Origin of the sequence: Streptomyces hilarionis (assembly GCF_024539675.1) — a bacterium.
Lineage (GTDB): Bacteria > Actinomycetota > Actinomycetes > Streptomycetales > Streptomycetaceae > Streptomyces > Streptomyces hilarionis.
This window is the reverse complement of record NZ_JAHHIT010000054.1, coordinates 1-57,671: the sequence shown is the minus strand read 5'-3', so window position 1 is coordinate 57,671 and position 57,671 is coordinate 1. Positions and strand designations below refer to the sequence as shown.

The window sequence follows — 57,671 nt, the reverse complement described above, 5'->3', positions numbered from 1 at the left end:
GTAGAAGTGGTAGGGCGCGACGGCCAGTCCCGCCGCCCGGGCCGCCTCCAGGTCGGTGGCGAGGTACTCGTCGGTGACGTTCATGCCCCGGGTGGCCTTGACCGTCGCGAACTCGACGCCGGAGGCACGGACGGCCTTCCAGTCGATCGGCGCACCGCCCGGGTGCTGGTACTTGGCCGTGTCCAGCCCGTCGATCGGATACCCGGCCGGGCGGGGCGGGGTGCAGTACGTGTTACGGCTGGACCAGTCGACCAGCTTCGCCCACGTGTTCGGGCCCACCGTGCCGTCGGCGCTGAGGTTGGCGCAGTGCTGGAGCTCGATGACCCGTTCCTCGGTGCCGCCGCCGAAGTCGCCGTCGATCGTCAGGGGCGGATAGTGGTACGGCTCCATGGCGAGGTTCAGCCGGCACTGCACCTCCTTGACCTCGTCGCTCTTCGCCCCCTTCTTCAGGGTCGGGCGCGAGTCGGTGTGGCCGCACACGGTCGCCTGAGCCGTGCCCGCCGTGCCCTGGGTCGCGCAGGTGTGCGGCTGGGCGGCCCAGGTGTTGAGCGCGGCCCACGTGTTCGGGCCGAGCACGCCGTCCGCACTCAGTCCGGCGCACCGCTGGAACTCCCTGACGCGTGTCTCCGTCGCCGCACCGAACGTGCCGTCGGCCGCGATCGGCGTGTACCGGCTCGGCTTCGTCGCGAGGTCGAGTTCGCACTGCGCCTCGACCGTCGCGTCCCCCGTCGATCCCTGCTGAAGCGTGGGCTGTGCGCTCGTGTGCCCGCAGACCGCGACCGCGGTGGCCGCGGCGGCCTGTGCCGCCTGCGTGGCCGTTTGCCCGTACAGGGGCAGGACCGCTGCCAAGGCGAGGGTCAGACCCCGCAGGAGCGTCCTCTTTTCCATCTGGTGTTCCCCCTCTTGCTGGTGAGTGGCCGGGAGCCCTCCCGGCCCGAGTGATGCTGGCAGCGGACGTCCCGTGGTGGTCGCGTCCGGCGGAGATCGGGACGGCGGGACGCCGGCACGGCTGTGACCTGCGCGGACGGACCGGTGCTGGGACGGGCTCGGGACGCGGACACCCGTGCGGTTCCCGCGACCGGGAGGAGTGGCGATCGAACGGGACCTGCGAGGACGGAAGTTGGGGAGCGATGAACGGGCGGGCCGGGTCAAGGTGGCGCTCGTTGCCCTGCCTTGGACGTATGGCGCTGCGTCACCGAAATGATCGTCCGTGGCGCCAGAGGGGCCAAGACCGGCCGGCGCCGCCAGGCGGCCCGGCAGCGGAACATCGAGGCGCTGAGTCAACAGGTCCGCGCGTTATCGTTCACTCCCGGCCGGACACTGCCCTGGGCATCCTCGACGGGCACTGTCCGCCGATCAAGGTGATGCGGGTCCGGGCCCACAGACGAACTCGCCGTCCGCGATCACGCGACCGTGCTGGTCGCAGCCGTCGACGAGTGACTGCGACCAGCACGGACTCAAGTCGTCCTAGCCCTTGATGTCGAGTGCTGTTCCGTACAGCCGGTCCACCCTCAACCGGATGACCACCCGGCGTTCGGCGACCAACTGCTCCAGGAACGCGTCTTCGTCCTCCGGCTTCGCAGCCTGCGGGATCATTCCGAGCAGTTCGCGCCCCACCGCATCGCCGGGGACCGTCGTGATCTCCGAGACCTCGGCGTCGCCCTCGGCGACGGCGAACGACCACACGTCCCCGCCCTGCACATGCAGTGAGGCACGCGGATCGCGCCGCAGGTGCCCGACCTTGATGCGGTCAGCGGTCGTCGAGAACCGCACGATGCGGGTCTCGGCCTCCCAGCTGTACAGCATGGTGGTCAGGTGCGGGTGGCCACTGCGTTTGACGGTGGCGAGCGTGCCGAACTGCTGCTTGCCAAGCAGGTTGGAGAGGGCTTCATCGGACAGTGGGCGGGGCGCTGGTCCTTGAGTCATGACGTGATCAACATCCATGGCCGCCAAACCATTTCGTGGCCACTGTGCGTCCCGCCCTCTCCCTCGCAACACGCCCTGCAACGTGATCCCGAACGATGCAGCCGAGTTGATCGCCGCCACCATCCGCACCCTCTTCGCCCGGGTGAAGACCCGGACATCCTCCGCGACTGCCGTCTCAAGAGTGACGGGCGTTCCGTCACGCCATGCTCGGTATCGCCCGCCTTCACGACCTCACCCTGACCGGCTGACGAAGACCCGGCTGGTCGCCGAACAACTCGTCGGCCATGTGCAGGACAGCGCCCAGTTTCCGGCAGCCGGCTTCTACGCACGGGCCTCCGCGCGCAGACCTGCCCCACTGCGACATTCACCGCGTTCCACTCCTGCGCAGAAGGGGTGACCCCGCAAGCCGGGATCACCCCTCGTCCTGTTGCAGAGTGAGCGTCAGTAGCAGTCGCGGACCTTGACGGTGTAGATGCCGCGGCCGTGGGTGGCCGCGTACAGGGTGTGGCCGTCGGGGCTCAGCTTCAGCTGGAGTACGGCGACGGCGGGGAGGCTGCCGATACGCTGCCACTTGGTGCGGCCCGGGGCGCGGTAGACGACGCCGAGGTCGGTGGCGACGGCCAGGCCGCCGTTCGGCAGGACGATCGCCGAGTTCGTCGGCACGTCGGGGAGGTCGGCGGAGATGTCCTTCCAGGTGGTGCCGCCGTCGACGGACTCGAAGACGTGGCCGACGCCGGCGCCGGGGCCCTCGGTCCAGTGCCGGGAGAAGCCGTTGACCGCGAGGAAGACGTGGTCGGCGTTCTTCGGGTCGACGGCGAAGCCACTGAGGTAGCGGTTGGGTACGGCGCCGTTCACCGGCAGGGTGATGTCGTGCCAGCCGGTGCCGTCCGCGTTGCCGACGGAGATGCCACGGGCGAAGCCCTGGTTGTTGCAGGGGCCGCACCAGGCCGCGTACACCTTGCCGCCGGAGGCGGCGACGGCGGTCGCGGTGCGTCCGACGCCGAGGTCGTGGACGTTCTTCCACTCCGCGCCGCTGCGGATGGCGTAGCCGCGGGTCTGCACCCAGATGTGCCGGCCGCCCGCGATCCAGGTGTCGCTGTCCTTGGCGTCCGTGGCAAGGGGGGCGATGAAGCGGGCCTCGCTGGTGGCGTTGTCAGCGGGAGCGACGTTGTAGGAGGTCGCCTTGGTCGGATCGGTCGTCCAGCTGCCGTCGTTGACGGCGCAGTTCTGGGTGACCTGGATGGCCAGGTAGACGTACTCCTCGGCGATGTTGCAGCCGTTGGCGGGGTCGGTGAGCGTGTCGCCGCCGTCACCGCCGAAGTTGGAGCCCATCACGATGTCGTTGCTGCGCAGGACGGACTGGCCGTTGTCCTGGAGGCCGCCGGTGACGGAGTAGCCACCGTGGTCGAGGTCCTTGCCCACGCCGACCGAGTAGTACTGGAGGGTGTCGAGGGTGCCGTCGTTCAGCGAGGTCCAGTCGGTGGCGTGGCCGGAGGCGTCCTGCGAGCCGCTCAGCGGGCGCTTGTAGACGCCGCCGTCGTTGCCGACGTACACGAAGCTCTTGCCGTGGTAGCGGCCGATCGCCACGCCGTGCTGGTCGGAGTGGGTGGTCTGGTGGCAGTCACCGGTCTGCTTGGCCGGGTCGATGCTCCAGCAGGAGAAGCCGAAGTTCCAGTACGGGCCCACGGTCGACCACGTGGAGCCGCCGTCCTTGGACTCGTAGACCTCCTCCAGACCCGCGTACACGTGCTCCGGGTCCGCCGGATCCACGGTCAGGAACTGGTTGTACCAGGCCTGCACGCCCGGCATGTAGCCGCTGGAGGTCAACGCCGAGCCGTCGGCGGCCAACTGCTTGTAGTCGGCGACCTTGGTCCACGGTCCGAACGGCGAGGCGGCGCTGTAGATGCCCATGAGGCCGCTGTCCGGGTTGGCCGCCATCTGCTCCGGCGACTGGTCGATGGCGTAGTAGCGCGAGCCGTCGGCGGCGCGGGCGAAGGTCACGGTGCCGACGTTGTCCGCGTCGGTCGGCAGGTCGCCGAAGCCGCCGGTGATCCGCGCCCAGGCGCCCTTGGTGTTCTTGGTGTAGAAGCCGTTGTAGTCGTCGCCGCTGCGCCAGCCGACGGCGAGGATCGCCTTCGAGGGGTTCTTCGCGTCGAAGGCGATGTCATTGGTGATGTTCTTGTACGCGGCCGAGTCGTCGTTGGCCTTCGAACCGCCCGGCAGATAGTCGGGGTTGGGGGCGAACTCCAGCTTCCACGCGCCCTTCAGCGTCTTGGTGGAGTGGCTCCACACGCCGGCGCTGGTCGCGGCCCACACCTTGCCTGCGCCGAAACGGAGTTGGCGGACGGTGGTGGACTCCAGTTCGTCACCGCCGACCCGGCTGCGGGTGGAGAAGCTGCCGTGGTGCGGATCGGACAGCACGTACACGCCGCTGCCGAGGTAGGCGTCCGCGTTGGTGTTCGCCTCACCCGTGCCCAGCCACAGCCGGCCGGCCCCGTCGAGGGAGAGTGCGCCGGTGGACTGCGAGGGCAGCTTGTCGCTGATGGGCTTCCAGTGCCCGCCGCCCCGCTGGGAGCGCCACACACCGCCGCCGGCGCTGCCCGCGTACACGTATCCGTCGTCGTCGGCCGCGATCGCGGCCATGCGACCAGTGACGTTGCCCGAGCCCCCGCTGGAGTTGGAGTCGATGTCCCGGTAGCGGGAGTCGTCGGAGTTGTAGGGCAGGTCGGTGATGTTGTGCCAGCTGCCTCCGGTGCTCTTCAGGTTGGTCAGGCTCGACCAGGCGGCGCCGTACGCGCCGCGTGCGACGATGCCTGGGGAGGTGCGGGCCTCGGCGTACTGGTCCGCACCCTCGGCGATTTCGTCCGCCTCGTTGCCGTCGTCCCCGCCGTCGTCGGCCTTCGCCTCGAGACTGAGGGACCCTGTGGACTGGCGCTCGGCGGCGAGCTGAGCGAGGGTGCGCGCGCCGAACGGGCGCTTCGTCTTGCCTGCCGCGGCGCCTGCGGGTGTCGCGACGAGTACGGCGGATGCGGAGATGGCACAGATCGTGAGCCATCGTCTCTTGCGAGTTGGTGCTGACACCAGATCCTCCGAAAACGGGTGGTCGTACAGCCGTCGTGGAGAACCCGACCACCGGCCACAGGAGACGTCCGGCACTTGAGCATTCTTTGACTAGAACCTGTCATTAACGCATGGACGGGCGTGTCACCAAACGGCCCGGACGAGTACGCGTTGGCGGCGGCGAGCGTGACGCCACCCGAAAACAGCAGCAGAAGGCAGAAGGCAGAAGGCAGAAGGCAGAAGGCAGAAGGCAGCCGGATGCTCCGCTCCATGGTCAGGAATGTCTCCCGACTCGGCTCCTCTGCGGAGATTTCGGCGGCGTCGAATCATGGATCGAGTCGATCGATGCGCACGCAGCGAGCACCGTATTCCAGCGCGGCGTTCTTGGTCAGGCCGATCACGCCGTGTTCGCCCTCCCGCGTATCCCGAGGACAGCCATCAGCACGGGCACCGACGGCTGTCACCGTTCCGTCACAAGCGGTCGCCGCACGGAACCCTGCCGCTCCTCGCCCTGTCTGCACTCACGTACCACGACCACGCGTACCGCGGAGCAACGACCGACGACCGAAATCCGCGGACGAGACGACTCAGGGGGAAGACAGCATGCGGCACAACAAGGGCATTCGCAGGGCGGCTCTGGCGACGACGGCGGTCACGGCCGTCGCGGCGGCGGTGACCGGCATCCTGCCCGGCGTCGCCATGGCGGCGAGCACCACCATCTCCACCCCGCCGCCCGCCTGCGCGACCTCCGCCCTCCAGGTCAGCGCCCGGCAGGCCGTCCACCGGCCCGTCGGGACCGGGACCGGGGCGGCGGTCGTGCAGTTCACCAACGTCTCCCGCAGGACGTGCGTCCTGAAGGGCCATCCGACGGTCGCGGGCGCCGGCAACGGCTCCCCCGCCCACAACACCCCGCTCAAGGTCACCCGCACCGGCCGGGCGGCCACCGTGACGGTCCGGCCGCACGGCAAGGCGTGGGTGAAGCTGACCTTCGTCCAGGTCCAGGGGGAAGGCGACGGCTACTGCGTGTCGGGCAGGGCCCCGGTGACGTATCCGACGATGGTCATCGGGCTGCCGCACTCCGGGAAGCACCAGGTCGCCCTGAACGACGGGGTGTGGGCCGAGTGCGACAACAAGGTGACCGTCACCCCGGTCTCGGCGGTCAGGCCTTCCTGACCCCACCGCCCCACGAATCGAGCAGCCTGCACGACCACCGCGACCCTCTGACCTGCACCTTTACGGGGCACTGCACACAGGTGCAGGTCAGAGGCTCGCACAAGCACTACGACCGGCGCAGATCGACGCCCGCGACGAAACTGCCATCGGACACGGCGCGACAAGACCGCTCGCCCGACGACAGCCTGCACCCGGGCAAGGGACTTCCTTGTTGGCGCTCGGGAGGGGCGGCAGCTGAAGAATGTCGCCTTCGAGTAGGTCGCGCTGCTCCAGCTCGACGGTGAGCACGGACCCTTCGTCGTCGTCCAGTTGCTCTTCTTGATGAGCCGGGTCACGTCGAGTTGTACGCGGGGCTGGGTGGGCCTGTTCGTCCAGCGACCGCAGGAACCGGGCCAAGATCGAGTCTCCTTCGACGGTGTCGCAACCGGCCGTGGAGACTCCTTCGCCATTCGTGTCCGTCTGGATCGGCCTCATGCCGCTCAGAATCTGGCAGTGGTCAGCGCTTCGAGCTGCTCGCGAATGCTCTGGTGAGTAAGGCGCAGCAGCTTCATCGGGTGGCGCGGCTGTGGTGCAGGGCCGTGGGCGCACCGGCGGACTGGCTGCCCTCTTCACCGAGGCTGATGGTGTCGGCAGCGGTCAGCTGAACCACGTAGAGGTGGCCGCTCTCGCACTGCAACGATGTGTCCGAGCGGTTGGTCGCGTGGCTGGTGGCCGCGAGGAACGTGGCTGTCGTGCCACGCACCGACCGTAGTTCCAGGGCTTCCGTACAACCCACCTCTCGGCCGGTGCCGGCTTCCTCGATGTTGCTGACCTGTTTGCCGGCCAGTTCGCCCACCTCGGCGGTGTGCAGGGTGAGGGTCACGGTGAAGGACTCGGTGCGCGGGTGCTGTTGGCCGTCCGCGTCAGGGTTGCCCGGCCCCGTGCCGGTCCAGACGCCCGCCCACGCGGCGGAGAGGGCGGGAGCGGAGGACGACGGGGTCGGGGAGGACGTGGAGCCGTCATCGACCGTCTCCTTGCCGAACGGGTTCCACAGCACGACGCCGGTCACCAGCGCGGCCACCGCGAGAAGGGCACCGACGATCCAGCGAGCGCGGCGACGCGCACCCCCTTCCCTGTGAAGAAGGGCGGAAGCGCCGTACGGCCCGAACCCGGCCGACCCGGCGGCGGGGGCCGCAGGGCCATGGGGCTGGGCGATGTCAGGAGTGAACACGCCGTGCGGTGCGGGAGTGTCCTGGGCTTGCTGACCGATCGGGGCCGGGATGTCGGGGGGCGGCGCGTACGTCGCGGCAAGGCTCGCGTCGTCCAAGGCCGGGGTGAGAGACATGGTCCGGGCGGTCGCCGGGACGGGCGGATTCCCGCCGGCGGCGGACTTCACCGCGTCCGACGGCGCCTGCCCTTGGCCGTGCAGCGGTACAGCGCACCGGTGTGCGACCTCCTCCTCGCGAGCCACCAGGTCCACACCGAGTCCGGGCGGGAGCGCGCCCTTCCACGCGTCGGCCACCGCAGCGGACCTGCTCTCGTGAGCGGCCGTCCGCGGATCGTCCACGGCTCGACGGCGTAGTCCGGCCGCCAACTCGGCGGCGTCCGGCCGGTCCTCGGGCCGCTTTGCCAGACAGTCGCGGATCAGCGGGGCCAGTTCCGCCGGTACACCGTCCAGGCGGGGTGGCTCGTGGACGATGCGGTAGAGCAGGGATGCGGCCGAGGGCTGCTCGCCGGGATACTCGAAGGGACCGGTGCCTGTCGCCGCGTACACCAGGACCGCGCCCAGGGAGAAGAGGTCGCCCGCCTCGGTGACGGCTCCCCCGGCGGCCTGTTCGGGAGCGAGGTAGCCCGGCGAGCCGATGACACCGCCGGTGCTGGTGTGGCGGGAGTCGTGGGCGGCCCGTGCGATGCCGAAGTCGATCAGCATGGGCCGGTCGCGGCCGAGCAGGACGTTGGACGGTTTGACGTCTCTGTGAGTGAGCCCGCAGGCGTGCACGGCGGCCAACGCCGCGGCGAGTTCGGCGGCCAGCGTACGCACGGCCGCGGCCGGCAGCGGCCCGTGCACGGCGACCCAGTCGGAGAGGGCAGGCGCGGCGACGTATTCCGTGGCCAGCCACAGCGGGCGGTGGCCGGGCGGGCTGAAGTCCACCACCGAAACGGTCCACGGGGAGCGGACCCGGTCGCTGGTGCGGATCTCCCGGGCGAAACGCCGCTCGAAGTCCGGGGCGGCGACGAGGTCGGGCCGGACCGTCTTCAACGCCAGAGGGCGGCCGGTCGGCGTGCGTGAGAGGTAGACCTGTCCCATACCGCCCGCGCCGAGCCGCGCCAGCAGCGGATAGCCGCCGATCGTGGCCGGATCCGTGCTCTCCAACGACTCCACGGCCGCCTCCCCCTGGTCACCTCACCCCGTAGCTGAAGCAGGATAATGGGCAGCCCTGGCCGGGGTACGTGCGTGGACTACGCACGGCCGCCAACATCTCGGCGGCCCAACCGCCGACTGCGGGGCGGACGATGCCGTCATCGCGGGCGAAACGGCCGGCTTCGCGAGCCCACCGGACAGCTTGTGCAGCCAGAACCCGTAGGCCACCCACTCCATCTGGTCCTGCGACAGATACAGCATGTGCCGGTTCGAGCCCGCCTCCCCTCGGGCCTCGCGCACCCGCTCCGCAAGGCCAGCCATCGGCGGCGGCACTCGCAAGTGGTCGGCGAGGGCAACGACAGCCGCAGCGCGGTCAGCTGCGCCGGGATCAGCTCCACCAAGCCCCGACGATCGTCTGCTCCTGCTCGAGGGTGATCTTCCCTGCGGACACTGGCGTGGGGCTTCGCTTCTACCGGGTCCTTCTTGTTGTTGACGCCTGGACCCGTCCGATGGCCCCGGTCTGCGGGTTCGGCCCACAGGTCGCCCGGGGAACCGTGAACCGACGGTGATCGGAACGCGCGCGGCTGCGTCAGGTGAACGGAGAGGAAGCCCGCAATCTCGGGGTCTCCACCGACCGAGAGTGAGTGCCCGGATGGCGCAGCCCAGCGTGCGCCTGGCTCCCGAGGCTGCTGGAGTGATCACTGTTCATGTCCCCCACAGTTGGAGAAAGACCATGGGTATACGTAAGGGTGTTGCGGCCACCGCGCTGGCTGCCGCTGCGGTTCTGGCTGGTTCCGGCGTGGCCTTCGCCGGCGGTTCCGGAGACGACATGGTCCAGCAGGTGCTGGACGCGCGATGCAACGACTTCACCACTCAGGAGGGCCTGATCAACGTCAATCAGGGCCCCGTGTGCATCGACTTCGGCTCAGCGGACGCCGGCGCCCGGACCACCGGCAGCGCGGACGACGAAGGCGAAGGACAGGGCACCCTCACCTGCAACTCCTTCGTGGAACAGTACGGTCTGATCAACGTCAACGAGGGCCCGGTCTGTATCCAGTTCTGAGCCCCGGCTGACGACGGGCGATCGGAGCGTGATCACCTGGCCGAGCCGTCGGCGGGTGTCACGCAGAAGAGGCCAGGAACGGGGTTCGAGCCCTTGTGGGTACGGGGAGCCGGCAAGCAGAGTGTGCCTTTGCTGCGGGAGCCTCTCACCTGGGCCGCCACCGCGGCCGCCCCGCTCCCGTACTGCTCCGACTCGGCTGTCGCCGGCGCCACAGCGCACTTGCTCGACGCCCTTGGGCGACGTGCAGGCAGCGTGTGCCTGGAGACACCCTGGGGCGTTCGGTCAGGCCGTGACCTGCCGCCGCGCCGCGGCTGTCCCTGTGGCCGCGTCCGTGCTGTCCGCGCCGGGTCGTAGCCCTTCGCCGGCCGTCAGCTCGCAGGAGGGCCCGCCGTCGACTGCGGGCCCTCCCTCCGAACGCTCGACGAAGGTCAACGTCTGGCACAGCTCGGGTGGCCGACGCTCCTGGCGTACCACTTGGCTGGTCGGGGGGCGGGTGAGCGCTTCAGTCGGCGAGTCGGTTCGCGGAGACCAGCCACCGCCAGCGGCGTTGTTCCGTGACGAGGGTGGCGGCGGCCAGCAGGCTCACGGCAGTCGCCGCCCAGCCGGGCCAGGCCAGCCACGAGGAGACCACAGCCGCCACGAGCTGGAGCACCACCAACAGGATCGTGACCCAGCCCGGCACCGCGATGATCACGTTGGCCTTGTCCCCCGGAGTGGAGAACAGCGTCGGAAGGCCCACCAGAACCACCACGGACAGGGCGGCAAGCAGCCACGAATGGCTGGACAGGGCCCAGGGGGCCGCCACCCACGCGACCAGCTCCGTCGCGAAGCGAAAGGCGGACGCCACACGATCGTCCGGCCGTTTCAATGTCCTTGCCCCATCAGCAGCGTCGTCACCCGCGAACGATCTCACGGCGCGCGGCCGCCTGGTGAGCGATTTTCCAGACCTGTGGACGCTCCAGGTCGGTTGACCTCGCCGGCTGGGCGCAGGCGAAGGGAACGCGTTCGCGCTTGGTCGCAGGCCAGGACGGCAACGGCCGCCGGTAGGAGGATCGATCCGAGTACGAAGGCCGAGCTGATCTGCTCGCCGCGCCGAGTGGCCAGGAACGCGGCCGTGGCCGGTTCGAGGAGCACGAGGACGGCGGCCTGGGTGCTGGGGTGCGTGGCCAGCCCGACGAAGTACCAGCGGTAGGCGAGCAGTGTCGGCACGACACCCAGGAAGATCCTCCAACCGGTGGACTCGGTGGAGTGCCCAGTCAACACCAGTTACGCGTTGGGATGCTCCGGCAGGGCGAGCCAGTCCGACCAGGAGATGTCGCGGCCGAGGAAGCGCGGCTGCTCGAACGGCCAGTCTTCGGCGATCCACCGAGGCACCAGCACGTCGAGGGCCTGCTCGACCTCGCTGCCCACCAGCTCGTCCACCACCCACCTGGAGATCTCGCCGTCCGCGCCGACCCTCCCCGGCGGGTCGATGTAGACACAGCCGAGCAGAGCTGTCTCCGCCGCGTCGAACAGCGCGTAGTTGAAGGACTGGTGCGCGGCGACCTCCTTCTCGTGCCTCAACAGGTCGGCCTGGTCGGCCTCGTAGGTCATGGTGGCCGCGGGCCAGCCCCAGGCCGGGCCGAAGATGGTCCACAGCCGCTCACGCGAACCCATCACCGCCGGATAGTCGAGCGGGGTGTCAGCCTCCCGGATCGGCCGCAGGTGATGGCCACCACCCGGCAGCGGTACCAGGACGGGGTGGACGAAGTCATCGGGAAGCCAGCTCATGGCGTCCGACCGTAGCAGCGCGCGGCCGCCCGCTCCCTTGGATCTGCCCGTAGATCGTCAGGCCCCGGCCCCACGCCGGGCAGGCCCCCTGAATCCCCCTACGAGGGCACGGACGGCAACCCGTGTGCGGCGGGCTCTTCGGCTCGGCGCGACAGGAGTGCGGCGCACCTCCCCACACCGGGCCGGCCGACCCACGGAGAACGCTCGTGCCACCCACCTGGCTTCCCGCCCTCGACGCCTTTCCATGCTCGAAGCCTCGAAGCCCTGCTCCCCCACCGTCCTCACCTGGGGTGGGTGGCAAGGCCTGTCAGTGCGGACCTGAGAGGTGCGGCGCTACCTCACCGCGCCGGTGCGGAACGGGCGACCGCCGTCGTCGATCCGTAGCGTGCCCGAGCGGGAGCCCTGGGTCCAACTCAGTTCCAGATACCAGCGCACCTCGCTCTTTGTCGTGTGCGAGGTGACGTCCAGGATCAGGGGGGTCTCGGCGGACGCCTCGTACGGGAACCCGTGCCTCGGGCTCACGGCACGGGACTCGGGGGCGTCCAGGTCCACGGCGAACGGGTGCTGTGCGTCTGGGCCTTGGCAGTCCGCGTAGGCGGCTTCGGCGGGCGGGGCTTCGGCGGGCGGAGCTTCGGCGGACAGCACCCGGACGTCCATGGCGGTCATGGTCACGGGGCCCTCTGCCGTGCTTCGCACCTTCAGGCGGAACGTGGTCGGACGGATCCGAGTGCCGGCCGTCCGGGGGCAGTCATGGTCGGACGCGACGACGGCCACCGAAAGGGGGACGTTCCCGGCGGTCGATCCGGGCGCCCCGTGCGCCCCGGCCGCCCCTGCCGCCCCGACATCCTCGGTCGACGGGTCGGGCACCGTGATCGCCGGGACCGTCAGGTCCGGTACCGACTCGGCTCGGAACCGGTCGATGGCCAGCGCTCCGGAGGTGCTGAGGGCGACCACGGCGGCCCCCAGCGCGACGTACCGCGACACGAGGTGGCGGCCCCGCGGCGTCGGCGCCCCGGCAGTCGGCGGACTCTGGACGGCCGGCACCGGCACCGGCGCGGGCACCGGCGCCTCCGCGCTCTCCGACAGGCCCGCCCCCCTCCCGCGCCGCGCCTCGTCCGCCACCGCCCATCGCCGGTGCAGCTCCAGCAGCTCCTCGGGGTCCGCCCGGCAGATCCGGCCGAAGCGTTCGACCGGGGCGAATTCGGCCGGCACCGAGTCACCCGAGCAATAGCGGTGCAACGTCGAGGCACTCAGGTGTAACCGACCGGCCAGAGCACCGTAGCTGAGGCCCGCGCGCTCCTTCAGCGAACGCATCATCTCGCCCAGCCCGGCCGCCGAATCGACGTCCCTCACCGATCCCACCCCACCCACACGTCCCACCTCATGTCCCCTACGGCCGCATCCCGCCTGGTCAGGGATGTGGAACGTCCCAGCGTCCCAGAACGGCCGTTCAGGCTGGCCCGGGACGGCCGTCCCGGGCAGGCTGCGATCACCAACCGGCGAGCCCGACACGAAGATCATCACACATCTCGCCGGACGACTCGCGCGCGCACGCGCGGACCCGCCGGTCGACCGACCGATCCGCCCCAGGATGGAAATGATCACCGTCATACGCCACACCCCCCCGTCCCGAAGACTCCGGATGCGCCGGCCGGCGATGGTGGCGAGAAGCACCGTGTTCGGTGCGCTCCTCGCCCTGCTGCTGTCCGTCTCCGGCGTCTTCCTCTCCGCCACGCCCGCCCGGGCGAACGACTACTACAGCAGCATCACCGAGGCCTCCGCGGCCAACGTCGACTGGATGTCACGCGTCCCGGACGGGACCAACCTCGCCTGGCTCTCGGTGCCCGGCACCCACGACAGCCTCGCGCTCTGCGGGGACACACCGGACCCGGCCACAGGCCAGTGCTCGGGCATCGTCACCAGCATCACCCAGACGCAGGAGAACCACGGCCTCAGCGCGAAGACCCTGACCACCCAGTTCGACGCCGGCATTCGCGCGCTCGACATCCGGGTCCGGGTCGACAAGGGGGACGAGGGGCTGAAGTTCACCGTCCACCACGGCGCGACCTATCAGTACGCCAACTTCACCGACGTACTCAAGACGACCTACGACTTCCTGAGCGACCACCCCGGCGAAACCGTCCTGATGAACCTGAAGGCGGAGTGCACCGGCTCCACCTTCTCCTGCAAGGACGCCGACGGGTTCGGGACCGACGAGTGGCGCAAGAAGATCTTCGACTCCTACCTGGAAGGCCGCTCGTACACCGGGGACGGTAACGAGAGCACGCCGTCGACGGCCTGGCGCAACCTGTTCTGGGGCCCCTCGGTCACCGGCAAGAGCCAGTCGAGCCGCGTCCCGACGCTCGGCGAGGTACGCGGCAAGGTCGTGCTCCTCGGCTACCGGAACACCAGCGGCGGCATCTTCGGCGGCTACGGGCTCAAGCAGCCCTACCCGTCCGGCGGCTCCAACGAGGAGTACGTGCAGGACGACTTCCAGCTGTCCACCATCAGCGACATCGACGACAAGTGGGAGAAGGTACGTGCGCACCTGCGCCGGACCAACGGCACCTGGGACGGCAGCCGCCCCGGTGAGAAGGACCTCGAGTACAAGCAGGACGCGCTGTATCTGAACTACACCAGCGCCTCCGGGACCGGCGTCCACCCCTACACGGCGGCGGGCGGCACCCCGACGGCGACCGGGGTGAACAACTTCCTCATCCAGTGTCTGCGCGCCGAGAAGGACCGGTGCCCGGAGTTCTACGCCGGACGCGACGACCGGTTCGGCGGGCGGTCCGACCTGGACCGTATGGGCGTCATGATGATGGACTTCCCCGGCGGCAAGCTCATCGACGAGATCATCGCCCGCAACTCCGTGACGCACACCGACATCCGCGACGTCATGGTGGTCGGCGATTCCATCAGCCACGGGTACGAGGGCGACCACACCTGGCGCTACCGGCTGTGGGACTGGGCCAGGAGCAAGAAGTGGCCGGTCACCTTCGTCGGACCGTACCGGGGCACCGTGCAGCAGGCCGACGCGCAGCCGCCGCGGCCGCCGGTGCTGGGCGAAAGCAGCGGCGGCGAGCCCACGGAGCCCCTCCCGGGTGACGCGCGCGTCCAGGGCGAGTACGCCGAGGACGTGAATGCCGGGTTCTCCGCCGGCGGCTCGGCTCACTACGCTCTCTGGGGCCGTTCACTGACTCGGACCGTGCCGACCATCAAGCCGGTGATGCAGGAGCTGAAGGCCAAGGGCCGGACGCCCGACCTGCTCCTGGTCGAGCTGGGCTTCAACGACATCGGCTGGTACGGGGCGGGCGCCGATCTGGTCGGCACCATGAAGAAGTTCGTGGACAACGCGCGGGCGGTCAACCCGGACGTGCGGATCGTCCTGGCCAACGTCCCCCAGCGGACCACCCTGGGCGACGCGAACCCCCAACTCCCCCAGCGCATCCGCGACTACAACGCGGCCCTCGCCAAAGCGGCCCCCGGCTGGAGCACCAGCGACTCGCCGGTGGAGTTGGCCGACCTGAACAAGGCGATGGGCTGCGACCCGACGGCGACGACCTGCGCCACCACCTACGACGGGCTGCACCCCAACGCCCTGGGCGAGTACCGCATCGCGCAGGCGTTCGGCACCGTGCTGCACAAGGAGTTCGGCATCGGCGCCGCCGCGCCCGACGTACCGGACAGCGCGCCCGGCCGGTCGCTCGCCACGCCCTCCGGCATGAAGTTCGACGGCACCCAGCAGGGCGTCACCGCCACCTGGGACAAGGTCTTCGGCGCGCACACCTACGACGTTCAGTGGCGTGACGTCACCACTGACTCGAAAGCGGACTGGCACGATGTGGTGCCCGGCGTGAGCGCCCCGCGCTATGACATGTCCTGGCAGTTCACCGACCAGCCCTACGACGGCCACACCTACGAGGTGCGGGCCCGCGCCGTCGCCGGTGACGGCGCGGCCAACCGTTCCTCGTGGTCCTCGGCGGTCCGGGGCAAGGCGGCGCCGACGACGGCGGGACGGCCGCCGGGGCTTGCCGCGACGGCCGGCGCGGGCTCGATCGACGTGCGCTGGTCGGCGCCGACCGACTCGCACAGCGGCTCGATCGTCCGGTACGCGGTGTGGGTCTACGACAAGAGCACTCCCACGAACTACTCCCGGATCATCGGCTACCCGGCCTCCGCCCGCTCCGCGAGGATCACGGGGGTCACGGCGGGCCACGAGTACGTGATCATGGTCTGCGCCTGGAACGCGTCGGGTGAGGGCAAGCCGAGCATGAGCGACACGGTGATCCCGGGCTAGCGACCGGGTGCGCTGTCCGTGCCGAGCGCTCCGTCCGGGGGGACGTACCGGGTGGGGCGCTCGGCCACGAGCACCGAGGAGGGCCGCCGTGCTTGGCCCATTGGCCCTTGCGCGGCACGGAGGCGGACACCTCTCCCACGTACAACGCCACTTCGCGTGGACGCGGTCTACGTCATGTGCGTCCATCCACCCGATACGCCCAGGAGCAGGCCGAACTGGAAGGCGCGGGCCGTCGCTCACGGCTCAACCCGCTGGAACCGGCCTGCAATCCGGGACATGGCCAGGTCGAACACGGCACGCCAACAGGTGGCCTCTATGCTGTGGTCCGCGGCCGAAGCATGATCTTCAGGAGTCCACACAACCCCTGATGATCACGCGGTGGCCGCTCCAGATCTGTCGGTGTGACCTGCTGGTGCGGTCAGGGGGATCCGCGCCGGACGAGGCTCGGGATCGACCGCCGGTTGCGACATGCGTCAGCGGCCCGAGGCCCGGACATCCAGCCCGTGGTGCCGGCCCAGAGCCGGTGTCGCGGACTCGGCCGACGTGTCTCTCCGGGCCTGCGGCTGCATGGCGATCGAGTGCAACAGGGGGTTGGGGATGGGCGAAAATCCACTCATCACGGCGGTGCGGAACGGGGACGAGAACGCGGTCAGAATACTGCTCGAGGACGGGACGGATCCCGACGTCGTCGACGAGCACGGCACCTCTGCTCTCTGCCTGGCCATCTCAGCGTTCAACTCGACGATCGCCGGATATCTGGTGGAAGGCGGCGCGGATCCTGACCGTCGGCTGCCCGACGGGAGCACCCCACGATTGCGGGCCGTCGACAGCGGTTCCATTGGCCTCGTCTTCGGCCTGCTCGGTGGATCGGCCCTCATCGGCGAGGCCACCCGCGCGGAACTCATGGCACGCGCCCGGCAGTGGCACGAGACAGGCCCGGTCACCATGCTCCGGGAGCTGACCGGCACCTCGGATGCGGTCGAGCGGGTTCGCATCCGGGACAAGGAGTGGTCCACCGATTACCACGAGCTCCGGCTCGGCGGAATGACCGTCCGCGACGGCCACGCAGGGATCCTCACCGTCCTCGAGAAGCACTTCGGACAGCACCTGGGCTTTGGCGAATTGGCGGCCCGCGCGTGCGCACTTGAGTACCCGGACTATGAACACGCCGTCTGGTCGGAGATCGTCCACACCGTTGCCCGGAGACAGAACGACGAGACCTGGGAGGCTGCGGCGGCACTGCGGGGCCATTCCGATCCCGTGCACCGCCGCTTCGGCGCGGAGGTCCTGGTCTGCCTCCACATCGAGACCGACCTGACGAACGTCCCGAGCCCGTTCGAGCAGCGCGTGCTCGAACTCTTCCTCGACTGGGCGAAGCAGGAGCAACACTCGGACGTCCTCGCCGAGGTCCTGGCCGGCCTGAGCCACCATGAGGACCCGAGGATCGAGCCACTGGGGCTCTCCTACCTCGCCCACCCTGCCCCGCAGGTTCGCGCCGCGGTGCTCTCGACCCTGAGAATCGTGGACTCGGAGAGGTCGGGCCGGCAGACGTTCACACCTCAGGGGGTGAACGCCATGCTCGCTCTGGCCCGGGACACCGACGCCTCCGTCCGCAAGGGCGCCGGCTACCGGCTCGCGCACAGCCTGAATCCCGAACCAGCCATCGGGGACACCCTGGCCGGCCTGCTCGACGACGCGGACCAGCAGACCCGGATCTGGGCCGTCTACGGACTGGCCGAGCGGGACGAACCGCGCTGCGTTGACGGCGCCGACCGGGTGGGCCCCGTCGACGAGTACGAGTCATGGTCCTGGATACTCGACGCGCCCTCACGGTACGAGCAGCGCCAGAGGGAGCGGGAAGCGCCGGCCACGACCGAGTAGCGAATGCTCGCCTCCGCATCCCGTTGTGTGTCGGCTGTGGTCACCCAGGCCTGCTCTGCCCGTGGCGACAAATGTCACCCACCGACGCATCCGGCGAGTATCTGACGGCACTGACGGCACTATCCGACAGAGCCCTGTCGTGCGAGGCGGGCAACCAGGCGTTCTTTGGCCGAGGGCCACTCCTCGACCAGGAGCGAGAAGTACACGGTGTCCCGCCAGGTGCCGTCCGGCCGCCGGCGGTGACGGCGCAATACGCCTTCGCGCTGCGCTCCGAGGCGTTCGATGGCCGCCTGTGAACGGTGGTTGAGGTGATCGGCCTTCAACTGCACTCGTCCCATGCCCAGTTCCTCGAACGCATGGGTGAGCAGGAGAAGCTTCGTCTCGGTGTTCACCGCGCTGCGCCAGTACGCGCGGCCATACCAAGTCCAGCCGATCTCCAGCCGCTCGTTGTCTGCGTCGACGTCCATGTAGGCGGTCCAGCCGATGGGGTTGCCGCCGTCCCGGTCGATGACGGCAAACGCGACGCAGTCGCCCCGCTCGGCGTCTGCCAGCAGTTCGGCCAGCTTGGCGCCCAGTTCCTCCTCGGACTGCGGAGCAGGACCACCCTGCCACCGCCAGACCTCCTCATCACCGCCTCCTGCGGCGAACAGTCCGCCCAGATACTTCATCGCCAGCGGCTCGAGGCGTACGTGGCGACCAATGAGCGTGGTGGGCAGTGGAACCTGGGCAGGCATAGGCCGGAAAGTAGCCGTGTCCTGCACAAGGAGCAAGTCCCAGTCGGCCTGGCACGACCCCTCATTCGCCTTCCGGCACGGCCGCGACGCGATCAGGGCCGACTCGGCCATGGACCTCGACGAGGGGCACACGTCGACGATGCCTGCACCAGAACGATGCCATGATTCATTGTCGACGGCGGCTCCTCGAGTAGAGAATAAAGGCACCGAATCCGAAGAGGACGACCATTCCCACCGCGAGGAAGGGCGACCAGGACGGCCCGTCCGGGCGGTTGTTCGCCAGAAGCGGTAGTGGGGTCGGCTTCTCCGACGAAACCGGTGGTGTTCTCGCGGGTCTTACGGGTCACGGTGTTCGTGGGAGTCGAACTGCCGCGCGTGGGACGGTCGTTGTCGACCGGAATGCGTTGGGAGAACACCCGGTCCACGTGTCCATCGGCAGTGGTGCTCTTCGTGACGCTGGTTGAGCAGCGCGGCCTCTCCCGTTTTTACCTGGCGGGGGCGAGGCACGGGGCCAACTTCGATGCGCCCAGGTAACTGCTACTCCGACGATCTGGGGATTCTGCGCTGGTTCGCAGTGAAGCGCGCTTTCTTCTGGCGATTGCCGCAGGTGTTCATGTCACACCACTTGCGGGTGCGACTTTGGCTGGTGTCGAAGAAGGCGGCCCGACAGGTCGGTGACGCACACAAGGCCAGTTTTCCGTCTCGTTCGCCTGCGACGATACTGATCGCATCGGCGGCGATCACACCGAGGGCGTCTTCCACGCAGGAGACCGAGCTGAGCCGCCATTGCCGCTTGCCCTCGGACGTGAGGATCGCCGCGGCCCGCCCTTGAGCGCTGCGGTCGTTGATGACTTGGACAGCGGTCACGGGGAGAGGGTCCTGGACCGCGGCCGCTGTGGCGACGACGTGAATCGACTCCCTCAGCTCCCGGGCGAGGGCGAGCTGGGCCGTGGTGCAGGAGTCCACGGCGAGGCCGTTCACCGTCAGCCAGTCGACGAGCCGGTGGGGCACGGGAATGCGCTCCACCGGGTCGCCGTGACGCTCCGACAGCGTCCCCGTGAAGCTCGTCGCCAGGACGTTGCCGAGGCGGAAGTCAGGGAAACCAGCACGCATGGAACCACCTTAGCCGGTTGCAGGACAGCTCTGACGCCTGCTAGAACTGCAGGAACCGTCTAAGCCGGTTCCCGACAAGGCCAGGAGGTCGCATGCCCCGTCCAACCAGCGACGTGCACGCATGTGAAGCCCACGCACCCGACGCCGACCTCGACGATCTGCACGCGCGACTGGCCGCGGCCCGGCTACCGGAAGCCGAGACGGTCCATCGCGCCGCGCCCGCCCGTCGCCGCTGGGACCAGGGCGTTCCGCTCGCCGACCTCGTCGATGTCGTGAACTACTGGCGCACCGAATACAACTGGCGGTTGTTCGAGGAGCGGCTCAACCGGATCGGCCAGTTCCGCACGACCATCGACGGTCTGGGAATCCACTTCCTGCACCGCCGGTCCCCGCGGACAGGGGCCACTCCCCTGCTCCTGACGCACGGCTGGCCGGACAGCGTCGCCAGGTTCATCGATGTCGTGGACGAGCTGGCAGATCCGAAAGACGCCGACGCGCCGGCGTTCCACGTCGTGGTGCCGTCGCTGCCCGGCTTCGGTTACAGCGACAAGCCGGACACCACAGGGTGGGGAACCGAAAAGATCGCGGCCGCCTGGGTGGAGCTGATGGGAAGGCTCGGCTACCACCGGTTCGCAGCCCACGGCGGCGACTGGGGAGGCAACATCACCACGGTTCTCGGCGGCAGGTTCCCGGCCCACGTTCTCGGCATCCACACCCTCTTCGCGGAGGGACCACCCGGGCTGACAACGGACGGGTTGACGGCCGTCGAGCGCCGATGGACCGAGGAGACGCACCATTTCTGGCGCCACCGCGCGGCGTACGCGAAACAGCAGGCGACCCGACCGCAGACCATCGGCTACTCCCTCGTCGACTCACCGGTCGGACTTCTCGCCTGGATCCTCGACAAGTTCGCCGAGTGGTCGGACACCGAAGACAGCCCGTTCGAGACGATCTCCAGGGACCGCATCCTCGACAACGTCACCTTGTACTGGTTGACACGGACGGGAGCATCGGCGGCCCGCATCTATTGCGAAAGCCACAACTCACTGGACCCCGAACTCCGGGTCGACGTCCCCACCGCAGTCACCATGTATCCGCGCGACATCGAGAAGTGTCCACGCCCCTGGGCACAGGAACGGTTCCGCCAGATCGTCCGATGGACGGTGCCCGAACGCGGAGGGCACTTTCCCTCGCTGGAGGTGCCCGAGTACTTCGTCGAAGATCTGCAAGAAGGACTCGCCGCCGTTCTGACCGCTGCCCGGTGAAACAGCTGAGCGCCGACGCTCGACCAGCGTCCTACACGGCCGAGCAACTGCCCGCCGACTGTCGCGAACGTCGCGATACCTCCGGACCAGAATTCCGCGAGCTCACGTACTGTCCCGCAAACTGCCTGTTCAGGGGGCGGATGGCATGATCGGCACATGATCAATGAACCCCACGCGTCCGATGTCATGAGGTACGTCCTTTTCGATGTCGATGGCACGTTGATCGACGCCCTGGACAACCAGCGCCTGGTCTGGAGAACCTGGGCATCGCGGTTCGGGCTGGATCCCGACGAGGTCCATCGGGTCGCGCTGCGAACCCGGCCGATGGAGACCTTCGCGCAGGTCGCTCCGGACCGGGATCCGCAGGAGTGCCTGGCCGCATTGCACGAGTTGGAGGACGACGACGTCCGCACCGGCGTCTACGGGGCTTTCGACGGCGCTTCGGAAGTGCTCCATGCCTTGCAGCCCGGAGCCTGGGCGCTGGTGACGTCGAACTACGAACACCGGGTGCGTGGTCGATTCGCACGGACGGACTTGCCGGTGCCGGAGGTCGTGGTGGACGCGGCCGCTGTGCAGGAAGGCAAACCGTCGCCGGTTCCGTATCTCCAGGCGGCCGCGCGACTCGGTGCCCAGCCGAAGGACTGCCTGGTCATCGAGGACGCTCCCACCGGGGTGCAGGCCGGGCTGCGTGCCGGGATGACGGTGTGGGGCGTCAACACCGTTGCAGCGGTGGACGGCGTGCATCGCCACTTCGGCACTCTGCACGAGGCGGTCGGCGACATCCTCGCCTTCGCTTCGGGATCCCTCCCTCATCGGCTGGAGGGGGCGGCCACGGTGGAGTGATCTTCTGTGGCCGGCGCGAGAGCGGCGTCGGAGCCGTCTCCTGCTCGGCGGACGGCTGTGAGGCGGCCGACGTCAGCGCCGGCGAGGCGGGGCCGGCGCGCCCGCGGTGACGACCAACGCGGCCTGGTCGTCGTCGACCGTGCGGCCGCTCATGAATGCGCGGACGTCGTCCGCGAGGCTCCGCACGATGTCGGTCGCGGTCGGGCGACTCGGGACGGTGGCCAGGGCACGGGCCAGTCGGTCGTCTCCGTATTGGTCCGTGCCCGTGGCCCGGCACTCGGTGATGCCGTCGGTGTACAGCACCAGGCTCTCGGTGGCACGGAGCGTGAAGCGGACGGCGCCCAGCCTGGGCGGGATGCCGATGCCGAGCAAGCTGCCGGAGGCCTCGACCGGGGTCACTGCGTGGTCGGCGCCCAGCAGGAGGGGCGCTGTGTGGCCCGCTCTCACGAGGTCGACTGCGAGCCCTTCGGCGACCGGCGTGAGATGACCGTAGACAAGGGTCACGAAGCCGTTGTTCTGGTGAGCGTTGCGGTCGTTCAAGGCCCTGTCGACGGCCTTCACGACGCCGACCGGGTCGTCGATCAACGGGGCGACGGCACGAGCGGTGTGCCGGACCAGGGCCGTCGTGGTGGCGGCCTTGGCACCGCGCCCGCAGACGTCACCGAGGATGAAGGCCCAGCTGCCGTCGTCCCGGGAGAACACGTCGTAGAAGTCGCCCCCGATGTCCAGTCCTTCACCGGCCGGGTGGTAGAGGGCGGCCACCTGTGCGCCGGGGATGTCGGGCAGGTCCGGGAGCAGCAGTCCGGACTGCAGATCGCGGGCGAGGCCGGCCCGCTGCGCGTACTGGCGGGCGTTGCGCGCCGCGGAAGCGGCGCGGCGGGCCACTTCCTCGGCCAGAGCGATCCGGTGGCCGTCGAGTGACTGACGGCCCGTCGAGAAGAGACTCAGCACGCCGAAGGGCCGGCCCCGGTCCATGAGAGGCACACAGACGTATCCGGTGACGCCCAGCTCCTGCCAGGGGCCGGGCACGGCGGGGGCGCGGCGGGCCACCTCGGTGAGGCCTGAGGCCAGGACGCGCGCGACGGCGTCGTCCTCGGTGTTCGGCGCGTGGTGGTGGGAGGCAAGCAGGCGGCGGGCCTCCTCGGTCGGGGCGGCGGCCGCCACCCGGTACGCGCGGCCGGCTTCCAGCAGGTCCACCGTGGCGAGTGGGGCCAGTACCGGGGTGGACAGGGTGGCCAGCCGCTGGAGTGTCTGCTTCTCGTCCAGTGGTTGGGCCAGGGCGGTGCTGGCGGTCAGCAGGAAGGCGAGGTCGTCGCGGGCCGCCTTCTCACGGGCGTCCGCTGCCCGCCGCGCCTGTTCCGCGTGGTGCCGCTCGATGGCCAGGGCGGCGGTGTCGGCGAAGAGACGGGCCAGTGCGAGGTCGGTGTCCTGGGGGGTGCGGGGTGTGCGGTGGTACATCGCGAAGGTGCCCAGCAGCCGTCCGTCGCGGGCGAGGATGGGCGTGGACCAGCATGCGGCCAGGCCCGCCTGCTCGGCCAGGTCACGGAAGTCGTCCCACAGGGGGTCGTCGGCGATGTCGGTGACGATCACTTTCTGCCGCCGGTGGGCGGCTGTGCCGCACGAGCCGACACCTTCGCCGGTGGCGATGCCGTCGATGGCCTCGTTGTAGAAGCCGGGCAGGCTCGGTGCCGCGCCGTGGTGGAGGCGGCGGCCGTCCTCGTCGGCCAGCAGAACCGAGACGATGACGTCGGGCGACAGCTCCTCGATCACCTGGCACATACCCTCGAGCACCTCGGGCAGCGGTGCTTGACGGGCGATCTGCTCCAGCAGCGCGCGATGCTCGGCAGCCAGCCGACGGGCGTGTTTGACCTGGGTGGTCTCCACCCCGATCATCCGCACACCGATGACGTTGCCGCCGGCATCGCGGCGCGCCTCATAGGTGAAGTCGAAGTACGCCTCACGGGCCTGCCCGGCCGCGCCGATCACCACGCGGGTGTCGCGGCCGACGTGCCGTTCGCCCGACCGGTGCACGTGATCGAGCAGTCCGAGGAAGCCCTGGGCCTCCAGCTCGGGCATCAGCTCCCCCAGAGGCACGCCGGTACGTTCGCGCCGCCCGTGCCCGATCGCCGCGAAGAACGCCGGATTCGCGGATTCCAGGACATGGGCGGGCCCCGCCATGGACGCGAACAAGGCGGTCGACGTCCCGAACAGCAAGGACAGGTCCTCGTCCGTGTCCCGTGCCGCCGACGTCAGGGCCGTCCCGTCCGGGGACCGCCGCTGCTGCTCAGCCCTCATCCCGCCCCCTTCATCGGCCCGCGCACCGGGCGGGCATCCACTCCGTCGGCCCGGATCCACACCTCGTGCCGGATTCCGTGTCCTCGGCGGCCCGGCCCGCACGGAACGGCACCACGTCCCACGAGAGCCGGCTCGACCGTTCGGCGAGCGGCGTCCACAGCACAGGGGCCGTCCGAGAGAGTCGGGACGACGTGTCGGTCACGGCGCATCGCTCAGTCCAGCGCCAGATGCATGCGCACGATGAGGCCCGAGGGCGGAGTCCGCATCTCGACCAGGTCACACAACTGGTGCATCATCCAGACGCCACGGCCACCGGCCGGGGACAGTGGGTCGGGACGTCGCCGGCCGACGAGCGCGTCCGTGAGCCGCCCGCGGTCGCGCACCTCGGCGATCACGCTGTCAGCCGTACGCCACAGCCGCAGAGTGCCCTGCCCTCCTCCGTGCCGCACCGAGTTGCCGGTGGCCTCGTTGACGGCCAGCAACCAGTCGGTGTGGCGACAGGAGGACAGGCCGGCCGTCCGCGCCCAGTTCCCTGCGGTGTCACGGACAGCGGCGAGGTCGTGCTCCGTGAAGTGCAGGACGAGTGGATCCGCCGGCTCCTCCAGAGGCACGTCGCAGTCCCGGCACACCGCGTGCGGGTCCTCGTAGCGAGGGCTGTGCCGGTAGCCGTCCGGGTCTGCGACGACGGGGTGCGTGCGGTGCGCCTGCGCCAGCACCTGCTCCGGCAGGGCCGTGTCGAACAGACACAGGAGCGTGACGGGCCGACCGTCGAACGCCAGGTTCGTCAGCGCCTCGTGACGGGTCGCCTCTCGCACCTCCGCCGCGGTGCGGCCCAGCCAGATCGGTTCGCTGACGATGCAGGGGTGACGGTCGGGGTGCTCGTCGGCGAAGCCCTGGAGCAACGACAGGATGCGCCCGGGGTTGCGACCGGCCTGCCGCATGTCGACGAAGGTGACGTCCTCGTATCCGGCGCCCATGGTCTCGCGGAGCAGGCGCAGACGTGTACCGGGAACGGCGACCAGGACAGGACGCCCGCCGGTCGCCTCCGTGCGGACGAATTCGCCGACGACCCGTAGGTAGTCCTCTTCCGTGGTGTAGAGGACGGCGGGGTGGTGGAAGGACGGATCGACCCGGTTCTCCGCCGAGGTGCGGGTGTATGTCGTCACCGGCCGGCCTCCTGGAGGTCGGCCCCCAGCTCGGGGAAGAGTTCCAGCATGCGGCGAAGGGCGGGCGGCGCCCCGACGAGTCGCAGTGGTGTCTTCGCCGCGCGTCGGCGCGCGGCGTGGGCGATGTCGGTGAGTGCGGCGATGTCGAGGTGGTCGAGGCCGGACAGGTCCAGGCTGAGGTCCTTGGCCGTGGAGGCGGCGAGAGCGGCTGACGCCGCGGTGGTCGCCCGGCGGCTCTCGTAGCCCGCCGACCCCGACAGTCGGAAGCCGGGCCGATCGGCCAGAGGCGTGACCGTGAGGCGGCGCCGCCCGGGGGAGCGAGGTGCGGCGCCCTTGCTCGTCAGGTGGGCGCCCGCCAGGACGTCGAGGGCCTCGGAGGGCATCAGGCGGCGATCGTAGAAACACCAGGCCGTCAGCGGCAATTGCTCGAACACCTCGTGGTGGATGCGCAGCTCGTATTCCAGCAGGCGTTGCGCGCCCGTGATGCGCCGGGCGCCAGGACATCTCACCGATCACCTGCAGGTTCCCGTACCCCTGCCGGACGGCCGTGTCGACGGCGTCACGCCACAGCCCGATCATGGCGTCCGGGTCGAACCGGGCCCCGGTCAGATAGGTCTGGGCGGCAGTGGTCACCACGAGCTGTCCTCGCCGGACCGCGGAGTCGGCGTCGACGCCGTGCTCGGCGAGCGTACGGATCACGAGCCGCGCGTCGGTGGCGTCCGCGAAGTACTGCACCTGCTCGTTCCGGTCGAAGCCCGCGCGGACGAAGGGCACGAGATGAGCGGCCCACTCGTCCTCGGTGGAGTACAGCACCGCGACATGACGGTCCGCCGCGGCGCCGCCGTCGCCCGATCCGCTTCCCTCCCCCATCAGCCTGCCCTCCCCGTTGTTCCGGCTGTCCCGTGACAGGCGCGCATCACCCTATCGCAGGGCCCCGACGGCCCAGGGGCGCCGTCACCTCCCCCTCGGGCGGGCGGGCCTTGTCCCTCACGGCGCCCGGGGTCACCGTGTCATGCGGAAGGGACGGCGCTGTCGGCGGCGCCGTCCGCGCCGAGGGCGGCCAGCGCGTCGGCGACCGTCTCGTGGATGGGGAGCAATTGGGAGATGCCGGTCATGGTCACCATGCGCACGAGACGCTCGGGGACGCTCGCGACCCGGAGCGAACCGCCTGCCCGGCTGGTGGCCTGAAGGAGGACGATGAGAGCGCTGAGGCCGGTCGAGTCCACGAAATCCACCTGGGCCAGGTCGAGGACCAGGTGCGGGAAGCCTTGCTCCACAACGGCCATCGCCTGCACACGCAGCAGGCGCGAGGTGTGCAGATCGACGTCGCCGGCGACGACGACGACGGCTGCGCGGTCACCGATGTGTCGGACGGTCGTGTCGAGGGTGTCGGTCACCTGAAACATCACTCCTGACTGAACGGCTCTGGTGCGGTGTGGCGAGCAGGGTGGGGGGTGTCATGGCCGTACGAACGGCCGGCGAGGGGTGCTGGACGGTCCGGCCGCCTACCGGCGGGCCGGGTCAGCGCCGGGGCGGCTGGTTGGTCTCGAGGCCGTGGACGGTGACCAGATCGGCGAGGCCCGAGACCGACAGGAGCGGTCCGAGCAGCGGGGGGACGATCAGTTCCAGCCTCTCGGCGTGGGCGAACAACACGCTCAGTCCCGCGCTGTCGAGGTACTCCACCCCGGTCAGATCCACGATCAGCGGACCCGAGCCGCTGTCCAGGGCTTCGGCCAGACGACCGGCGTTGCTCATGTCGATTTCGCCGCTGACGGCGAGACGGGCGGTGCCCTGCGGACTCCGGTCGGGCGTCAGCGTGAGCGGGGTGGTCATCAGGCGATCCTCATCTGCATGTCGACGGTGGTGCCGGAGGGGGCGGGGACGACAGTGACCTGTTGCATCAGCGCATGCATCAGGGACATACCCCGGCCACGGTGAGCGTTCCTCTCGGGCTGGGGAACCTTCCACCGGCCGCTGTCGACAACCATGACGCGCAACGTGTCCACCAGCGCCTCGGCGCGCAGCCGCACCGCTCCCCCCGGAGCGTGCCGGTGGCCGTGCTCGATCGCGTTCGCACACGCTTCCCCGGCGGCGACGAGTACGTTCTGCACCGCTTCCGGCGGGAGATCGCACTGGTCGAGCCAGCGGCGCAACGCCCTGCGGACCGGTGCCAGCTGGGCGGAGTCGGCCGGGAAGGTCATCTCCAGGGGCGCCGGATGGCGGTAGATCAGCAGAGCCACGTCGTCGTCGTACCCGCCGGCCGGTGCGAGCCTCTCCATCACCGCGCTGGCGAGGTCCTCGACAGGCAGGTCTCGGCCCTCCCGCACGGCGTGGCCCGCCTGCTCGATCCCCGTGCTGAGCGCGAGCCGCCGGCGTTCGACGAGACCGTCGGTGTACAGCAGCAGTGTGGCCCGAGCGGGAAGGGTGCACGCGGCCTCCGGGCGCGGTCTGCCCGGCCTCACGGCCAGCGGCAGCGACCGCCCCTCCTCCAGAAGCCGGACGGTGCTGTCGGGGTGGACGAGGATGCCCGGCGGATGGCCGGCGCTGGAGTAGGTCAGCGTGCCGGAACCGGGATCGAGCACACCGCAGAAGACGGTCGTGCACAGCGCGCCGGGAACGCTGGCCGCGAACTGGTCGAGGGCCATCAACGTGCGCGAGGGGCCGAGGTCCTGGAGCAACAGTGCGCGGCAGGCACTGCGCAGTTGCCCCATGACGCTGGCCGCCTCCAGACCGCGGCCGACACAGTCGCCGACGACGATGCCGATCCGGCCGTCGGGCAGGGCGACGGTGTCGTACCAGTCGCCCCCCACCTCCAGCGGGCGTGTGGCAGGCTCGTACCGCACGGCGAAACCGTCAGGAAGCCGCGCGGGGCCCAGGATGGCGCGCTGGAGCGCGATGGCGGTCTCCCGCTGCTGGTCGATCTGGTGCGCCCGGACCAGGCCCTGGGCCAAGCGCCCGGCCAGCAGTGACAGCAGCAGCTGGTCCTCGGAGGTGAACGGCCTGCGGCCGCCCAGATCGACCCACAGGGCCATCGGGCCCTCGGGGTGCTCCAGCAGGACGCCGGCGCCGCTCTCCTCGGCCACGGCGGTGAGCGAGGGCCGCCCGCGCAACGCCGCGAGCAGCGCCTGCTGCTCGGCCGGCAGGTCCTCCCACCGCAGGCTCTCGTCCGTGGCCACGAGCACCGGCGCGCCGCCCCCGAAGACGGCGGCCAGCACGACATCTGCGTGCCACAACGACCTCAGCTCGTCCAGGGCGCCGGACAGTGCCTCGGGCAGGCTGGCGGCTTGGGACAGCGAGGTGCTCAGCGCTGCCAGTGCCGTCTCGCGTCGGACGGCGTAGTGCTCCGCGGTGACGTCACGGAAGGTGCCGACCGTGACCCGGCGTCCGGTGTCCGGATCCTCGGCCTTGTTGAACGTCACGGTGATCCACAGGCGGCGGCCGTCACGATGGGTGACCGGAACGGTGTACGAGCCCTGGGGACTGTCCAGCAGCAGGGCGAACGCGTCGCCGACCTGCTCGTGCGCGCCGGGGTCGGTGGCTGCGTCCGGCCACCACGGGTGGGTCGGGGCATACGGCAGGCCATCGGTGCCGTAACCGAGGATGTCGGTGAAGGCCGTGTTGATCTCCACGACGGTCCCCGACTCGTCGCAGACGAAGAACGCCTCCTGGAGGGAGTCGATGAGCGCCGTCCGCCAGCGCAGGTGGTGGCTGCGCAACCGGGCCAGTTCCACGTTCGCGCGGACCCGGGCCAGCAACTCGGCCGCGGCGAACGGCTTCACCAGGTAGTCGTCGGCACCGGCCTGCAGTCCCTCGATCGACGCCTCCTGCCCGGCCCTGGCCGACAGCAGCACCACGGGCACCGAGGCGGTGCGGGTGTCGGCGCGCAGGCGACTCACCAGCTCCAGCCCGCCCAGCCGGGGCATCATCACGTCGCTGACGACGAGGTCGGGAGTCCGGCGTCGGGCGGCGTCGAGTGCTTCGGCGCCGTCGCCGACCGCTTCGACCTCGTAGCCGGCGGCGGTCAGGATACGGGCGAGATACTCGCGCATGTCGGCGTTGTCGTCGGCGACCAGCAGTCGTGCGCTGCGCGTGGGACCGGCGGCCGACCCGACGGCGGCGGCCGTCACCTGGTCCTGGCCGTCCTCGGCCGCCGGGCCGGCATCACTCACCGGAAGCCAGCGAAGGGCCTCGTGGACGTAGGGGTCGGCGGTTGCCCAGGCCGTCGTGCCGCCCGGCTCCGACACCACGGAGTCGGCGGGCAGATGTGCGGCGCCGAACGGCACCCGAATGGTGAAGCTGGTGCCCTTGCCCTCGGTGCTCTCGGCGCGGATCGTCCCGCCGTGCAGACCGACGAGTTCCCGCACCAGGGCCAGCCCGATACCGCTTCCCTCGTGGGAGCGGGAGCGGGCGTTCTCGATGCGGTGGAAGCGCTCGAAGAGCCGCGGCATCTCCGCCTCCGATACACCGGTCCCGGTGTCGGCCACGGTGACGACCGCATGGGCACCGGAGCGGCGCACGCCCAGGCGAACCGATCCGTCGAAAGTGAACTTCAGCGCGTTGCTCAGCAGGTTCAGGACCACTTTCTCCCACATGGTGCGGTCCACGTACACCGGTTCGTCCAGGGAGGGGCAGTCCACGTCGAAGGCGAGCCCGGCCTTCTCCATCGCCGAGCGGAAGACGCTGGCCAGCTCCGCTGTCACCGCGGCCAGGTCGACCGGCTCGTAGCGGGCCTGCATGCGGCCGGCCTCGATGCGGGAGAAGTCCAACAGGGTGTTGACCAGTTTGCCCAGCCGTAGCCCGTTGCGATGGATGACGTCGAGTTCCCGGCGGATGTCCTCGTCCATGTCGGCGGACCGGGAGCGCAGTTCCTCGACGGGCCCCATGATCAGGGTCAGGGGAGTGCGGAGCTCGTGGCTGACGTTCGAGAAGAAGGTGGTCTTGGCCCGGTCGAGTTCGGCCAGTTCCTCGGCGCGCCGTTGCTGTGCCTCGTAACTGCGGGCACTGCCGATCCCGGAGGCGATGTGTCCGGCGGTCAGCTCGATGAACCCCCGGTAGCCGTCGTCCAGGTCGCGATAGCGGTTCAGGGCGGCCACGAAGAAGCCGTAGGCCGCGCTGCCCTGCTGCAGGAGCGGGACGACGAGTGCCTCCACCGGCGGCTCGGGCCAGTCGCCGCCGGGCAGGACGTCGAACGCCTCGCCGGTCAGCGGCACCACTCGGGCCTCGCCCTCGGCCAACGCCGCGGCGGGCCACACGCCTCCGGAATCGTCGACGGGAAGGGTCCGCGGTGCGATGCGCACACCGGGGGTGACGCCGGTCGCACCGGCCAACCGAGCGATCTCGCCGTCGAACAGGTAGGTCAGGGTGAACGGCATGTCCTTGCGGTTGCGGTTCAGCTGCCGGTCGGTGAAGGCCAGCACTTCCTGCTCGGTGCGGATCACACTCGGGTCCGAGCCCAGGTCCCGCAGGGTGGCCATGCGCCGCTCGCCGATCACCCGCTCGGTGTCCTCGCTGACCACGCACAGCATGCCGACGACGTCGCCGGCGTCGTCCCCCAGCGGGCTGTAGGAGAACGTGTGGTACGTCTCCTCGGCATAGCCGGAGCGCTCCAGGAACAGCAGCAGCCCTTCGTCCCACGTGGCCTCGCCCGTACCGAGCACGGTCTCGATGCGCGGTCCGATGTCCGTCCAGATCTCCGCCCACACCTCACTCGCGGGCCGGCCCAGCGCCCACGGGTACTTGCGGCCGAGCGTGTCGCGCCGGTAGGCGGCGTTGCAGAAGAAGGTCAGCTCCTCGCCCCATGCCATCCACATGGGGAACCGTGAGGACAGCAGGATGCTCACAGCCGTCTGAAGGCTCTGCGGCCACTCCCCCGGCGGGCCGAGCGGCGTGGCCGTCCAGTCCAGCCCGGCGAGGTCCGCGCCCACTTCCCGGTCGGCGGCGAACACCGCATCGTCGATCGCGGCCTGCCGCGTGCCGCTCACAGGCCGGCCTGAACGCTCCACACGACACCCTTCCCCTCCGGCCGGGCCAACGACCGGCCCCGTCCAGCCCTCCCAGGCGGTGCGACCCCTCGCGTGAACGCCCGGCACCGCCGACCACCGCTCGCGGGTCCCAGAATAGTGCGGGCGCACCACGGCGGCGGCGCCGGTGCGACATCGACCATGATCTCGGCATGAGCAGCAGACCAGACGGCCACGGCACGGTCGTGCGGTACGAGCGTGACGGGACATGGGTCGCGGTGGCCCACGGCGACGTCGTCGCCGATGCGCTCGCCCCGAACCTGGGGGGGAGCCCCAGCACGGTCCGGCCCGCGCGCCGGTGCCGTCCGTCGGCGGTGCGAGTGGCGCTCCGGTGCCGGACCGTGGCGCAGGCCTGCACGGGGGGGCCGCCCGTCGGTCCACCATCCGGGTACGCCGCGCCGTCGCGGAGATCTGCGGTGCTGGAGTCGTGTCGCTCGTGTTCTCCGGCAGGGGCGTGCGGCACGACGGCGAGCAGGGCGAGGACTGCCCGGACCGGCAGGCGTCGGGACGAACACCACCGGCGGGGTGAGGTCCGCGCAGCGGTGTCAGAGCACGGTCACCGGGTGCCGGACCACTGCGTCGAAGAGATAGCCCTGCGTGTTGAACACGGCGGTGTCCGGCTGGCTACGGCCTGCCGTGTCCGTGGCGCGGGCCAGCAGCTGCGTCGGCCCGGGCGTCTTGGGCGTCCACGGGACGGACCAGCGCGTCCAGGTGTCGGATCGCGGCCGGTCGTGAAGACGGGCCCGCCGCCAGACCGTCCCGCCGTCGGTGCTGATGTCGACCCGCACGACGCCGCCGGCGCCCGACCAGGAGCGGCCGTGCAGCACTTGCCGCTCCCCCGCCGTGAACGTCGCGCCGCTCTTCAACTCGAAGGCGCTCTTGATCGTCTGGCGGGTCAGCGGCGTGGTGCCGTCCTGCGGGTAGGCGGGACCGAACAACCGGTAGAAGGTGGTGTTCCACGGCGAGTACAGGGGCTGCGCCGACACCTCGATGTCGCCGACCCATTTGATCGAGGCGATTCCCACCCACGAGGGCACGAGCACCCGCACGGGGTGACCGTGGTCGTACGGAAGCTTCTCGCCGTTCATCTCGTACGCGAGCAGCACGTCGTCCAGCGCCTTGGCCAAGGGCAACGGCCGACGTACCCGGCCGAGGTTCTCGCCGCCGCTGACGTACTCGGCATCAAGTCCGCGGGGCTGCACGTCGACGGCGTAGGAGGACAGCCCGGCCCTGCGCAGTACGTCGGCCAGGCGCACCCCGCGCCAGCGCGCCACGCCGACTGCGCCCAGGGTCCAAGGGGTGCCGGGAACCGTCTGGCCCTGCTGAGTCGCGTAATGGCTGCGGCCGTTTCCGGCGCACTCCACGAAGGCGGTCCGGGTGACCGCGGGCAGGCCGCGCAGATCGTCGTAACCGAATTCCACCGGCTTGCCCTCGGCGGGCGCGCCGCGCAGCCCGTCACCCCACAGTCTCAGCCGCCAGTCGGCGGCGTCCAGGACGGGCGTCGCGGTGTGGTTGCGGACGAAGAACAGTGCGTTGGGGGTGTGATGGCCGGTACCGCTCAGGGCCTCCCAGCGGGTCTCGGCGTTGGTGCCGCGCTGGATGAACGACTCGGGGGGTATCGGCTTGACGATCGGGGAATCGGCGGCGCGAGCCGGGTTCCCCCTGGGGAGCGCTGTGGCAGTGGCGGTCGCGGCCAGCAGGGTCAGCAGCCGGCGCCGCGTGACCCCGTCCGCTTTGGCCTCGCCGTCGAGCCACTGACGCAGCCTGTGGCGATCGTAGGCGATCTCGTGTTGGGCAGCACACATGGCAGTCCCGTCATACGTAGGAGGGGAAGCGAGGCCGGTCAGAACGCAACAGCCGACGCGCAGCGGAGCGTCCTCGAAGAGGGCGGCGCAGACCAACGCAGTACGCGCGACCCAGCCGTCGAAGGAGAGAAACCGGGAAGTGCTGATCAGCCGGGGAACCGACACAGCGCGGCGGCCACACGGACGAGGTCCACGGCGCGGCGACGGGTCAGAGGCTCCGGCAGAGACATGACGGGATGGAAGCATGTGGTTTCAGCGCGTGTCAACAGAACCATTCTGCTGGGAAGTTGGCGTGCCCGCGACCCGGCCGGCCCCGGGCGTGGGGTGGAGGTTGTCAACGCCCCGGGCAGGTTCTCGGCGCGGCCGGAGCCGGGCCGTGGCGTCGCGGCCGGCCGCTCGAGTCGCACTGTGACGCCGCTGTAGTGGGCGGCGACATCCTCTCCTTCACGTAGGTCGTGCAGCAGACCGTGGGTGATGCAGTGATGCAGTGATGCCGGTGCGAGTCCGCGGGAGCCCTCGGCGAGACGACGTCCAGGACGCCTGCTCGTCCACGTGCTCCTCCACGGCGTCGACGGGTGCCCCATCGGCGGCTGTCGCGAGCGGGATGGTCGGGATGATTTCGAACTGCCGCCCAGGACAGCCAGGCCGCTCCGCGAGAGTTCCCGGGCACTAGGTCGACTACGCACTGAGCACGTACAACACCGTGAGCGGTTCCCCGTGCGGATCGGGGGACCGACCGGACAGAAAGCGACAACTCTGTGAAGGCCATACGGCTGCTGACCATGAACGCCCTCTTCACTGGCGATGTCCCGGCACGGCTGCGTGCGCTCGCGGCGGCCCTCGACCGGTCCGACTACGACATCGTCTGCTTGCAGGAGGTCATGTACCGCCGCCACGCCCGGCTGATCCGCCATGCCGCTCCCGGGTACCGGTACCTCGCCTGCTCGGGCACGGTCCTGCTCAGAGGCGGCCTGGTGATGTTGTCACGGTGGCCGATCAGCCGATACCGCTTTGTGCGATACCCGACGACAGGTCCCGTACGCGGTGAACTCCTCATGCGCAAAGGTGCCCAGGTGGCGTCCGTCGCCACCCCGGCGGGCGAACTGGCGGTCGTGAACACCCACTTGTCGGCCAACCGCGACGACGACTGGTCGCCCACGAACCGGTACACACGGATCGCGGCCGGCGAACTGGCCCGGCTCGGGGCACTGATCACGGCCATCGACCCGTCCCTGCCCGTCGCCGTGATGGGTGACCTGAACCTCCCGCGGGACTCGGCGACACTCACCGACTTCCTCACCGCTGCCGGGCTGAGCGACATCCTCGCAGGCGACGGACGTCCGACGTACCGGCCCACACCTCGATGGCCGTCGCCGCCGGCCCTGGACCACATCCTCATCCGGGCCGCCGCCGGGGAGACCCTGACCGGCAGCGCCGACTTCGTGTTCCAGGACAAGGTCACGCTGGGGGAAGGCCGCCGGGCCTACCTGTCCGACCACTACGGCGTGCAGGCGGAACTGACCCGGTCGAAGTGACGCGTGGGCGGCCCGAAGCGGTGACGCAGCCCCCCTTGCGGAACCACGAGCCCAGCATCACAACGATCGCAGACGCGCCGGCGGCGCCGTTCCGGCAAGAAAGGCGCCTCAAGGCCGGTGTTCAGACACCCGACCTGGGCGGCGCGGGTGGGCATCCGCTCCTGCAATGGAGGCGGCAGCGCCCTGTCGTCCTGGCAGAGCACACAGGTGGAGGGCACCGTCCGCCACGCTGCCCCGGTCACCCGTTGCTGGAGGGAGCGCCGGCTCTGCGTGACGAGCCGACTGACGACGTTCCGGGCCTGCACGTCCGGCAGGTCCCCGAACAGCGCGGTGCGGGGTTGTCGAAGACGACGGGCGCCGCGCCGCACAGGTCCTCGGCCGGGTCACCGCCGTGTCCGTGCAGGCTGAGCAGGGATCCGGTGGGCCGGGAGGTGCGCGTGGCCGTCGCCGGTTCCGCTGCGTCGGCGGCTCGCGGGAGGCTCAAGCCTTCCTTCGTCACGCTCGCCTCCCGCGGGAGGCCGCCGTCCTGCTTCCCCCGGAGGCCGCCGACCTGCTCCCTGCCGTCGCCGGCCGGCCCCTGCACCTCCTTGATCGGTTTCCAGGCCCGTGGCGTCACGCGCGTTGCCGGCCGTCTTTCGCGCTCTCACCGACATCACCTTGCCGCATGCCCTGCTCACGAGCCGTGGCGAGCCCCGCTGCGGGGGCTGCGTCGCTCCTGCGCGACGGCCGCACGAAGACCAGGACGAACACTCCGCCGATCGCCGCCGCCAGCGCCGAGGCCAGGAAGACCCGATCGAGACCGGAAGCGAACGCGGTGGCCGCCAACTGGTGCACCGCGCCCCGGTCCGCGGCCTGCGCCGCTTCCACGAGGCTCCGGGCCTGCCCCGCGGCCAGCACCGAGGCGCCCTTCTGCGGGTCCGGCACCGTGCCGGACCCGGCGAGCACGGCGGCCGCCCGGCTGGTGAAGACCGTGCCGAAGACGGCGATGGCCAAGGTCATGCCCAGCTGACGGAACGTGTTGACAGCCCCGCCGGCCATCCCTGCCTGCTGCGGCGGCACGGAGGAGGCGGCTGCCGAAACCAGCACCGGTGTGGCCAGGCCGACGCCGATCCCGGTGACCGCCAGCCCTCCCATGAGGGCGGTCTGTCCGGCGTCGGCCGTCATACCGGCGCGCAGCACCAGCATGCCCGCCGCGACGGCCAGGAGCCCGATGCCGATCGGCAGTCGCGGTGCGAGCCGCTGGAGGTGACGGCCGGTCACGGCGGCCACGAGGAACGAAGCACCGGCTAGCGGAGTCAGGGCGAGGCCCGCACCGACCGGGCTGAGACCCAGCATGGACTGCAACCACAGCGAGACCAGGACCAGGCAGCCGAAGGCGCCTCCCTGTAGCAGCAGTGCACCGCTCATCAGCGCGGCGAACGAGGGGCGGCGCAGCAGTGCGAGGTCCAGCATGGGGGCTCCCCCGCGTCGCGACGTACGGTGTTCTATCACCACGAACGCGATGAGGGCTGAGGCGGTGACGGTGAAGGTCGTCAGGGTCTCGGCCGAGGCCCAGCCCACCTCCCCTCCGCGGATGAGTCCACCGGTGAGCGTGGCCACGGCGATGGTGAAGGCCGCCGCGCCGGGGATGTCGACACGGGCCCGGGTTCCGCTGAGCCCCGCCCGCCGGCCGGAGACCCCGGTGGGCTGGTTGGCAGGTCGGTCGGCACGCACCACCCGCAGCGTCGTGGCGATGGCGACAGCGGCGATCGGAAGGTTGACCCAGAAGATCGTCGGCCAGCTGAAATGCTCGGTGAGCAGCCCGCCGAGCAGAGGTCCCGCGGCTGCGGCGGCCCCGTTGGTCGCGCCCCACACGCCGAAGGCCGTACCCCGGTCCCTGCCCTGGTAGGAAGTGAGCAGCAACGCGGGAGCGGTGGCGAACATGGCGGCGCCGCCGATGCCCTGCACCACGCGGGCCGCGATCAGCACTTCCGCGTTGGGGGCGAGGCCGCATGCCAGCGAGGCCAGGCCGAAGACGCCCAGACCGCAGACGTAGGAACGCCGGTGGCCGAAGCGGTCCGCCAGGGAACCCGAGGCCAGCAGCAGGGCGGCGAGAGCCAGGGCATAGCCGTCGATCACCCATTGCAGAGAGGTGAAGGAAGCGCCGAGGTCGGCAGCCATGCTGGGCAGTGCGACGTTCACGATCGTCACATCCACCAGCAGGATGAAGGCGCCCAAGCAGACCGCCGTCAGGGGCCACCATTTACGCATGTCGGATTCTCCGTTCGCATGAAGCAAGTGTCGCGGGACCGGGATCGGGTCCCCACCCGTGGTCGGGCGGGGCGAACTGCGGCGGGCCGAGCAGGCCGAGCAGGCCGAGCAGGCCGACGGACGATCCCGAGAAACAGCTTGGAGCTCTCGCGGGCGATGTCGTGAGCCAGAGCAGTGGTCATGCGCGGATCCGACAGAATGTCGTCCATGACGACCTATCTCGACACCACGGACCATGTGAAGCGGAGCCTGTCGGAAGAGGACATGGAGCTGGTTCACGCGTTGCAGGTCAACGGGCGGGCCTCGTTCACGGAGATCGCCGACGTTCTTGGAATCTCCGACCAGACCGCGGCGCGCCGCTGGGCACGGCTGCGCTCCGCCGGGAAGCTTCGCGTTCTAGGCCTGACCGATCCGCGACGGCTGGGGAACTCCGTCTGGCTCGTACGCGTACGGTGCACGCCGGACGCCGCGTCCTCCCTCGGGAAGGCGATGGCACGGCGTTCGGACACCACCTGGGTCAACGTGGATTCGGGCGGCACCGAGATCTCCTGTTCGGTACGCACCCGCAGCCCCGGACCGGAGGAGTCCCCGCTCCTGCAGAAGCTGCCGCGCACACCGCAGGTGGTGGACCTGTCCGCGCACTGCTCACTGCACGTCTTCTTCGGCCACGACCTCGGCCCGATCAACAAGCGCGGCCCGCTGACGGCCGCGCAGGTCGCGGCACTCACGCCCCCCGACACACCGGACCGGACCACGGACGCCACCCCGCCGGTGCCCCTGGACGACAGCGACCGGCACCTACTCGACCTGCTGGCCCGGGACGGGAGGGCCGCCACAGGAGACCTGGCCGCCGCGACCGGCCTGTCCCCCTCCACCGTGCGTCGGCGCATCACCGAGCTCAGATCGGCCGGCGCCCTGTACTTCGACGTCGATTACCACCCGGACATCCTCCAGCAGAACTTCCGGGCCGCCCTGTGGCTGGAGATCGACCCGTCCCGCCTCGACGAGGCGGGAACGGCGCTCGCAGCACACCCCGAAGTCGCCTATGCCACCGCCACGACGGGTGCGGCGAACCTCTACGCCAGCATCGACGTGGCGACCGCCCAGCTCTTCTACCGCTACCTCACCGAGTCGGTCGCGACTCTCCCCGGCCTCCGCCACACAGCGACGGCGCCCACAAGGGACCCGGTCCCTACCTCCCGACGACGGCCTGAACGAGGACCGGCATTCGCCGCCCCGGGGACTGCCGGAGGCGACCTCGGCCCTCTTGGCCCGGCTCCACTGTGAGAAGCCCACGGTGACCGGCGACGAGGGCGAGGGCGGCGGTGACCGCCAACCCGCCGTCGGCCCTCCGCAGGACCGTGCGTCAACGACCAGGGCCTTCGCCGCGGCGTATGGCGGCCCACGTCCCAGAGCGGCCAAGTCCTCGCCTCAGCGCGCGTCCGGGGCGTGTCCGGGCAATGTCAGGTGGTGACCTTGCCGAAGATGTGGTTGGCGGGGGCGTCGGGATCGTTGCCGTAGAAGAACTCTTCGAGTGCCCGGTGGAACTCGTCACGGTCCAGTCCGCCGGACCCGTCCACGTCCAGAGCGGCGAAGACAGAGGCGCAGTCCTCGCCGGGGACGGCGGCGACCGCGTCGAACATCTGCTGGAACTCGGCCTGGTCGATCTTGCCGTCTCCGTTGAGGTCCACGAGGTCGAAGAAGCAGTTGGTGACCGGTGCGATCTGCTGCGGATAGAGCGCGCGGTCCGTCAGGACGTTCTTGAAGCCTTCGGTCATCTCCCGCACGTCGACCTTTCCGTCGCCGTCCTGGTCCATCGGGGCGATGACGTTCGACCAGAACTGGTCCATCCCCTCGGTGAGGCGGCGGACGGCGTCGGCATCGGGGGTGGTCCTGCGGGCGCCGATGTAGCGCTCGCTCATCTCGAGGACGTCGCGTTGGGTGATGAACCCGTCGCCGTCGACATCGGCGCCCCTGAACCACTGGCCGTACTTGAGATCTTGAAGTGCCGTCATGACTGCGCACCGTATTCACACCGTTACGGAGGCGCAAACGTCCGAGTGGGGGCCGGGCACTGGCCGGTTCTGCCGGCCGGGTGCCCGACGGGGGTGAGCACGGCGAACGCGCCCGTCCTCGGGGCGGCCTCGTTTCAGTGTTCGAGGTGTGGTGGCGCGAAGGCGAGTACCTCCTCGGCGGGCCCGTCGTAGACCTCGACGTCCACGAGCGCACTGTGCGCACTGGGCCCCTGGGACAGCCGCGAGCACCCGCGGTCCCCGGTAAGGGTGTTCGGGTTGCCGTGGCGGTCAAGGGTTCCGGCCCGGCCCGGCTGGGCCGGGTCCCACCACGCTCCGGTGGACAACTGCACGACGCCGGGCATGACGGCGTCCGACAGGATCGCGCCCGCCAGGCAGCTGCCTCGGTCGTTGAACACGCGCACGATCATGCCGTTCTCGATACCGCGGGACGACGCGTCCTGCGGGTTGATCGTCACGGGCTCGCGGCCGTGGATCTTCGACCTGAGGCTGTGGCCACCGTTGTCGTACTGGCTGTGCAGGCGTGAGGCGGGCTGATTCGAGATCAGGTGCAGCGGAAAGCGTTCCGCCAGGTCGGCGCGGAGCCACTCCACGGGTTCGAACCACGTCGGATGTCCCGTGCAGTCGTCGTAGCCGAACGACTCGATCTCCTCGGAGAAGATCTCGATCCGGCCCGACGGCGTCGTCAGGGGGAAGCGCCGCGGATCGGAGCGCAGAGCTTCGAAGCTGCCGGGAAACGGCCCGTTGAGCGCCGGCAGTTCGACACCGGAGGCGCGTTGCCAGAAGTCGTCGAAGTCCGGCAGGGCCGCGTCGTCGCCGAGGTCCGCCCGCGTCTTGAGGTAGAGGTGCCGGACCCATTCGATCTCGGAGCGCTCTTGGGTGAACTCGCGCTCGTAGCCGAGCCGGGCAGCCAGAGCGGCGAAGATCTGGTGGTCGGTGCGTGCCTCGCCGGCCGGCTCGCGGACCTTCGGCATCGGGACGAGGTGAGGGTCGGAGAATCCCGCGGCGAAGTCGTCACGCTCCAGGCTGGTCGCGACGGGAAGCACGATGTCGGCGAACTTGGCGGTGGCGTTCCACCAGGCTTCGTGGACCACCACCGTGTCCGGGCGCTGCCAGGCTCGGGTGAGCCGGTGGAGGTCCTGGTGGTGGTGGAAGGGGTTTCCTCCGCACCAGTAGATCAGGCGCAGGTCCGGCAGGGTCAGGCGCCGGCCGTCGTAGTCGATGGTCGTGCCCGGGTCCAGCAGGGTGTCGGCGATCCGGGCGACCGGAATGAAGTCCGCGACGGGGTTCGCCACGCGCGGCATCGACGCCACGGACGGGCGGCCGGGCGCAACACCGGTCGCGTCCATCGTCGCGTAGCCCGCACCCCAGCCGCAGCCGGGGCGGCCCAGCGAACCCGCCATCGCCGCCAGCACGACCGACATCCAGATCGGCTGCTCACCGTGGTCCGCCCGCTGTATGGCGTAGTTGACGCTGATGAGGGAACGCTGCGCGGACAGCCGGCGGGCGAGATCGGTGATCGTGGCACGGCTGATGCCGGTGATCCGAGCGGCCCAGTCGGCGTCCTTGACGACGCCGTCCACGTCGCCGGTCAGGTAGGAGGCGAAGCGGTCGAACCCTTCGCAGCAGTGGGCGAGGAAGTCCTTGTCGTGCCAGTCGTTGACCAGCATCGTGTGCGCGATGCCGAGCATCATGGCGGTGTCGGTGTTGGGGATGACCGGCAGCCACTCGGCGTCCAGGAAATCGGCGGTGTCACTGCGGATCGGACTGACGTTCACGAACCGCACCCCGGCCTCACGGCACTTCCGTTGCAGGTCTCGCGTCTGGTGCCGGGCCAGCCCGCCAGGGTTGACCTGGCTGTTCTTCAGGGCCAGTCCCCCGAACGCCACCACGAGCTCACAGTTCTCGGCGATCTCGTCCCACATGGGCATCCGGGACTGGTAGCTCCACGGAGCCCCGCCGATCACATGCGGGAGGATGACCTCGAGAGCGGCGGTGCTGTACGTGTTGCGCGAGTCGGTGTAGCCCCCGCCCAACGCCAGGAACCGCTGGAGCTGGCCCTGCGCCTGGTGGAACCCGCCCGCACTGGCCCAACCGTACGAGCCGCCGAACACGGCGCTGTTCCCGTGCTGTGTACGCACGCGGCGCAATTCCTCACTCACCAGCGTGAGCGCTTCGTCCCAGCTGACCTCTACGAAAGCGTCCGCGCCTCGGGCCGTGTCACCAGCGCGCGGCAAGCCGTTGAGCCACCCTTTGCGCACCGCGGGACGCAGCACACGCGCACTGTCCTCAACAGCCGTCACCATGCCCGGGCCGATCGGCGAGGGCGCGGGGTCGTCACCCCGAGGCTCGATGCGTACCAGCTGACCGGAATCGACCACGGCTACGAAACTGCCCCAGTGCGTCGCCACCGGCATGCGTCGTTCCACCGTGCATCAACTCCATCTCTGAAGTCTCCTGGGCCTCGAACAACGGTCGCTGCACCACAGGGGTTCCGCGTCGGTCAATGGTCCGCACGACACAGGCTCCCCTTGGCGGACGGCGCCCAATCCTGAGTGCGCCACGACTCCCACCGCCACCACTCAACCGGGGCCCCACGCGCCACTGTGGGCGCGACCTGACCGCCGTCCGCCGTGCTGGTCCCCCCGCCCCGGCCCCCGCCCGGCTGCCCGGGTGGGGGGCGGGGGAACCCAGTACGGGCTGCGCTTCCTCCAGCAGATAACGCTGGGCGCCCGGCACGGCCGGAAGCGCGACACGATTCGGTGTCCTGAAAGGGGCGAGATTCCTGGACCGGTCACTCGGCCTCGGCCGGGCCGAACCATGTGGTGAGGGCGGTCCGGAGGGCGGCGAGGTCGGGGGCGGCACCGGCGGGTGCGGTCCAGGCGGCGTGGCCGTCCGGGCGGATGAGGAGCGCGGCGGGGGCGAGGATCTCGGCTGCCGGCCAGACGGGCCAGTGGTCGGCTGCGGACCGGGCCTCGACGAGGTCGACGCGATCGGCCCAGCTCTCGGCCGTGGCCGCCAGGTCGGTGTCACCGCGAAGGTCCAGCAGCACAGGGCGCGCCGTACGCAGCAGTTCGAAGACGCGACGGCGGCCGTCATCGGTCTTCAGGTCGACGTCGGGGACCCGGCGGCCGGTCAGCGGGTGGTCGTCACCCATGCGGTAGCGCAGGTCGAGCGCGGTGATCATGCCGCCCAGGTGCCGGTTGACGTCGTCGTGTGCGATGAGCGAACGGAGTACGTCGCGCAGCGCGTCGGTCTGCGGGCCCGGACGCGACAGCGCCGTCTGCGCCCGGGTGTTGTGCAGTACCCGTTCCGCGACGGGATACCGCTCGGCGTGGTAGCTGTCGAGCAGGGTCTCCGGCGCCCGGCCGTGCACCACCGAGGCGAGTTTCCAGCCGAGGTTGACCGCGTCCTGGACTCCCAGATTCAATCCCTGGCCACCTGCCGGGAAGTGGATGTGCGCCGCGTCGCCCGCCAGCAGCACACGGCCTTGGCGGTACCGCTCGGCCTGCCGGGCGGCGTCGCCGAACCGGGAGACCCAACGGGGGCTGTGCATGCCGAAGTCGGTACCCGCGATGCGCAGCAGCGACTCCCGCAGCTCCTCGAACGTCACCGGGTCCCCCTGGTCGGCGACACGGTCGTACTGCGTGGTGATCACCCGGTGCCAGCCCGGTTCGAAGGCGAACACCGAGAAGTCACCGCCCGGTCGCCGCTGCATGAAGAGCGATTCGGCGGGCGGGTCGGTGAGTTCGACGTCTCCGAGCAGCGCGGTCACTGACGCCGGGGTGCCGGGGAAGCCGATGCCCGCGAGTTTGCGCACCGCACTGCGCCCGCCGTCGCAGCCGACGAGGTAGTGGGCGTGCAGTGTCGAACGTGAGCCGTCCGGTCCGCCCACCTCGACCTCGACGCCGGTGGCGTGCTGGCGGATCCCCGTCACCTCTGACGACCAGCGCACCCGTAAACCGAGTTCGGTCGCCCACTCCTCGAGCAGCCGCTCGATACGGGACTGCTGGAGCACCAGCGACCGGGGATACCGGGTGTCGAACCGGTCGAAGTCCAGCCACAGCCCCGCGAAGTGACCTATCGGGCGGGATGCGCCGACCGCCAGGAAGCGGTCCAGGACGCCCCGCTGGTCCAGTACTTCCATGGTCCGGGCGTGTATCCCGCCGGCCCGTGACTCGCCGGTTCGCGCGGCGAGCCGGTCGACCACCACCACGTCGACTCCGGCCAGCCGCAGTTCGCAGGCGAGCATCAGGCCGGCCGGGCCGCCGCCCGCGATCACCACATCCGTGCGGGTCTTCGTGTCGGTCATGCGGATGTCCCCTGTTCCGGTTGGTCTTCCGTCCCGCTGCCTCTCACGGCACGAGAGTCTCTAACATCGTTAGAGACTGCCTCTAACGATGTTAGAGTGTCAAGCGTTCAGGAAGGCGGGAACGCAATGAAGATCAACTCCGGAGTGATCGCGCGGGCGGCGTTGGGACTGCTCGACGACGTCGGCCTCGACGGGCTCACCATGCGTCTTGTCGCCCAGGACCTCGGCGTTCGGGCCCCCACCCTCTACTGGCACATCAAGAACAAGCAGGAGCTGCTCGACGCCATGGCCACCCTGGTCTACGTCGAGGCGGCCGAGAGGCTGGAGTCACCCCACGAGGGCGCCTCCTGGGAGGACTGGCTCGCCGACTGGGCCCGCCAGCTGCGCCAGGCGATGCTGAGCCACCGGGACGGAGCGCGCGTCCTCGCCGGCACCTACGTGAACCACCCGGCGGTGCATCGGGCAGTGGAGCTGAACCTGCGAACCCTGCGGGACGCCGGCTTCACCCTCACCGAGGCGGCACGCGGTGTCGCGGCAGTCCTGCACTTCACCATCGGCTGCACCATCGAGGAGCAGGCCCACACCAGCGCGGCGTACGGAGACGACAACCCCTACGCACCCGAACGGCTCGCCCGGATGATCGACGCCGAACGCTTCCCCCTCGCCACCGAGGCGTCGAGCGAACTGCTCGGCGTCGACGGCGACATCGGCTTCGAGAGCGGGCTGCGCCTCCTCGTGCTCGGTCTGCGCGCCGCAAGGCAGGAGCGGGAGCGCGGCTGACCCGGTACGGGTGGGCCTGCCGAGTGCGGCACATTCGGTCGCGCGCCTTGCGGCTTCACGCCCGCGTACCGGTCCGCCTGTCATGGGAAACAGTGCCGCGAACGCCTCCTCCCCCTCATTGCGGCCCTGTTCCGTGGACCGGATCGACCTGGTGCGGCCGAGCCGTGCTCCCGGACGGGGGCGACCGAAGGCCGACGGTCGGGGTACCGAGATGGCCGTAACGACGAAGATCGGGCGGCGGATGCACGCCACTCGCCGAAATCGCATCCTTCCGAGTGATCACCGATCTCGACGTTCCGAGAGGACACTCATGTCGCCCAGCTCGTCCCGAGGGGCCCGCCGCGCCGTCTTCGGTCTGGCTACCACCCTGCTGGCCCTGGCCGGCCCCCTGGCGGCCCCAGCCCAGTCGGCAACCGCCGCATCCACGCCGGTCAGCACGGTCACCTACTCGGCAGCGGACCTCACCGCGGCCCTCTCCTACTGGACGCCCGCGCGCATGAAGGAGGTCAGCCGCGCCGTCGACCTGGGGCCGACCGGTCCGCTCAGCAAGCCCTGGACCGGAAAGGGCATCCCCAGCATCGGCCGGCTCTTCTTCGCCGATTCGAGCGGGCGGGACACCTGGTGCACGGCCAGCGCCGTCACCAGCGGCAACCACTCCGTGATCATGACCGCCGCCCACTGCGCACGCCTCGGCTCGTCACCGGTCAACACCTACAGCGACATCGTCTTCGCCCCCGGCTACGCCAAGGGCAGGACGCCCTACGGCCGCTACGCCGTCAAGGCGACCATGACACCGCGCTCCTGGGCCGAGGACAGTGTCCACGACGTGGCGGCGATGGTCGTCGCCACCCCCTCGTCAGGAAAGCGGCTCACCGACGCCGTGGGGGCGCAGAACATCGCCTTCGGCCGTGCCGCCGGTGAACCGGTCACCGCCTTCGGCTATCCGGCGACCACGCCCCAGCGGGGCGAAGAGCTGCTGTACTGCGCCGGTACCTCTCAGCGTGCCTCAGGAGACGAGCACCGCATGCCGTGCGACCTCGGCGGCGGCGCGAGCGGCGGGCCCTGGCTCGCCGCGTTCAACGCCGCCACCGGCAAGGGCACCGTGGTGTCGGTCAACAGCCACGGCGAGGGCCACGGCGGCGGCAGCCCGATGTACGGTCCGACGTTCGACAAGACCGCGCAGGCCGTCTACGACGCCGCCCAGCGCGGCTGACCGAGCCGTTCCACGTCTCCGAAGACCACCGCCGGCGTCATCCACGGCACCACCGGACGTCGCCCACCGGCTCGGCGGACCAGCCGCGACCCCGGGCTGCTGCGCACCCCGCCGCCACCAGACGGCGATACGCAGCGCTCGGGTGCCGACTGACCCCGTCGACGATCTCCGCCGCTCGCTGAACGGCGCGTCCACCCAGGCGCAGACATCCTGGCCGGACGATCAGGCAGGGGGACGCCGTCCGGTGCCGCCGCCGCTGCCGTTCAGCGGGATCAGGGTCTCCAGATGAGCGCCCTTGACCCACGAACCCAGCAGGTCGCGGTGCAGGGCCACGATGTTCTGGCGCAGCGCCAGGCCCAACGCGGCCTTGGTGAACGCGCGGCAGGTGGTGACGAACAGGGCGACGTCAGCGCCGTGCTCGAGGCGGGCGGTGCCTACGAACTTCTGCATGTCCTGTGAGGACACGCTGCGCTGCGTCGCATATTTCTTGACCTGGACGACCAGTTTGCGGCCGTCGGCCAGGTAGCCGACGACATCCGCGCCCAGGTCGCCGCTCCTGCCGCTGACGACGACCTTCGTGCAGCCGTCCCGCCGGCACAGCTCCGCGACGTACGTTTCGAAGTCCTGCCACGACAAGGCGTCGACCTCAGCCATCGACAGTTCCCGCGCCCTGGCCTCCTCCTCGGCCCGCCACGCGCGGTCCTGGCCGACCGCACGGCGGTGCGCCCCCACCAACGCCCAGCCGGCCCCGCCGACCACGGCCGCACCGAGCACCGCCACCAGGACGGGCCACACCACCGACCAGTGCCCGGCCACCCACACCACGGCGGCCAGCGCCACCACCGCGCCCCAGCCCTGCATCTGTCTGCGCGTCCGCTTCTTCAGCCGCCACCGTCGTCGACGTGCCGCCATCACTGCCCCGCTCCCTCGTGCGGCACCCCGCAGCGCGCACCGGCGGGCGCCATGCGGCGCGTACGTGTGCCGGGGCTCATCGGCCGGCCTGGGTGACGCCGCTCGCAAGCTGTCCCAGAATTCACGATCCCCTGGCCCGCCGGAGTGGGGGCGATCAGGACGCCCAGGGCCAGAACGATCACGGCGGTCAGCTTCTCGTCGGAGCGGCTGCGGGCCTCCGTACGCCGCTTCAGCCGCCAGACGACGATGGCTGCGAGCAGCACCGCCACGTTGATGGTCAGCAACCGTCCCCACCTCCCCCACACGACCGGCCATCGCCACGCAGGGGTGCCAGTACGCCACCCCAGTCCCTTCATGTAACCGGGCCACAGTCGCGGTGGGCGGCCGGTTGCGGACGAATGGCACAAAGCCATCGGACCTGGCCGAATACCGTGCGGCCTGCTATCGGCCGGCAGTGTGCACGGTGAGATGGAGCCCCTCGGGCGACGCCCCTTTCTCGCGCGGACGTGAGTCGGTCCCTGTACGCCCGCGCGATGCACCTGCCCGGATCGGGGGTCGGCCGTCTCGACGTGCTCAGGTCGCGGTGAGGGCCGCCAGGGCGCGGTCCATCGCGGCATTGAACTCTTCCGGCGTGAGCGGCAGTCGGGACTTGACGTCCCGACTCCACCGGTCGGCGAGGACCTCGGCCGAGCCCGCCTCGACTCCGTCGAGCGCCGCGTCGGCCAGGTCCGAGGGAGCGATCTTGTCCACGGGCCAGCCGGCCGCCATATCGGTGTCGGCCAGGCCGAGGTGCACCGCCGTGACGAGCGTGCCCTGTTCGGCGAGCTCCAGGCGGACGCCGTTGGTCATGGCCCAGGCGGCGGCCTTGCTCAGATGGTAGGCATTGGCGCCCTTGCCCCCGAACCACGACATGGCGGAGAGGATGGTGACGATCGCTCCCCCGCCGTTCCCGGCGAGCGCCGGCGCGAACGCCCGGATCATTCCCAGGTGGCCGAACATGTTGGTCTCCAGCTCGTTCCGCACCGCGTCCAGCGGACCGGACACCAAGTCGGTCCCCGTGCTGATTCCCGCGTTGTTGATGAGGAGCGAGACGTCCGGGGCGGCCTCGGCAGCGGCCCTCACGGATGCGGGATCGGTGATGTCGAGGGGCAGCACCTCGACCCCGGGCAGGTCCACGGTCTGCGGTCGGCGGGCCGTCGCGTAGACCTTGCGGGCGCCCCGTTCGAGCAGGCGCTGGGCGAAGGCGCGGCCCAGACCGCGGTTGGCTCCGGTGACGAGGGCGACTGAGTTGTCGATGTCCATGACCGGTACGCTAAAACCTGACGTTGACGTCAGGGGCAAGTGCTGGTCGTCAGGACCGGGTGAGAGGAAAGCACCATGACCGTCACGCACGGTGCGGCCGAACGGTTGATGCGCATCGGCGAGGTGGCGCGGGGCGCCGGCGTCTCCGTACGAGCGGTCCGCTACTACGAGCAGCAGGGACTACTCATCGCGGAGCGCAGCCCGTCCGGTCAGCGCCTCTACCGCCAGGACGCGATCACCCTGGTGCGCTTCTTCCAGCAGATGTTCACCGCCGGCCTGACGAGCCGTACGATCGCGGAACTCCTGCCGTGCTGGGACTCCGGGCACACCGACGCCGAGCAACGAGCCCTCCTGCGTGCCGAGCGCGACCGCATGCAGGCCAAGATCGACGACCTCCAGGCCGCCCTGGACCGCCTCGACGAGGTCATCGCGATCACGGACACGCACCCGTAGGCGCGGTCGGACGGACGGCTCACGAGCGATCCACGCTCGAGGGACCGGCCATCACGGTCTGCACCCTCGCTGTCGGAAGGCCCGGCACATTCCTCGAGGGCATTGAGGGCATTGAGGGCATATGGCCATGGGCTCGAACTGCGGTGCCCCCGCCTACGTTTGCAGCCTGTCCCGTTCCGGTCGCCTCCTACGGCCGCATCGGCGATGTCATCTGGACGGACATCGCCGACCGCTCCCCGACATCCCCGTGAGACCAGGCACGCCGGACTCACAGGGGTGGCCGCACCACGGCTCGTCAGGACCGGCAGGACTGCCGGACGTCGAACAGCTCGGTCCGCAACGCGGGTGCGCCGTCGACCGGTGCGGGGTCCTGCGCAGTCGGCTCGATCCCACCAGCGGCGATCTTGTCGAGCGTCTTCAGGCCGGCGGTGCCGACGGTGCCGAACACCGTGTAGTTGGGCCGCAGTGCGGAGTCGCCATAGACGACGAAGAACTGGGAACCGTTCGTGTTCGGACCGGCGTTGGCCATCGCGAGCAGACCGCGCCCGTAAAGGCGACGGACGCCGGTCGGATCGCTCGGCGCCGGCGGCAGGTCCACGGGCAGCTCGTCTTTGTACGCGTACCCCGGCCCGCCTTCGCCCGTGCCGGTCGGGTCGCCGCACTGGAGGACCTTCAGCGTCGGATACGCCGTCAGCCGATGGCACACCGTACGGTCGTAGAACCCGTGCCGCGCCAGATGCACGAAGCTCTGGACCGTGCACGGCGCCTTGGCCCAATCCAGAGTCAAGGGGAGCGGGCCCTGGTTCGTCCGGACAGCCATGCCCAGCGTGCCGTGGTCGGGGGTGTGCCGTGGGTCGGGCGGCAGCGGAACCCGCCGCGCCGCCGGTTCGTCCGGGGTCTGGGTGTACTGGCACGGCCCGTGCGTGGTTCGCGGCGGGGCTTCGGCAGCGGAGGCGGTGGCGCTCTCCCCTGACACGAACAAGGCGGCTGCCGCCAATGCGGTCATGAGAGTTCGGTTCATCCTGCACATCCTCCAAAGATCGCCGCGTTTCGGAGCCGTGGCAGTTTATGGCGCGGCCCGGTGAACGAGTAGGCGACTGCTGGCCACATCTGCCTGCCGGCATTCGGCCCGCGGCGCAGGCCGCATCGTTCGGACCGTCGGGGTGTCAGGGACTGCCGTACGCCGCCACCATGATGTTCTGCGCCACCTTGTTCATGTCCTGGCCCTCGGTGTCCGTGGCGTTGACGCTGTGGACGAGGGTGCGGGAGCCGTCGCGGGTGGAGGCGACGGCCGCGTTGCAGCCCCAGCGCCCGCCGGTCTTGCCCCACACCTCCCGGCCGCCCGGCTTCTTCCTCGACAGGCCCACCGAGTATGCGGCCGGGGCACCGCTCTTGAGTCCTGTCGTCCAGCGTCATCGACCGGTAGCCGTGGCACCGGCACCGGCCCGGCCCCGCTTGGACGATCATCAGGCTCACCGCGTGGGGGAGGATGTCGCGCATCTCCCGCGCGATCCGGGCCCGTTCATGTGCGGCGGCCTGCTCGGCCTCGATCCGGCTCGCCCGGTGGCGGGCGTCGGACAGTCGCCCGAAGACACAGGCCGCCATGAACACGCAGTAGGAGACGGTCAGTTCCCGCGCCGACCGGGTGTTGAGCGCTACCGAAAGGAGCGCACGCTGTCGCACAGGGTCGGCTTCCGTCTCTCGATGAGGAGAGCCCCATCGCACTGGTTGAGGTCACTGGGCAGCCGGTCCGTGCCGGATTCGTCATGGACAGCGACTGCCTCGTCCCTGAAGGCCGGACCGTGGACCAGGAAACCTGGGGTGCTTGTCTCGATCGGGCGGTAATGTCCGCCTACCTGGCGGGGGACGGCCAATCTGCCGACGACTGGCTCTCGGGGCCGGAGGAGGCCGCGAAGCGTGCTGTGGCCTGGACTCGGGTGGCCGGCCCGACTTTCTTCCCCCAGTCGGTCGTCGATGTGCCGACGAAGCGGTCCGACCCGTTCGTGAAGGATCTGTTCCAGGAGTTCCTGGACGGCTTGGGCATCGAACTCTGAACTCCCCCGGGCGAAACGTGCCGATCACGGCCACTCGTTGATGGCCGCTACGAGGACAGGGCCTCGTAGCGGACCGCTACTTCGTCGTGCCGGGTGGCAACGGCGCGATGTCTCTTGAGGCGGTTGATCCCGCACTGGACCGCAGGACGTTCACGGGTAGTCGACGGGGGCCAAAATGCGGTGGTCGGCCACCGCGAGATCCTCGCTCCTCGCGGTTACGCGCCTGGTCGGCGCTGTCGGCGACGGTGCACCGGAATCCGCGCCGCCGACGGTTGGCGCGGCTCTTTCGGGAGGCGTACGCCTTGTCGGCACTGTCAGCGAAGACCAGCCGAGGCGGCCGGCCGTGCTCCCGGCTTCGGTGACGCCGAAGTGCATGCGGTCACCACCGCGGCCGACCGGACTCCCACACGGTCAGCATTATTCGTGCGCGTTCCGCGACTGCTCAGGGCATCGTCAGGGTGGCGGGCTGAGTTCTGTCGGCAACGCCGTTGTAGGTGATGCCGCCCCAGCCGACGTTCTCGCCGTGGATGTAGGCCGACGTTTCGCCGTAACAGGCGAGCAGCTGTCCCGCGGCCAGTGGCTGTTCGACACAGTGTGCGTCAGGGTCGAAGTGCCACGCGGAATGCACGTACGAGCTTGTCATGGTGATGGCCACGGTGGCGTTGTTGCGGACGAGAAGGACCGGCTGCATCGTGTCATTGCTGTGGTTGACGACCAGGCAGGTCTGGAAGATCACCTTCATGGACACGGAGTGATGGTCGGTGGGCCCGCACACGCTGTCGCCCGGACGCACCCATGGCTGCCAGGTGGGCGCCGCGGAAGCCGGCGCGGCGGCCATGACCGCCGCGCCGAAGGCGACAGCAGCCACCGTCAGCGAACGGCGGAATCGACGCTGAATCATTTCGTCTCCATTCGTCGAGCAAGGACATGCGTGGACCGCCTCAGAACCGATCGAGGCATGCATGCACGGCGCCTTGCGCGCGCGGCCACAGCGTTCACCATCACGGTCGGTCTCAGGCGTGTCGGAGCAGTGCTGCCGCACGGGGTCGGCGAAGCAGCCCCACCGCAAGGAGGTACGGAACCGGCTTCCCTGCCGGCCGCCCTTCCTTCCGACAGGTTCCGCAATCGAGAATGCCCCGGCGTCCTCCGGCTGTCGTTCGGCGTGGGTGCACAGTGCGTTGGGCTTGCGTCTACAACTCCTCGAACAGCGCCTCCAGCCAGTACTCCTGGGTGAGAGGCCGCAGGCGGCACGGAAGGGCTGCGGGGAAATCCGTGAGGAAAGGTCCCCTGGCTCGCGTCCAGAACACCCCCTGCACGCCCGTGGCGGGGTCTGCGTGATGCTCTGCTCCTGATGGCGGCATTCCAGAACCAGGCTGTCGACAACGTCGCGCACACGACCATCCGAGACCCCAGCATATGGGGTCTGACCTGCATGTTTTACTCCCAATACCTAGGATGGACGTGCACGCACGGCAGCGCGGACGGGGTGTTCTCCACGCCTGTTCGGTGACGTGCGCTCACCATGCACAGGACGTCCCAGGGAGGGTGCTTCATGACCGAATCCAGCCCCGGTCGGGCAGCGAACGTGAGCGAGTACGACGCCAGTCACATCCAGGTACTCGAGGGCCTCGATGCGATACGCAGGCGGCCCGGCATGTACATCGGCTCGACCGGCGAGCGAGGCCTGCACCACTTGGTCTACGAGGTGGTCTCGTACGCCGTCGACGAACACCTGGCCGGCCACGTCGACGCCATCGACGTCACGATCACCGCGGACGGCGGCATTCGCGTCATGGACGACGGACGGGGCCTGCCGGTCGAGGCGCAGGAGCCCGCCGGCATGTCCGCCCTCGAACGCGAACTGACGCAGTTGTCGTTCGGACCCCAGTCCCACGCCGGATACCAGGTCTCCGGTGGCCTCAACGGCCTGGGGCTGGCCGTCGTCAACGCGCTGTCGACCCGTCTCACGGTCGAGGTCCACCGAGACGGCCGCCGCTGGACGCAGGCCTACGAGAAGGGCTTCCCGGTCACCGCCCTGACGAGACATGAGGAGACGAGCGAGCACGGCACCGCGATCGCCTTCATGCCCGACGCCGACATCTTCGAGACCACCCAGTACTCATTCGCCACGCTGTCGGAGCGCCTGGAGGAACTGGCCTTCCTCAACAGCGGCCTGGCCGTCTCACTGACCGACGAGCGGCCGGAGCGGCCGGTCCGCTACCACCACGAAGACGGCCTTCGCGCCTACGTCGCCCGCCTCACCCCCTACCCGGGGAGTCTCGTCCACTCCCCCGCCATCGCCTTCGAGGCGGAGGACGAGAACCGGACGATCCTCGTGCAGGTCGCCATGCAGTGGAGCGGTTGGTCCCCAGGAGAAGTCCGTTCCTTCGCGAACAACACCCGCACGCGGGAAGGCGGCACCCACGAACACGGCTTCCGTACCGCACTCACGGACGTCGTCAACGACTACGCACGCCGCCACACGCAGATATGCGCAGACGGCCAAGGCCTTACGGCCGAGGCCGTTCAACAGGGCCTGAGCGCGGTCATCTCTGTGAAACTCGCTCATCCTGTCTTCGAAGGATCGACCAGGACCAGGCTCAGCAATCCCGAGGCCGACACCTACGTCCAAGAGGTCATCCGCCGACACCTCAGCGACTGGCTGAACCGCAACCCGAACGAGGCCGCGGCCATCGTCCGCCACATCGTCAACGCCTGCGCCGGGCACGGGAAGTGGTGACCTTGCTCTTCAAGTCGACCCGGCAAGCCTGACGGGGGCAGGGCTTGTTCGCGTTCAGAGCTCGGTGTCCTGCCATTCTCCGGGCTCATCGTGGATCTTCTCCAGCAGCCCGGCGAAAGCGTCGCTCTGTAGGAGCAGGGTGTTGTACTCCGACGGGATCCGCTTGCCGTTGATCACCACGGTGGGCGTACCAGGACCTTCGGGCTCCTGCGCTCCCCCGGCCTTCTCGTAGGCCTTCTGAGAGGACGTCACGAAGGAGGTGTACTTCATGGACTTCACGGCCGCATCGAACTCCGGGCCGCGCAGCCCCTTCACCCGGCCTGCCAGTTCCAGCAGGTAGGCGTCGGTGTAGCCGTCGACGCTCTCATCGGGCTGGTTGGCGTACAACACTTCGTGGTACTCCACGAACTTGCCTGCCTCCAGCGCGGCGCGCAGCGCGTTGACGGCCTTCTTCGACCCGGTGCCGCCGACCCGGTCGTCCAGGAAGGAGGCAAGGGTGTACTCGACCCTGGCCCAGCGGCCGAGCATCGCCTCCCGCAGATGCGAACTGCCCCCCGTGGTCTCGAACTCCTCGCAGTACGGGCAGCGGGGATCCTCATACAGGTGCACCGTCACCGGCGCGTCGGGATCACCGACGGTGATGGTGATCCCGTTCGTGCCAAGCTTCTCCGGTAACTCCCCGGCGCTGGTGAAGTCAGGGCCGTACTGCGCCTGACGCTGCCCGCACCCCACCGTCACCAGCAACGCAGCCGCGCACACCACTGCCCACCGACCCATACGCCCCATGCGTCATCCCCTCCCCTGAGAACAGCGCGACCCTAGATCATCCGTCCGGCAACCGCATCACCAAATCCGTCACGGACCCACCGTCGGCGTATCGTCGACCCGTTCACCGGCCCGCCGGTGGGCGCTCCGCGGTGTTCGGCATCCTCATCGCCCGACGGGCGGCCTCGATGCGTCCCGACTCCCCCGAGGTCTGCGCGCCGAGAGCACGCTTCCCCGCGCCGTCGACGTGCGCCTCGACAGCCCTCACCTGAGCAGACGGCGGCAGGGGCTACTTCCTCGCCACGGCGAGCGACGTCTTTCGCGAACTGGAGATGCGGGGTGCTTTCGGCGGCGGCGAGGACCGGAAGGCGGCCATCCGCTCGAACGGCGGCGGTGCCTCCTGCCTCGCGGGCCCTGACAGGTCGGTTCATCGGACACGGACGGCGTCACCGGACGAGCCGGGCCTCGACAAGGTGGCCGACGACCTGCGGCAGCTTCTGGGGCTGGCCGACGACCTGCGGCAGCTTCTGGAACTGCCGGAGGGATGCCTGACGCGGATCCTTGGCGATGGCGAACCGGGATCGTTGTACGTCAACCTGCGGGGCCCATTCCCTCGCCCGCTGTCGGCGGGCCGGGAATGACGAGGTCCGACCGTGCGGGAATCTCGCCACCGACTGTCACGTGGTGCGCACTGCCGGGCGGAGGTGCATTCTGAGGGTGCAGCGTTCAGGCCGGTGTGCTCGCTCAGGGATCTGTTCGAGGTCAGTGCACTGAACAACAACAGCGTCGCCACTGCGAACCCGCGTCAGCGCAGCGAGTCAGGCCCCGCGAGCTGCCTGTCGGAGGCCCGCCACGGACGACATGTCGAAACAGGGAGTCGGTCGTGCCATCCCCGCACTTCCCCGTGAACTCGTCGATGAGCCCGGACGAGCTGATGCGGGTCCAGACGGGCTTCGGTCCGACTCCGAGTCGAGGGACGGCCTTCGATCGCTGTGGTGGGCTTCCTGGTCCACGAGCGGGGTGACACATGGGCGGAAGTGACCGAGGGGACACGTAGTCGTGCCGCCGAGGCGCAAGGCGGCCTCACCCCGACAGCGCAGTACCGCCCCCCATGGGAGTTTCATGACCTCAAAGGATTCCCCGAAGCAGCCCGGACTCGCACGCGCCGTCGTCGTGGTGCGGCACGGAAAGCTCTGGCTGGTGCCGACCATCCTGTCCGCTCTGGTGGCGCTGTGCCTGACGCTGCTCTACATGGGCGGCATTCTCAACCCGAACGGCAACCTGCGTCACCTTCCCATCGCACTGGTCAACTCGGACCAGGGGCCGCCGCTGCCCGGACAAAGCCAGACCTTGGGCGCACAAGTGAGCCGGGCGGTCACTTCGGCAACCCCACCGGAAGCCGTGCAATGGCGTCAGCTCAGCCAACGGCAGATGCAGGACCAACTCGCGTCCGGCAAGATCTACGGCGCTCTGGTGATCCCGCGTGACTTCACCAGCTCAGTGGCTGCACTGACCACCACCCAGGCCACCAAGCGGCCCGCCCTCACCGTGCTCACGAACCCAGGGCTGGGCAGCCTCGGCTCCTCCCTGGCCAGCCAGATCACCCAGCGCGCGGCTCACCAGGCGTCCCTGACGATCGGTCGGCAACTGGCGGCCCACGCCGCGGAGCAGGGCACCGACACCACGGGCCAGTCGCTCCTGGGCGACCCTGTCACCGTGACCACCGCAGTGGGCCATCCCATCGGTGACCACAGCGGCCTCGGACTGAGCGCCTTCTACTTCACCTTGTTGCTGGTCCTGACCGGGTTCGTCGGTGGAAACATCATCAACAACGGCGTCGACGCGGGCTTGGGATACACCGACAACGAGCTCGGGCCCTGGCACACCCGGCGTCCCACCGTACCGATCAGTCGCACGCAGACGCTGCTGCTGAAGATGCTCATGACCGCGGGCATCCTCGTGCTCACCACCAGCCTGCTCATGATCGCCGCGATCGGGATCCTGGGCATGGACGCCTCGCATCTGCCTCTGCTGTGGATCTTCTCCTACTGTGCGAGCCTGGCCGTGGGCCTGGGAGTGCAGGCCATCAACGCCGCCTTCGGCGGGATCGGCCAAGTCGTCTCCATGTTCGTGTTCATCGCCCTGGCTCTGCCCTCCTCCGGCGCGACGATTCCGCTCCACGCCGTACCGGGCTTCTTCCGCTTCCTGGCGCTGTTCGAACCGATGCGGCAACTGAGCGACGGCGTGAGGGCCATCCTCTACTTCGATGCCCGGGCCGACGCCGGTTTGACGCGGGGCTGGGTCATGATCGCCGTCGGAAGCGCCCTCGCCCTTCTGTTCGGATTCGCCATGGTGCTGTACTACGACCGCAAGGGGCTGCACCGGCTGACCGAACGCCCCGCAGCCCCCGCGTCCCCCCGCTCGCCGGAGTCGTGACAGCCGGCCGACCCCTTCATCCGGGACCTACGGGCAACCAGCGCGCCGACGGCCGCCCTCGACGCCGTTCCCTCCACCGCTTCGGCATCTTCGACTTCATCCGCGGAGGCTGATTTCGACTCCGTCCGCGGGGGCTGATGCGGGCTGGACGGGGCATCCGCAAGTGCACCAGGACCAGTCCGCCCACCCGGAGCCGCCCGTGACCCGACACCTCGCCCTCGCCCGCGCCTGCCGCGCCGTGATCCTCGCCGAACTGGCGATCTCGGCCTGGTTCTTCGCCCACCACGAGTGGCTCCTCGGGATCCTCGTCGTCTGGGCCGCGCCCAGCCTGCTCGTCGCCGACGCCGTGTGCCGGGGCGCGCACCACCGCGCGCGGGCCGAGGCACGGCGCGCGGCACAGCTGGAGGCCGGTGAGCAGGTCCGGCCGCTGACGCCATGTTGCCGGTTCTGGGAGCGTTCCGGCGGCCAGGTCCACGGTCCGGACTGCACCCGCCCACCGCTCCCCCGACGTGACACCTACCGCCTCGACGACGGCGACCGTGCCGCGTTCCACGAGATCGTCCGCCACTACCACGACCGGAGTCCGGCCTGACCTGCCGTCGTCCACTCCGAGTCCCGCGTCTGGAGGCGTCCGGGTCGTCGCGGTTGGGAGCGCACGATTCCCGGCCCTTGGCCTGCCCTCCCACCTGACATCGTTCTCGTCCATCTCGTCCATCTCGTCCATCACCGCCGGAGAGACAGATCCGCGCGGGGTGACAGAAAGCGGCGAGTTCAGCGGTCGGCACCATCCTCTCCCCGTCGGCGATCCTCCCCCGTCATCGTCTACAGTTCAGTAGACCGTCTACAGAAATGTAGTCAGTGGTGGGGCGCTGTTGCGCCGAGCCCGCTCCGCAGGAACGAAGGGGTTGCGACGATGTCCACGCCCGTCCACCTGTCGTCGCACCTCGCTGTCGACCTGTTCGACGCCCCCTCCCTGCGAGCCGCCTTCGGAGTGGCGGGGGTGGGGGCGGTGAGGTTCGCCGAATCGGGCTTGCTGATCGGGGTGTTCCTGCCGGGTGACTCCCAGCTGTTCCGGGCCGGCCTGCCGTGCAAGGGGGAGAGCAGGTGATCTCGGCCTTCGGCGGAGCCTCGATCGACGGTTCCGCCTACCTGGACGTGGTGCGCCTGGCCCGGCACACGCCGGGCTGGGTGAACGGCGCGCTGTCGTTCTGGTCGACATTTGGGCTCGCGGTCTTCGTCGTCCTGGCGGGCGTCGGCTGGTGGTTCGCGCGCCGGTCCGGGTGCGCGGCGGCGGTCACGGCGCTGGCCGTGCCCGTAGTCGTGCTCGTGGCGTACGGCGTGGACGCAATGGTGAAACTGGTGGTGCACGAGGAGCGGCCGTGTCAGGTCCTGCGCGTGAAGACCCTGGAAGCGTGTCCGGCGCCCGGAGACTGGTCCTTCCCCAGTAACCATGCAGCGATCGCGGCCGCCTCTGCGGTGGCCCTGTTCTTCGTCTCACGTCGGCTGGGGGTGGCCGCGGCCGTGGCCGCCGTGGCGATGGCAGGCTCCCGGGTGTGGGTCGGCGCGCACTATCCGCACGATGTCGTGGCCGGAGTGCTGGAAGGGGGGATCGTCGCGTTCCTGCTGATGACCGTCGTGCGGCGGTGGTCCCAACCCCTGGGCGATCGGCTCCGCTCCACCCCCCTGCGCCCGCTGGTATCGGCCTCATGAGCCGACGCGACGCCGCCGATCCGGCGGGCACCGGCGGTCTCGGCGCATTCGCGGCTTCGACGCCCCCATCGCGGCCCGCGGAGTGACCGACACCGGCCGGGCGCCGTCGAGGCGCCGGACGGCGTGGTCGCGGAGCGAACCGCACGGCGACGGATGCGGTGCCGCGCCGCGCCTTGCGTGTCCGGGCTGCGGCGGACGACGCGCCATGGGGTGAGGGCACTCCACCGGCGGCCGCATCCGCCGCACCACCGCCTTGGCGACGTCGGCGGACGATGGAGTCGTCCCCGCCGGCACACCACCACAGCAGCTCTCACCACGGTGCGACTGCCGACACGTGAGGCCTAAAGGGCGTTGCATAAGGCCGTGTTGGGGCAGGTCAGGGCCCGTGTTGGCAGTCCTCTGGTCATGATGCGAGCGCGAG

44 protein-coding genes and 5 pseudogenes (1 of these 49 running past the window's edge) are annotated in these 57,671 nt (G+C 70.0%); 18 read left to right on the top strand and 31 right to left on the bottom strand.

All coding sequences use genetic code 11. The features are described 5' to 3' along the window. From KMS84_RS13950 to KMS84_RS13940, 3 genes are all read right to left on the bottom strand, one after another. Window positions 1-888, bottom strand: partial view of a GH25 family lysozyme gene (locus KMS84_RS13950; RefSeq protein ID WP_256916512.1) — the 5' portion only. The gene continues 462 nt to the left of window position 1, outside the view; the window shows 888 of its 1,350 coding nt (coding positions 1-888); its start codon is at window positions 886-888; the stop codon falls past the left edge of the window. 579 nt (window positions 889-1,467) lie between these two features. Then, window positions 1,468-1,926, bottom strand: coding sequence for a PPOX class F420-dependent oxidoreductase (locus KMS84_RS13945; RefSeq protein ID WP_256916535.1), 459 nt, complete (start codon window positions 1,924-1,926; stop codon window positions 1,468-1,470). Window positions 1,927-2,367: 441 nt separating this feature from the next. After that, window positions 2,368-5,007, bottom strand: coding sequence for a beta propeller repeat protein (locus KMS84_RS13940; RefSeq protein WP_256916511.1), 2,640 nt, complete (start codon window positions 5,005-5,007; stop codon window positions 2,368-2,370). Between the two features lie 582 nt (window positions 5,008-5,589). Between KMS84_RS13940 and KMS84_RS13935 the strand changes: the two genes are divergently transcribed. Further along, entirely contained in the window at window positions 5,590-6,159 is a 570-nt protein-coding gene (locus KMS84_RS13935) for a DUF4232 domain-containing protein (protein ID WP_256916510.1), read from the top strand. Window positions 6,160-6,706: 547 nt separating this feature from the next. Here KMS84_RS13935 and KMS84_RS13930 read toward each other — a convergent pair. Together KMS84_RS13930 and KMS84_RS43535 are read right to left on the bottom strand one after the other, a co-directional pair. Next, window positions 6,707-8,521, bottom strand: coding sequence for a serine/threonine-protein kinase (locus tag KMS84_RS13930; RefSeq protein ID WP_256916509.1), 1,815 nt, complete (start codon window positions 8,519-8,521; stop codon window positions 6,707-6,709). A gap of 21 nt (window positions 8,522-8,542) precedes the next feature. Continuing rightward, entirely contained in the window at window positions 8,543-9,037 is a 495-nt protein-coding gene (locus tag KMS84_RS43535) for a DUF6417 family protein (protein ID WP_498066949.1), read from the bottom strand. 115 nt (window positions 9,038-9,152) lie between these two features. On the opposite strand from KMS84_RS43535, the gene KMS84_RS13925 reads away from it, so the two are divergent. Beyond that, on the top strand, window positions 9,153-9,563 hold the full coding sequence (locus KMS84_RS13925) for a hypothetical protein (protein ID WP_256916508.1): 411 nt from the start codon (window positions 9,153-9,155) through the stop codon (window positions 9,561-9,563). Window positions 9,564-10,065: 502 nt separating this feature from the next. Here KMS84_RS13925 and KMS84_RS13920 read toward each other — a convergent pair. The 4 genes from KMS84_RS13920 to KMS84_RS13905 all read right to left on the bottom strand — a co-directional run bounded on the left by KMS84_RS13920 (window position 10,066) and on the right by KMS84_RS13905 (window position 12,647). Then, complete coding sequence (locus KMS84_RS13920; protein ID WP_256916507.1) at window positions 10,066-10,431, bottom strand: hypothetical protein; 366 nt, start codon at window positions 10,429-10,431, stop codon at window positions 10,066-10,068. 41 nt (window positions 10,432-10,472) lie between these two features. Further along, the gene (locus KMS84_RS13915; RefSeq protein ID WP_256916506.1) at window positions 10,473-10,826 is read right to left on the bottom strand and encodes a DMT family transporter; all 354 of its coding nucleotides are present in this window, start codon (window positions 10,824-10,826) and stop codon (window positions 10,473-10,475) included. Between the two features lie 3 nt (window positions 10,827-10,829). After that, window positions 10,830-11,333: an N-acetyltransferase gene (locus tag KMS84_RS13910; RefSeq protein WP_256916505.1), complete on the bottom strand. Its 504-nt coding sequence runs from the start codon at window positions 11,331-11,333 to the stop codon at window positions 10,830-10,832. 333 nt (window positions 11,334-11,666) lie between these two features. Further along, the gene (locus tag KMS84_RS13905) at window positions 11,667-12,647 is read right to left on the bottom strand and encodes a helix-turn-helix domain-containing protein (protein WP_256916534.1); all 981 of its coding nucleotides are present in this window, start codon (window positions 12,645-12,647) and stop codon (window positions 11,667-11,669) included. Window positions 12,648-13,008: 361 nt separating this feature from the next. Between KMS84_RS13905 and KMS84_RS13900 the strand changes: the two genes are divergently transcribed. Next, window positions 13,009-15,633, top strand: coding sequence for a phosphatidylinositol-specific phospholipase C domain-containing protein (locus tag KMS84_RS13900; protein WP_256916504.1), 2,625 nt, complete (start codon window positions 13,009-13,011; stop codon window positions 15,631-15,633). Between the two features lie 567 nt (window positions 15,634-16,200). Continuing rightward, window positions 16,201-17,514 (top strand): ankyrin repeat domain-containing protein, encoded by a 1,314-nt coding sequence (locus KMS84_RS13895; protein WP_256916503.1) that lies wholly within the window; start codon window positions 16,201-16,203, stop codon window positions 17,512-17,514. Between the two features lie 119 nt (window positions 17,515-17,633). Here the strand turns inward: KMS84_RS13895 and KMS84_RS13890 are convergent, their stop codons facing one another. Next, the gene (locus KMS84_RS13890; protein ID WP_256916502.1) at window positions 17,634-18,248 is read right to left on the bottom strand and encodes a GNAT family N-acetyltransferase; all 615 of its coding nucleotides are present in this window, start codon (window positions 18,246-18,248) and stop codon (window positions 17,634-17,636) included. Between the two features lie 537 nt (window positions 18,249-18,785). After that, a complete protein-coding gene (locus KMS84_RS13885) occupies window positions 18,786-19,361 on the bottom strand; it encodes a CGNR zinc finger domain-containing protein (RefSeq protein WP_256916501.1) in 576 nt (191 codons plus the stop codon). Between the two features lie 92 nt (window positions 19,362-19,453). Between KMS84_RS13885 and KMS84_RS13880 the strand changes: the two genes are divergently transcribed. Both KMS84_RS13880 and KMS84_RS13875 read left to right on the top strand, forming a co-directional pair. Continuing rightward, window positions 19,454-20,626 carry an epoxide hydrolase family protein gene (locus KMS84_RS13880; RefSeq protein WP_256916500.1) on the top strand — a complete coding sequence of 391 codons (1,173 nt, stop codon included), beginning with the start codon at window positions 19,454-19,456 and terminating at the stop codon, window positions 20,624-20,626. A gap of 156 nt (window positions 20,627-20,782) precedes the next feature. After that, entirely contained in the window at window positions 20,783-21,469 is a 687-nt protein-coding gene (locus KMS84_RS13875; protein WP_256916499.1) for an HAD family hydrolase, read from the top strand. A 72-nt stretch (window positions 21,470-21,541) separates the two neighbouring features. Here the strand turns inward: KMS84_RS13875 and KMS84_RS13870 are convergent, their stop codons facing one another. From KMS84_RS13870 to KMS84_RS13835, 8 genes and pseudogenes are all read right to left on the bottom strand, one after another. Next, entirely contained in the window at window positions 21,542-23,764 is a 2,223-nt protein-coding gene (locus tag KMS84_RS13870; protein WP_256916498.1) for a SpoIIE family protein phosphatase, read from the bottom strand. 212 nt (window positions 23,765-23,976) lie between these two features. Beyond that, window positions 23,977-24,930 (bottom strand): anti-sigma factor RsbA family regulatory protein, encoded by a 954-nt coding sequence (locus KMS84_RS13865; RefSeq protein WP_256916533.1) that lies wholly within the window; start codon window positions 24,928-24,930, stop codon window positions 23,977-23,979. Beyond that, the gene (locus tag KMS84_RS13860; RefSeq protein ID WP_256916497.1) at window positions 24,927-25,439 is read right to left on the bottom strand and encodes an STAS domain-containing protein; all 513 of its coding nucleotides are present in this window, start codon (window positions 25,437-25,439) and stop codon (window positions 24,927-24,929) included. The genes KMS84_RS13865 and KMS84_RS13860 overlap by 4 nt, the downstream gene beginning before the upstream one ends. A 40-nt stretch (window positions 25,440-25,479) precedes the next feature. Beyond that, window positions 25,480-25,800 (bottom strand): annotated as a pseudogene (locus KMS84_RS13855) (MEDS domain-containing protein); the annotation flags it as partial. A gap of 140 nt (window positions 25,801-25,940) precedes the next feature. After that, complete coding sequence (locus KMS84_RS13850) at window positions 25,941-26,336, bottom strand: STAS domain-containing protein (RefSeq protein ID WP_256916496.1); 396 nt, start codon at window positions 26,334-26,336, stop codon at window positions 25,941-25,943. Window positions 26,337-26,451: 115 nt separating this feature from the next. Next, window positions 26,452-26,763, bottom strand: a complete 312-nt coding sequence (locus tag KMS84_RS13845) for an STAS domain-containing protein (RefSeq protein ID WP_256916495.1) — start codon at window positions 26,761-26,763, stop codon at window positions 26,452-26,454. After that, window positions 26,763-30,932 (bottom strand): SpoIIE family protein phosphatase, encoded by a 4,170-nt coding sequence (locus KMS84_RS13840; RefSeq protein ID WP_438818930.1) that lies wholly within the window; start codon window positions 30,930-30,932, stop codon window positions 26,763-26,765. The genes KMS84_RS13845 and KMS84_RS13840 overlap by 1 nt, the downstream gene beginning before the upstream one ends. Before the next feature lie 563 nt (window positions 30,933-31,495). Then, window positions 31,496-32,755, bottom strand: a complete 1,260-nt coding sequence (locus tag KMS84_RS13835) for a sulfite oxidase (RefSeq protein ID WP_256916494.1) — start codon at window positions 32,753-32,755, stop codon at window positions 31,496-31,498. Between the two features lie 758 nt (window positions 32,756-33,513). Here KMS84_RS13835 and KMS84_RS13830 point away from each other — a divergent pair. Then, window positions 33,514-34,290 (top strand): endonuclease/exonuclease/phosphatase family protein, encoded by a 777-nt coding sequence (locus KMS84_RS13830; RefSeq protein WP_256916493.1) that lies wholly within the window; start codon window positions 33,514-33,516, stop codon window positions 34,288-34,290. Between the two features lie 612 nt (window positions 34,291-34,902). Here KMS84_RS13830 and KMS84_RS13825 read toward each other — a convergent pair. Then, entirely contained in the window at window positions 34,903-36,540 is a 1,638-nt protein-coding gene (locus tag KMS84_RS13825) for an MFS transporter (protein WP_256916492.1), read from the bottom strand. 207 nt (window positions 36,541-36,747) lie between these two features. On the opposite strand from KMS84_RS13825, the gene KMS84_RS13820 reads away from it, so the two are divergent. Next, entirely contained in the window at window positions 36,748-37,827 is a 1,080-nt protein-coding gene (locus KMS84_RS13820) for an Lrp/AsnC family transcriptional regulator (RefSeq protein WP_256916491.1), read from the top strand. 176 nt (window positions 37,828-38,003) lie between these two features. On the opposite strand, the gene KMS84_RS13815 is transcribed toward KMS84_RS13820, so the two are convergent. The 3 genes from KMS84_RS13815 to KMS84_RS13805 form a co-directional block, all read right to left on the bottom strand. Beyond that, window positions 38,004-38,555: an EF-hand domain-containing protein gene (locus tag KMS84_RS13815; RefSeq protein ID WP_256916490.1), complete on the bottom strand. Its 552-nt coding sequence runs from the start codon at window positions 38,553-38,555 to the stop codon at window positions 38,004-38,006. A gap of 134 nt (window positions 38,556-38,689) precedes the next feature. After that, window positions 38,690-40,990: a molybdopterin-dependent oxidoreductase gene (locus KMS84_RS13810; protein WP_256916531.1), complete on the bottom strand. Its 2,301-nt coding sequence runs from the start codon at window positions 40,988-40,990 to the stop codon at window positions 38,690-38,692. Window positions 40,991-41,367: 377 nt separating this feature from the next. Beyond that, entirely contained in the window at window positions 41,368-42,885 is a 1,518-nt protein-coding gene (locus KMS84_RS13805) for an FAD-dependent monooxygenase (protein WP_256916489.1), read from the bottom strand. 126 nt (window positions 42,886-43,011) lie between these two features. On the opposite strand from KMS84_RS13805, the gene KMS84_RS13800 reads away from it, so the two are divergent. Both KMS84_RS13800 and KMS84_RS13795 read left to right on the top strand, forming a co-directional pair. Continuing rightward, entirely contained in the window at window positions 43,012-43,665 is a 654-nt protein-coding gene (locus tag KMS84_RS13800; protein WP_256916488.1) for a TetR/AcrR family transcriptional regulator C-terminal domain-containing protein, read from the top strand. A 310-nt stretch (window positions 43,666-43,975) separates the two neighbouring features. Then, entirely contained in the window at window positions 43,976-44,878 is a 903-nt protein-coding gene (locus tag KMS84_RS13795) for a trypsin-like serine peptidase (RefSeq protein ID WP_256916487.1), read from the top strand. A 222-nt stretch (window positions 44,879-45,100) separates the two neighbouring features. Here the strand turns inward: KMS84_RS13795 and KMS84_RS13790 are convergent, their stop codons facing one another. The 3 genes and pseudogenes from KMS84_RS13790 to KMS84_RS13780 all read right to left on the bottom strand — a co-directional run bounded on the left by KMS84_RS13790 (window position 45,101) and on the right by KMS84_RS13780 (window position 47,092). Further along, window positions 45,101-45,739 carry a restriction endonuclease gene (locus tag KMS84_RS13790; protein WP_438818932.1) on the bottom strand — a complete coding sequence of 213 codons (639 nt, stop codon included), beginning with the start codon at window positions 45,737-45,739 and terminating at the stop codon, window positions 45,101-45,103. A 127-nt stretch (window positions 45,740-45,866) separates the two neighbouring features. Continuing rightward, window positions 45,867-46,074, bottom strand: a pseudogene (locus KMS84_RS13785) (hypothetical protein). Window positions 46,075-46,363: 289 nt separating this feature from the next. Further along, the gene (locus tag KMS84_RS13780; protein ID WP_256916485.1) at window positions 46,364-47,092 is read right to left on the bottom strand and encodes an SDR family oxidoreductase; all 729 of its coding nucleotides are present in this window, start codon (window positions 47,090-47,092) and stop codon (window positions 46,364-46,366) included. Between the two features lie 75 nt (window positions 47,093-47,167). Between KMS84_RS13780 and KMS84_RS13775 the strand changes: the two genes are divergently transcribed. After that, window positions 47,168-47,545 (top strand): MerR family transcriptional regulator, encoded by a 378-nt coding sequence (locus KMS84_RS13775; protein WP_256916484.1) that lies wholly within the window; start codon window positions 47,168-47,170, stop codon window positions 47,543-47,545. Between the two features lie 295 nt (window positions 47,546-47,840). Here KMS84_RS13775 and KMS84_RS13770 read toward each other — a convergent pair whose 3' ends face one another. The 3 genes and pseudogenes from KMS84_RS13770 to KMS84_RS13760 form a co-directional block, all read right to left on the bottom strand. Continuing rightward, window positions 47,841-48,566, bottom strand: coding sequence for a peptidylprolyl isomerase (locus KMS84_RS13770; RefSeq protein WP_256916483.1), 726 nt, complete (start codon window positions 48,564-48,566; stop codon window positions 47,841-47,843). A 145-nt stretch (window positions 48,567-48,711) separates the two neighbouring features. Continuing rightward, window positions 48,712-48,939, bottom strand: a pseudogene (locus KMS84_RS13765) (peptidase); the annotation flags it as partial. Between the two features lie 26 nt (window positions 48,940-48,965). Continuing rightward, a pseudogene (locus KMS84_RS13760) lies at window positions 48,966-49,210 on the bottom strand (sensor histidine kinase); the annotation flags it as partial. Window positions 49,211-49,311: 101 nt separating this feature from the next. Between KMS84_RS13760 and KMS84_RS13755 the strand changes: the two are divergent. Then, a complete protein-coding gene (locus tag KMS84_RS13755; protein WP_256916482.1) occupies window positions 49,312-49,599 on the top strand; it encodes a hypothetical protein in 288 nt (95 codons plus the stop codon). A gap of 442 nt (window positions 49,600-50,041) precedes the next feature. Here the strand turns inward: KMS84_RS13755 and KMS84_RS13750 are convergent, their stop codons facing one another. Then, a complete protein-coding gene (locus KMS84_RS13750) occupies window positions 50,042-50,500 on the bottom strand; it encodes a hypothetical protein (protein ID WP_256916481.1) in 459 nt (152 codons plus the stop codon). Window positions 50,501-51,151: 651 nt separating this feature from the next. Between KMS84_RS13750 and KMS84_RS13745 the strand changes: the two genes are divergently transcribed. After that, a complete protein-coding gene (locus tag KMS84_RS13745) occupies window positions 51,152-52,339 on the top strand; it encodes an ATP-binding protein (RefSeq protein WP_256916480.1) in 1,188 nt (395 codons plus the stop codon). A 54-nt stretch (window positions 52,340-52,393) separates the two neighbouring features. On the opposite strand, the gene KMS84_RS13740 is transcribed toward KMS84_RS13745, so the two are convergent. Next, on the bottom strand, window positions 52,394-53,125 hold the full coding sequence (locus KMS84_RS13740) for a DsbA family protein (RefSeq protein WP_256916479.1): 732 nt from the start codon (window positions 53,123-53,125) through the stop codon (window positions 52,394-52,396). 452 nt (window positions 53,126-53,577) lie between these two features. Between KMS84_RS13740 and KMS84_RS13730 the strand changes: the two genes are divergently transcribed. The 5 genes and pseudogenes from KMS84_RS13730 to KMS84_RS13710 all read left to right on the top strand — a co-directional run bounded on the left by KMS84_RS13730 (window position 53,578) and on the right by KMS84_RS13710 (window position 57,250). After that, the gene (locus KMS84_RS13730; RefSeq protein WP_256916478.1) at window positions 53,578-53,745 is read left to right on the top strand and encodes a hypothetical protein; all 168 of its coding nucleotides are present in this window, start codon (window positions 53,578-53,580) and stop codon (window positions 53,743-53,745) included. 481 nt (window positions 53,746-54,226) lie between these two features. Further along, window positions 54,227-55,540, top strand: a complete 1,314-nt coding sequence (locus tag KMS84_RS13725) for a YhgE/Pip domain-containing protein (RefSeq protein ID WP_256916477.1) — start codon at window positions 54,227-54,229, stop codon at window positions 55,538-55,540. A gap of 199 nt (window positions 55,541-55,739) precedes the next feature. Beyond that, window positions 55,740-56,132 carry a hypothetical protein gene (locus KMS84_RS13720; RefSeq protein ID WP_256916476.1) on the top strand — a complete coding sequence of 131 codons (393 nt, stop codon included), beginning with the start codon at window positions 55,740-55,742 and terminating at the stop codon, window positions 56,130-56,132. A 321-nt stretch (window positions 56,133-56,453) separates the two neighbouring features. After that, a pseudogene (locus KMS84_RS13715) lies at window positions 56,454-56,636 on the top strand (DedA family protein); the annotation flags it as partial. 8 nt (window positions 56,637-56,644) lie between these two features. Then, window positions 56,645-57,250: a phosphatase PAP2 family protein gene (locus KMS84_RS13710; protein WP_256916475.1), complete on the top strand. Its 606-nt coding sequence runs from the start codon at window positions 56,645-56,647 to the stop codon at window positions 57,248-57,250. The last annotated feature ends 421 nt before the right edge of the window (window positions 57,251-57,671 follow it).

What these genes read in the sequence shown, in the direction of transcription:
- KMS84_RS13825 (WP_256916492.1), bottom strand. Translation starts at nt 36,540, where the DNA reads ATGCGTAAATGGTGGCCCCTGACGGCGGTCTGCTTGGGCGCCTTCATC.
- KMS84_RS13850 (WP_256916496.1), bottom strand. Translation starts at nt 26,336, where the DNA reads ATGTTTCAGGTGACCGACACCCTCGACACGACCGTCCGACACATCGGT.
- KMS84_RS13820 (WP_256916491.1), top strand. Translation starts at nt 36,748, where the DNA reads ATGACGACCTATCTCGACACCACGGACCATGTGAAGCGGAGCCTGTCG.
- KMS84_RS13905 (WP_256916534.1), bottom strand. Translation starts at nt 12,647, where the DNA reads ATGCGTTCGCTGAAGGAGCGCGCGGGCCTCAGCTACGGTGCTCTGGCC.
- KMS84_RS13870 (WP_256916498.1), bottom strand. Translation starts at nt 23,764, where the DNA reads ATGAGGGCTGAGCAGCAGCGGCGGTCCCCGGACGGGACGGCCCTGACG.
- KMS84_RS13810 (WP_256916531.1), bottom strand. Translation starts at nt 40,990, where the DNA reads ATGCCGGTGGCGACGCACTGGGGCAGTTTCGTAGCCGTGGTCGATTCC.
- KMS84_RS13725 (WP_256916477.1), top strand. Translation starts at nt 54,227, where the DNA reads ATGACCTCAAAGGATTCCCCGAAGCAGCCCGGACTCGCACGCGCCGTC.
- KMS84_RS13880 (WP_256916500.1), top strand. Translation starts at nt 19,454, where the DNA reads ATGCCCCGTCCAACCAGCGACGTGCACGCATGTGAAGCCCACGCACCC.
- KMS84_RS13770 (WP_256916483.1), bottom strand. Translation starts at nt 48,566, where the DNA reads ATGAACCGAACTCTCATGACCGCATTGGCGGCAGCCGCCTTGTTCGTG.
- KMS84_RS13740 (WP_256916479.1), bottom strand. Translation starts at nt 53,125, where the DNA reads ATGGGGCGTATGGGTCGGTGGGCAGTGGTGTGCGCGGCTGCGTTGCTG.
- KMS84_RS13795 (WP_256916487.1), top strand. Translation starts at nt 43,976, where the DNA reads ATGTCGCCCAGCTCGTCCCGAGGGGCCCGCCGCGCCGTCTTCGGTCTG.
- KMS84_RS13935 (WP_256916510.1), top strand. Translation starts at nt 5,590, where the DNA reads ATGCGGCACAACAAGGGCATTCGCAGGGCGGCTCTGGCGACGACGGCG.
- KMS84_RS13800 (WP_256916488.1), top strand. Translation starts at nt 43,012, where the DNA reads ATGAAGATCAACTCCGGAGTGATCGCGCGGGCGGCGTTGGGACTGCTC.
- KMS84_RS13885 (WP_256916501.1), bottom strand. Translation starts at nt 19,361, where the DNA reads ATGCGTGCTGGTTTCCCTGACTTCCGCCTCGGCAACGTCCTGGCGACG.
- KMS84_RS13775 (WP_256916484.1), top strand. Translation starts at nt 47,168, where the DNA reads ATGACCGTCACGCACGGTGCGGCCGAACGGTTGATGCGCATCGGCGAG.
- KMS84_RS13815 (WP_256916490.1), bottom strand. Translation starts at nt 38,555, where the DNA reads ATGACGGCACTTCAAGATCTCAAGTACGGCCAGTGGTTCAGGGGCGCC.
- KMS84_RS13875 (WP_256916499.1), top strand. Translation starts at nt 20,783, where the DNA reads ATGATCAATGAACCCCACGCGTCCGATGTCATGAGGTACGTCCTTTTC.
- KMS84_RS13910 (WP_256916505.1), bottom strand. Translation starts at nt 11,333, where the DNA reads ATGAGCTGGCTTCCCGATGACTTCGTCCACCCCGTCCTGGTACCGCTG.
- KMS84_RS13890 (WP_256916502.1), bottom strand. Translation starts at nt 18,248, where the DNA reads ATGCCTGCCCAGGTTCCACTGCCCACCACGCTCATTGGTCGCCACGTA.
- KMS84_RS13755 (WP_256916482.1), top strand. Translation starts at nt 49,312, where the DNA reads ATGGACAGCGACTGCCTCGTCCCTGAAGGCCGGACCGTGGACCAGGAA.
- KMS84_RS13945 (WP_256916535.1), bottom strand. Translation starts at nt 1,926, where the DNA reads ATGACTCAAGGACCAGCGCCCCGCCCACTGTCCGATGAAGCCCTCTCC.
- KMS84_RS13790 (WP_438818932.1), bottom strand. Translation starts at nt 45,739, where the DNA reads ATGCAGGGCTGGGGCGCGGTGGTGGCGCTGGCCGCCGTGGTGTGGGTG.
- KMS84_RS13835 (WP_256916494.1), bottom strand. Translation starts at nt 32,755, where the DNA reads ATGTGTGCTGCCCAACACGAGATCGCCTACGATCGCCACAGGCTGCGT.
- KMS84_RS13750 (WP_256916481.1), bottom strand. Translation starts at nt 50,500, where the DNA reads ATGATTCAGCGTCGATTCCGCCGTTCGCTGACGGTGGCTGCTGTCGCC.
- KMS84_RS13895 (WP_256916503.1), top strand. Translation starts at nt 16,201, where the DNA reads ATGGCGATCGAGTGCAACAGGGGGTTGGGGATGGGCGAAAATCCACTC.
- KMS84_RS13745 (WP_256916480.1), top strand. Translation starts at nt 51,152, where the DNA reads ATGACCGAATCCAGCCCCGGTCGGGCAGCGAACGTGAGCGAGTACGAC.
- KMS84_RS13925 (WP_256916508.1), top strand. Translation starts at nt 9,153, where the DNA reads ATGGCGCAGCCCAGCGTGCGCCTGGCTCCCGAGGCTGCTGGAGTGATC.
- KMS84_RS13805 (WP_256916489.1), bottom strand. Translation starts at nt 42,885, where the DNA reads ATGACCGACACGAAGACCCGCACGGATGTGGTGATCGCGGGCGGCGGC.
- KMS84_RS13780 (WP_256916485.1), bottom strand. Translation starts at nt 47,092, where the DNA reads ATGGACATCGACAACTCAGTCGCCCTCGTCACCGGAGCCAACCGCGGT.
- KMS84_RS13845 (WP_256916495.1), bottom strand. Translation starts at nt 26,763, where the DNA reads ATGACCACCCCGCTCACGCTGACGCCCGACCGGAGTCCGCAGGGCACC.